This is a genomic window from Ferruginibacter paludis (assembly GCF_030409685.1).
In the GTDB taxonomy this organism is placed as follows: Bacteria; Bacteroidota; Bacteroidia; order Chitinophagales; family Chitinophagaceae; genus Ferruginibacter; species Ferruginibacter paludis.
The window spans coordinates 1-57,671 of sequence record NZ_JAUFQJ010000015.1 but is presented as its reverse complement, the minus strand read 5'-3'; the positions used below and the strand labels follow the sequence as shown (position 1 = coordinate 57,671).

Here is a 57,671-nt window from a genome sequence, read left to right as displayed (position 1 = left end):
TGTGGTTGGCATGGCCGTGGGTGGTGTACGTGAGGTAATTGAAAATGAGCACACCGGTATGCTGGTAGAAAAAAATGACTGGGAAGCAATGGGCAACCAGATTGTCTCTTTACTTGAGCAACCAGAGTTGTTGAAGCAAATGGGTACAGCTGGCCGCCGGCGGGTGGAGGATCATTTTAATGTAGTGGAGAATACCCGCAAAACAGCTGCTCTGCTGAAACAGGTCGCCACTTCTTCCAATCTACAGTCAACGGAAAATAATTTCCAATTGACAGAAACGTTGAATGGCAATGGATCATTGAATGGCAAAAACAAATAGCCGCAGGTAATATACTTTACACCTAAACCCGGGACAGTGGAAAAAAATACGCACAAACCTTTTCAGCAATTTGACAGCATCTCTTTTTATATAGTAGCCCATGCAGATGACTGGCACTTATTTATGCATCCCAATGTGTATAATGATATCATAGACCCAGGCTGCAAAGTTATTATCATAGTTACAACCGCTGGTGATTCCGGCTTTGGAGAAAATTTTTTGCTCGCGAGAGAGGAAGGGCTAAAAAGTGCTATCCGCTTTTGCCTGGCACCTTTCAACGATATTTCTGAATCTGGTGGCCAGAGAAAAATCAATCATTACACAGTGCATTATTGGTCAGCAAATACAACAACTGCTTACTTTTTACGCTTACCTGATGGTAACCTGGATGGTAAGGGATTTGAAGCAACTGGTTTTCAAAGTTTATCCAAATTTGCATCCGGGCAAACGGAGGCCATTGAAACAGTTGACCATGCCACCCGCTACGAGAGCTGGCCTGCATTGCTTAGCACGCTTGAATCGATTATTAGTTTTGAAAGCCATGGTATCAGCAATAAACGGGTGCACTATTTAAATCCCGATACGGCAATCAATCCAACTGATCATCCGGACCACACAGCTACAGGCTTTGCCATTCAATCCATCAGTACGATATCAACATTTTATCAATCGCTTTATATGGGCTACAATGCCGGCGCTGCACGAAAAAATCTATCTTTAAAAGAAGCTTTCTGGAAAGCAGGTATGTTTGCTGGATATGAAAAAGCGGTATACGATCGTTCGGGCTACAGCACCTTACGGGAAAATCCGGATATCTATACTACCTGGTGCAGCTGTACAGTCGAGCCTGTTATTGTAGCTCCACTGCCAGCTTCATTGGATGGCAAATAAACCGCCGCTGTTTATCTTTAAATTCATTACCACAGCTTTCTTTCAACCGTTGGTAAATGGCACTAACATTTACTTAAATACAATTTTGAACCGGGCATTTATTTTCCAATTAAACATCGTTGCGTCGCACACTTTTACAATATACCAGTGGGGAATTTTTATCAATGCGGTATTTTCGTCTCAATAGGTTTTGGCGGTATATACAATTTTATAAGTGGCCAAAACAGCATTTAAAAAAGATGTTTTGGCCGGATATAATTTTTTATATCCGGCCAAAAGTATAGTTTTACATAAATAAAAACCCGTTTAATGATTACTATTAGCGGCAGGGAAACAGAAATAGCCATACTGCAGGAATTACTAAAATCAAAAACGGCGGACCTGTTAGCCGTTTATGGAAGGCGAAGAGTAGGGAAAACCTATATGATTCAGACCTGCCTGCAGGAGCATATTATTTTTCATCTTACAGGCATGTACCAGGCGGGCTTAAAAGAGCAGTTACAGCAATTCAGCATTGTACTTCAGAATGCCACTGGCTCCGCACTTGCATTAAAACCACCAGCCAATTGGATCGAAGCGTTTAGTGCCCTGCAGGCACATCTTACGCCCCTGTTGCAAAAGAAAAAGCTGGCAGTTTTCCTGGATGAATTTCCCTGGCTGGATGGACGAAAGTCCGGCTTTCTTTCTGCCTTTGAACATTTTTGGAATAACTGGGCCAGCCGTCAGCCGCAATTGCTTGTGGTAGTTTGTGGTTCTTCAGCATCCTGGATGTTGAGAAATATTATCAATAACAAGGGCGGCCTGCATAACCGCATCACAGCCAAAATACCCCTTGCTCCATTTACACTTGCAGAAACAGAAGCCTACCTCAGGAGCACCGGTTGTAAACTTGACCGTTACCAGATTTTACAGATTTATATGGTATTTGGTGGTATTCCGCATTATTTAAAAACGGTGGGAAAAGACAAGAGTGCCGCACAGGTAATTGAAAGAACCTGCTTTTCCAAACAGGGTTTGCTGACCGGGGAATTTGATAATTTATACAGTTCTCTATTTGAATTGGCGGACAATCACGTCAAAGTAGTAAGGGCGCTGGGCGCCAGCGGAAAGGGGCTTACAAGGCAGGAGTTGATTACAATCTGCGGTTTAAGCTCCGGCGGAAGGGCAACTATTGTGCTGGATGAAATGGAAAAATCCGGCTTCATTCAGCAAACCATTCCTTATGGCAAAGTCAGCAAAGATGCCATCTATCGGCTTATTGATGAGTTCTCTATTTTTTACCTCAAGTTTATGGATAAGCGCAAGCCGGGTGGTAAAGATAACTGGGCTAAAATAAGCGAAGAGCCTTCCTACATTACCTGGTGCGGCATTGCCTTTGAAGCAGTTTGTTTAAAACACATTGACCAGATCATGCATGGCCTGAAAATAAGGAAGGGGGCTGAAACCTCTGCCTGGCGGTTTGTTCCGGCAAAAGGAAGTAAAAAAAAAGGTGCACAAATTGACCTGATAATCGACAGGAAAGACCTTATTATTAATCTTTGTGAAATGAAATTTTATAATAAGCCATTTACAATTGATAAGAAATATGCAGAAGTATTAAAGCAAAAAACGGACGTATTTACCGAAAAAATTAAGCCGCGTAAAACACTGTTTATAACTATGATCACGACTTACGGCGTTACAGATAACGAGTATGCCGACCAGCTGGTACAGCAGCAATTAGATATGAATGCTCTTTTCAAATTGTTATAAAATAAAGCCATAGATATACAATGACAGAATGCAAATCGTACATACTTTGCTTTTTGGAGTTTTGGCCGCATATAAAAAATTATATCCGGCCAAAACTATCCCGGCGAAAGGCAGCAAAAAATATTCAACTCAATTTTAAGCTACAACAAAAATGCATCAGCAGCTTGTATATTTCAAAAAGCCGTTTATCAGATTCGGTTTCCGGCGAAATGCAAACAACAACTTATTGCAGCCCTATTTTTACCAATCCACTTTTTGCAGCTTCTGTTATACAGTCATTTGAAATGCAGGTAATGATAACGGTACCAGTATGCGTTTGTATTCGTCGCAACAGGTAAGCAGCTTCCTGGTTGCTGTATTTGTCATGGGCATCTTTTACGTCGGTGCGTTTACCAAATAAAGCATCGGCTTCATCAAATACTAAAACAACATTCATTTGCGCTGCCTTATTGAATACAGCATCCAGGTTTTTTTCTGTTTCACCGATATATTTACTAACCAGCGACGACAGGTTTACCCGGTAAATATTTTTTTGCATATTGGCCGCCAGCCACCGGCTGGTATTATCTGATATTCCTTTATCACTTCCGGTTAATAACAAATGGGCTGCACCAACTTTTTTGGACCTGCCAATAAACGGGTACAGCTGTTTTTTTACAGCCGGTTCAACAGCAAGCAAACTGTCTGCGGCTGCAACTTTTATTTGCCTTTCCGGCACTACTTTTAAGGCAGACTGTGCTGACGAATATACACAGGTTGCGAATGACAAAAACAGCAGGCAGCATTTTTTATTCATAAAGATGAGTTTTAATGAATGGTTTAACTGACAAAATGAAGTAGTAAAATACGCTGTTTTAGTCACCAAACAAACTGAGAGCAATTGTAAAAAGAGCCGAAAGCACTATTTGGCAAACACGATAATATTCCCGTTCTGCAAATCGGTTTTTTTCGAAGTGAAGGAATAGGCAGATTTTAGCGTGAAGCCTTGCTGAACAAACAGGTCCATGATCTGTGTTCTGTTTAAGAAGGGGCGCACACAATCATGAAATCTTTGCCCGGGATACTTTGGGTTAATCTCTGCAATAATCACTTCACCTCCCGGTATCAATATTCTTTTAAATTCATTGATCATTTGATCGGGGTTTTCAAATTCATGCAGGGTTTTACGGCAAAGTATTTTTTTGTATCGCCCTGATGCCAGCGGAATATTGTTAACACCCCCAACGATGGTTTCACAGCCTGCCTGCATATTATTTACAAAACCGGTACTGGCAATGTTTCTTTTGATAATGGCCAGGTTGCTGGTGTCAATATCTTCCAGTACAAAATAAATATGAGGATAATAGAAGGCGATCTGGTTATCATGAAAACCCGTCTCACAGCCAATGTCCACCAGTGTATCACCATCAATCAAACCGTAGCGGCTGATTTCGTTATCATACACTTCCTGGCGATTATAGCGGGTAACGCTGCAGGAAATTAATACAACAGTTAGTATGAACAGTAAATATTTTCTCAATGCGGACGCTCTTTGATTTTACTTTGGGTGTAAAGCTGCTGTTGCTAACAACGGTTTAGCCGTTATTGAATTGCACAAATGTAAAATATTTATGAACCTGTTAGTTGTGTTCGCCAGCACATTTAAAATTGATGTAACAAAGTGCTGCTTTGATTTGCTTCTACTGCAGGCAATTTTACCAGTTCACTAAATAGAATGCTTTCAGGTGAAGTAAATACCCTGAAGGCAAAATAAAATCCATTTTACGCCAGACTAACTTATATTAGTTACTCCATTTAACACAGCCAGCCATGACAAAAAGCCTCCTGTATTTTTTATTCTGTTGTATACTGTTTCAAACGAATAGCTACAGCCAGGATACAGATAAAAACCCCATGAAGTTGTGGTATGATCAGCCTTCCCATGTTTGGGAAGAAGCATTGCCCATTGGCAACGGACATGTTGGCGCCATGGTGTATGGCATTCCTGCGCAGGAACACCTGCAGTTAAACCACGATGAGTTTTGGTCAGGTAGCCCATATACCAATTACAACAAGCATGCAGGACCAAAAGCCCTGGCTACAATCCGGCGAATGATCAATGATGGAGAGTATGGCAAAGCAGATAAGTACGCAGTCAATTTTATTGCTGAAAAAGTACATGGCGTAAACTATCAGCCGGCAGGCGATTTATACCTTGATTTCAAAGATCACCAGCAATACAAAAATTTAAGACGTGAACTGGATATTGCAAAAGCAGTCTCCACCACCACCTATGAAGTGGACGGTGTTCATTATACAAGAACCAGCTTTGCATCTTTCAGCGACCAGGTGATTATTATTCAGCTGACAGCAGATCAACCCGGAAAAATTAATTTTTCGGCCAGTTTAAAAACACCTCAAAAACACAAACTGACTATGGCTGGTAACAATACCTTAAGCCTCGCTGTAATTGCGCCGAAACACAGTGGCTTGCCTGGCGTGATACAGACGTCAGTAAATGCACAGGTGCACAATACCGGGGGAACAGTGCAGGCAAAAGACAGCAGCATCAGCATACAAAACGCCAACAGTGCCATCATCTATTTATCGATGGTTACCAATTTTAAGAACTACCATAGCATGATTGCTGACTCTGTAAATGCTGCCAGGATCATTGCTGCCAAATCAGCTGAATTAGATAAACAGGCCCAACAGAAAACATTTGATACTTTATTAAGCAATCATATAACAGCCTATCAAAAATATTTTAAAAGGGTTTATTTTGATATCGGTCAGACAGAAGCAACCGAATTGCCGACCAACGAAAGGCTGGCTAAATTTAAAGATGGCAACGATCCGCAACTGGTGAGTTTATATTTTCAGTTTGGCCGCTATTTACTCATCAGTTGTTCGCAGCCAGGCGGACAGACGGCTAATTTACAGGGCCTTTGGAACCCACACACCAATCCACCATGGGGAAGCAAGTATACTGATAATATCAACCTGGAAATGAATTACTGGCCGGCAGAAATAACGCAGCTGACAGAGATGCACGAGCCGCTGGTTTCGATGGTGAAAGACCTGAGTGTAAGCGGGCAATCAACCGCTAAAATAATGTATGGGGCACGGGGCTGGGTACTGCACCACAACACGGATATCTTCAGGGCAACGGGTGCCATTGATGGGCCGTGGGGACTTTGGCCAACGGGAGGTGCCTGGGTATGCCAGCACATGTGGGAAAAATATTTGTTCAACGGCGATAAGCAGTTTTTACAATCCATCTACCCGGCCATGAAAGGTGCCAGCGAGTTTTTTGTAGATGTATTGTATAAAGATCCGCACACGGGCTGGCTGGTGATATCGCCATCTGCTTCGCCTGAAAATGCACATGATGGCAACAGTCTTGCAGCAGGCACAACCATGGATAATCAAATGGTTTTTTCTTTACTTCACAATACCATCAAAGCCGCTACCATCTTGCATGCTGATCCTGCCTTTATTAAAGTAATGCAATCAAAAGCCGCCGGTATGGCGCCGATGCAGATTGGTAAATTTAACCAGTTGCAGGAGTGGCTCAACGACTGGGATAACCCGGATGACAAGCACCGCCACATCTCTCATTTATGGGGTTTGTATCCTGGCAGTTTAATCTCTCCTTACCGCAGTCCAAAATTATTTGAAGCTGCTAAAACATCGCTGGTTCATCGCGGCGATATTTCAACCGGCTGGTCAATGGGATGGAAAGTGAATGTGTGGGCAAGATTGCTGGATGGCAATCATGCTTATAAATTAATTACCAACCAGCTTACGCCAACGGGTGAAAATAAGGAAGGCGGCGGCACTTACCCCAACCTGTTTGATGCCCATCCGCCCTTCCAGATTGATGGTAATTTTGGCTGCACTGCAGGTATTGCAGAAATGTTATTACAATCGCATGATGGTGCGATACACGTGTTACCTGCTTTACCTGATCAATGGCAAAACGGTTCGATGCACGGTTTAAAAGCAAGGGGTGGATTTATTGTTGATATGGACTGGCAGAACGGACAATTGAAAAAGCTTGCTATAACGTCTGCCCTTGGCGGCAATTGCCGTATCAGGAGTTACGAACCATTGGAATTGAAAGATGCCCATCAGGTTGAAGGAAGGAATACTACTAACTCAAATCCTTTTTATGAAGTGTTGTCAATCAAGGCACCGGTTATTGCAGCCACTGCAACGCCTGCGGAACCAGTTTTAAAAAAGGTATACGAATATGATTTGCCTACAACAGCAGGTAAGACTTACGTGTTTGAGCTTTAATGAGCCGCTCCCAAATGCTATACAGTAAAAGTGTGCGACGCCAATGAAGCTTAATAGCAGCACTTCGGCCCGGTCAAAAAATACCCTCCATGCATTGAACTGCTTCAATCGACGGGCACTTGCATAAGTTGTCAAATGCATTCGTTACTTTCTGTAAGAAAATCATAAGGTATAAAACCCTGGTAGTGCGCTGCAGCAGGAATCAAAAAATCGTATATTACAAGTAAAATATTCTGGTTATGGAAGATTTTAAATGCTTTGCAAACCGGCTGCGTGTAATAACTGCTTTCCTTGCGTTATTAATGTGTGCAACAATTTCATGCACAGGGCAGTCCACACCAAAACGTGCATTACTGGCTTTATCAAAAACCAACCATATACTGGCCATTGTTGATCCCGCTTCGCTGACTATTCTTGCACGCATTCCTGTTGGTGAAGATCCGCATGAAGTGGTTGCATCCGCCGATGGTAAAACGGCTTACGTTTGCATTTATGGGGGTGGCAGTTTGCATGAGCTGAATGTGATTGACCTGGTAGCCCAAAAACCTTTACTCAATATTGATACACGACCATTGTACGGTCCGCATGATGTGAGCTTTGTAAACGGGAAAGCATGGTTTACTGCAGAAGGTTCCAAATCTATCGGCCGTTATGACCCCGCCACCGGCAAGCTCGACTGGAGTATGGGAACAGGCCAGGACAGAACGCATATGATTTATGTGAGCCCGGATGCCAAACGAATTTATACCACCAACGTGTCTTCCGGAACGGTGAGCATTTTGATTGATACGCTGTTACAGCCCGGAAAAATGGCACCTCCCAATGCAAAGCCACATGAAGACTGGACGCAAACTGTTGTTGCAACTGCAAGAGGTTCTGAAGGCTTTGACGTGTCGCCCGATGGTAAAGAATTATGGACCGCCTCCAGCGAAGACGGTAGCATTTCTATCATCGACCTGGCAGCAAAAAAACTGTCCGCGAAAGTAGATGGTAAGGTGAATGGTGCCAACAGGCTGAAGTTTACACCGGATGGAAAACAGGTTTTTATCTCCAGTCTGCAAACGGGCGAACTGACTTTTTTTGATGCGCAATCCCGGAAAGAAATAAAACGAGTAAAACTAGGTAAAGGTGCCGCAGGTATTTTGATGGATCCCTTGGGTAACCGTGCGTTTGTCGCCTGTTCCGCAGATAATTATATTGCGTTGATCGACCTAAAAACGCTGGAAGTAATGGGGCGGCTTGATGTTGGAGGTGTGCCCGATGGATTAGCGTGGGCGGTTCAGCAGTAGCATTATTATTAATAAGTGATAGCTTCAAAAGTGTCATAAAAATGAAAGCATTCTTTCTTTTTATGACACTTAATTTTTACAATAGTGTTGTATGCAAATCTGGCTCGGGCGGTGCATCCAACATTAACAATAGGTGGCTGCGTATTGCTTATGCCACTAAATCAACTTTCAAAATGCATTGTTAACACTTACATACTCTCCTGTGCAAATTCATCCGCCCTTTGAACTATCTTCGACTCCCCGTTGCCTTTAAATCCTGCGAACTTTTCTTTACCCTGGTTTATTTTGTCTTTTACTTCATCAGCTAATTTTTGTTTTTGTTTTTTTATTTTTTTTCTTGTTTCTGTGCCTTTATCGGGTGCGAATAAAATACCTGCGATAAGTCCGGCGGCAGCTGCGGCTACAATGGCTGTCAATATTTTTTTTGAATTTTTCATGATGCTAATTTTACAATTTGAATAATAAATACAAGGTAAACCTGCATCCGTACTGGAAAAATGACCGCTATCAGCCGAAGTTTTGACGGTTATCAATGTAAATTAAAAACGTTTTTTGGCTGTGATTTTTGTTGTTATAAAAAAGCTGATGTCAATTGGCTGACTGCGGATATTTTCCGGCATTTATCCGGTCACTATTTTTATGCAGGTTTTTCATAGGATATTGGATTAAAACGGGGCTGGATTTTTGTCCCAGGCCCCTTTTTTTATCTTCAACGGCATTATTCATTTAACGATAAATACCTTAACGATGCACACTGTTTTGCGTCAATAACAATACCTTCTTAAAGCCGGGGAAAGCCCGGCAAAAACTAACCGGGTATTAAATACTCTTATAAAAAATTACTATCGGGGTACATAACTATTGGTTGAAAATCTTTCGGCTTCAAACTCATAAAAATTCCGGTAATAGTGTTGACCCAGCCGTACCCTGTAGAGTGTATAATATGGCAGAAATAAAAAAGGAATATCAGCATACACGTACCTGGAAAATATTTTTTTCAAAGTTGTTGAGTTTGTCTTTTTATAAAAAGGCTGTAGCCAGGTATTAAAAACCTGGTATTCGTTATATTGAAAACGGTGTACTAATTCATGAGAAAGTATCCTGTCTTTTGTGTAACCACTTTGCGGGCCATAGGCATACACAATCGCTCTGCCGAATGTTACGCCGGAGGTGCCTTCCGAAAGAGTTGGCAAATTCAAAAGATTATTATTCTTAAAAATAATCTCTCCTGTCCGCAGGCTGGTGCCTGCATCAAATTTTCCGTAATTCGCCGCAATAATAGTTGCTACCAATGCTTCAGGTAATAACCTTGCTTTGATTTTTTTTGTCGCTGACGAAAAATCAAACCTGAGCAGTCCGGCATCAATAGTCCAGTTTTGCAGAAATGGAGCGTATGCTGCTGCATTTTCTATAATGGAATATCCTGCGGCATGCAGTAGCTTTGCAGGCCAGGCATATACATCCTGCTGATTTTTATTTACCAGGTATACAACTTTCTTGCCTGAATAATTGATTAGTCCGCCAATGCTTCCCTGCCAAAATCCTCTTACAAAAGCTTTTTTCCAGTTCACCTCTTTTGGTTTGTTAATTAAAGATCCTATGCCGGCACTAAAGCCTCCAAAGGCAACATTGTAAACAAGCACTGTTCTTTCCTGGTGCTGGGCAGACGCGTTTAAAAAAAGCAGTAATAATGCAATCGTGGCAATTCTGCTCATTAGCAATAATTATGGTATGCATAAGCCTCCATTATAGAAATACCAGGGAGATGGGATATTTTAGAAGCGTATTATGCTATGAAAATAGCGTATTATGTCGACACTTTGTATGAAGTTTAAACTAGAATTTGCAATTTCAATTTTTTTGATAAATCTTCAAATCAGTAAAATAACCTTCAGTTCCAACTTCCACCCAAAGGCCGATAGCACCGGATAAACCGGCGCCGTGTTTCAAATCGTTTACAATTAAAGACGGTTGCTTGTTATTATCGAGAAATAGTTTGGCCTGTGCATCTTTCACTTCAATTCGCATCGTAATCCATTTGTTCATTTCCATATCTGCATAGGCTTCATAGCGCTCCGGAGCTTCTTTTCTCAGGCGGTAAAATTTATAACCCGGGTAAGCATAATATTGAATGGAATGATTGCGCCGCACCTGGTCATCCACCCTTGCATTGACGGGCCGGATATAAATACTTTCATATTTTGTACTGCTGTCGTTGATACGAAAAGCAACACCTATAAAGCCTCTTGCAAAGTCTGGTGCATTTTTTAACAGCCTGCTCAATACCTTTACTTCAATCGTTCCATTCTTAAAATCAATTCCCTTGATCGTCACAAAAGTTGGCTCGTCCACTTCTTTTATACTTGAATCCTTTATAACTTTTAATACATTTTTTCCCTTCATCTTCTCAAGCGATAGGTAAACATGCACTGGCTCAACGGTGTTCTTACTAAGGCTGATTGATTGTGCATACAGGTTGTTTGCAACGAGTGTGAAGCCGCAGAATATGAATAACCAGGTATTTTTCATGATAATCATTTCCCGGAATCATTGCTTTAAAAAAGGTACAACACAAGCCCACACCGCAGGAAAATTTTCTAAGAAAACACCATGTCCACAATTGGGAATGACACCCACCAGGCTATGCGGTATCATCTGTGCGGTATGTACAACCCGCTGCGGAGGATTACCTCCATCCTTGTCACCAGCCATCACCAGCGTCGGACATTGTATCGTTTGAAAAAATGCACTGTCCAACGTTAGCTTGTTGTACATGCTGCCCAGTTTGGTGAACATTTCCTGTAATCGTTGTGGTTCGGGCATCAGGTTATATTGTTGTTTCCAGTAAACACTGTCCAACGCAACGGCTTGCTGAACATCAAAAGAAAAATTGCGAAGGCGCGGATACAATTCAGTAGCCCCAATAGCGATCAGTTTTTTTACAGTGCCCGGGTACATACTTGCCAGTTTATAACCTGCATAACCGCCGTCGCTAAAGCCCAGTACAATCACACTGTCTTTGGTTACTGCATTGATCACCGCCATTACATCATTCGCTTTTTGCTCATAGGTAATGGCTTCGGTTCCCAGGTATGATTTACCATGTCCACGGGTAGATACTGCAATCACCTGGTATTTTTTTGAAAGGCTGTCAATAAACTGGTGCATCTCGTACGTGGAGCCAAATATACCGCCGTGAAAAATCACCAATGGCTTTCCTTTGCCATACACTTCATAATAAATTTTTGCATCACCTACAGTTGCGTAATGCCCTGTTTTGGGGTTATTGCCATATTGTATTGCATTGGCTGGCGAAGCAACGGATTGCATAAAATGCCTGAGCTGTTTGGGCCTCTGTTGTTGGCCATACGTATGTAGCAACAAAAAGTTTAAAACGATAAAAAAAAGTGATTTCATTTATAAGTATTTCTTTTTTTATTGTGTTGATTGTTGAGCAAGCCAGTCATTTAAATCTTTTATAACTGCACCGTTTATCTGATGGCCCATATTGTATTCGTGGTAGCTTGATTGAATGCCCAGATTTTCGAGATATAATTCAGCTTCTCTTGCATATTGAACAGGTAGTGTATTATCCTGCACGCCATGAGCAATAAATACGTTTAATTGTTGCACCCCATCATTCTTGATGGAAGGCCTGATTTCAATTAGTAATCTGCCGCTCAATGCAATGATGCCTTTAATGTCTTTGGGATTTGTTAACCCAACGCTATAACTCATGATCGCTCCCTGACTAAAACCTCCAAGAAATACTTCATCCACCTTGTATTGTTGCTTTACCTGTGTCACAAATTGTTTAATAAGTTCCCTGCTGGAGGCTTCCTGTGCGGTATCGAAGATTGGTTTGCCTGTAGAAAAATCAACATTGTACCAGGCATATCTTCCGGCACCTAAAGTATATTGGCCGCGGGGACAAATAATTAAAAAATCATCCGGCAACTGATCAGCAAGACTGAACAAATCAGCTTCGTTGCTGCCTACTCCATGCAATAAAATGATTGCTTTCTTCTTTGCTGATTGAACCTTCGGCTCCCTGGCAAGATATTGTAACACCAGGCTTTCTGGCGTGTTGCTGTTTGTTCCCATTGTAATGGTATTCGTCCTTTATTGTTCTTATTAAAGTCCGTATGAAAGTAAAAAAGCAACAGCATCAAAGCGTGTATGCTGATATTCATTTATGCAATTTTACAGATGATTTTTAAGACAGCGCCCCTGGTGTTGGTGAACTTCCGGCCGGTTTTGATTTGTCTTCAGGCAGGGGGATAAATTCTTTATTGTCGTTTGGTGGCAGAATAATTCTACCCTGCTTCCAGTCTTCTTTGGCCTGCTCTATGCGTTCTTTACGCGACGAAACAAAGTTCCACCAGATAAAACGTTCTCCGATCGGCTCACCTCCCAGCATCATTAATGTAGTATCCTCTTTAGCAATAAGCAAGGGCTGATCTCCTTTACTGAACACAAGCATATTGCCTTCGCCATAGCCAATCCCTGCTACTTCGATGCTTCCTTTTACAATGTAAAATCCCCTTTCGGAATGCTCCCGCGGAAGATCAAATGTGGCGCCCTTTTGTAACGCAACGTGCAGGTAAAACAGCGGTGAATTTGTTTTCACGTCATTCCTCAATCCGTACGCATTGCCTGCTATCAGCCGCATCCACACACCTTTGTCTGTAAATACGGGCAATTGTTCAGGCGTGTAATTATTAAAAGTTGGTGAAGCCTCTTCATCTTTTTCCGGCAGCGCTACCCAGGTTTGTATCATTTCCAGGCCGCCTGAAAGTGCTGACGGCTCTTCAAATCTTTCAGAATGGGCAATGCCACTTCCGGCAGTCATCCAGTTTACTTCACCCGGCCGAATGATTTGCTGAACACCCAAACTATCCCGGTGTGTTACCTGCCCGCCAAACAAATAGCTTACGGTCGACAAACCAATGTGCGGATGCGGCAGTACATCCAATGCCGAAGGTGGCGATGGTGCATCAATGATGGGGCCTGCATGATCCATAAAAATAAACGGACCAATCATTCTGCGAAGACGGAAAGGAAGGATGCGTTTGACCTTTACTGCCGGGCTGATGGCAGCTGTTCTGGCTTCAATAACTATCTCTGGCATAATTGAATTTTTTAATTGCATAATATTTTTTCAAAGGTCCAAAAATCATCCCGGTTTGCATACCAAATCTTACTTATTAAAAAGCCTTCCCTGCTGCTGGTTCCCGTTTTTTGCTTTACTGCAATCCAATTTGTTTTGCATACGTCTGGTTGTCCCAGAACAAATGTTCTTCTTTCATTACACCGTTTTCCCATATACCTACAGTGGCCATCGGCATTTTAAAAGCCTTGCCGGTTGGCTGAATAAATTTTCCATTACCTATCGGCATTGGTTTAGTGAACGTGCCTTCAAACACACCTGTTACCAACGTGTAGCTGCCGGAACCAAATTTAATGGGATGCTCTTTGATCCTGGTGTCGGGCGCATGTACAAACAATTTTTTCATGTCTTCAATATGCGTGGCCAGGCCTTCGGTAACATGACCATCAGGCCAGAAAACTTTTATATTTTGTGCATGACTTTCTTTGAACCGGTCCCATTGCTGGTTGCTGAATACATCAAAATCCAATGCATCAAAGGTTTTAAGATGACCAGCAATGGTATCGTTGGAAACCACTAACTGTTGGGCGATTTTTTTCAGGCTATCGATATTAGAGCTGCCTGCAGTATTGGAAGATGAATGCTGATTACAGCTTTGCATAAGCCCTACAACAATGATAGATACAAAGACAATGGTGAATGATTTAAAATATTTCAGTTTCATATTAATGTTATTTTCTTTTATAAATGTTTAATGCTGTTGTTGAATTTTTATTGATGTGTAAATGTTGTTTACCTAATTCATTTAATATTTATCCTGTTGCTAATACTTTACAAAAAAGCATGAAGTCTGCGAAGTGCGTTTCGAATTTAAAACAGTAACTGGATAAGCTGCCTCTTTCGGTTCGGTTCCGGCTTGCCGGAATTCAAAAAATGCGCAGCATATTTTTTGAAAGAAGCGAAAGCAGCAGCGTTCCAGTTACGCAGCCCCGCCGGCTGAAGAGGCGAAATCAACAAATTGAAAAGTAACAACGAATGCAAAATGAATCTTCAATTTTATCACATAAACTGCTTAAGTAAACGATACTTATTGATGTATTACCAATTTTTCTTCGGCCTTCGCTAACGTAACAGGCTTGCCTAATGCACCAAACTCGTGCAGGTCGCCAAATACTTCAATGCGGATGGATTGGTCAAGACCACCCACACGAACCGGTTCAAAGCCATTGTCGTGAATGAGTTGCTCTATGTCTGCATTGATACTGGTATCATCATTGGCATAGAACAATACATTGGCAGGTTGCTGAAAAGCAGCGCCGGCAAGAGATGCAGCACCCAATGTACCCAACGCCTTTACCAGTGTTGCATTGGCAGGCAGCAATGCAGCGAGTAACTCTCCCGCAGACTGATCCTTATCAATGATCTTTTTAAAGCCGCCTTTTTCATCAGGTGCAATGGGGTTAGAAGGGTCGACGATAATTTTTCCCTGCAGTGCTGTAGCGTAGGTTTTAAACAATTCTTTGATGGCATCAAACCAAACGGCCAGTACCACAATGTCTGCTGCTTTGATAGCATTGGCAATGGATGCCGGGCTTGCGAGACTGCCTGCTTGCTGCGCAAACGCGTTTGCTTTTTCGATTGATCTGTCGGCAACAATGACTGAACGGTTACCTTTTAAAAGATTGGTGGCTACTACGGTTCCGATATTTCCTAAACCGATTACTGCAACTTTTAAATGCTGTGTCATAAACTATTTTTTTAATTGATTACATGATTTATTTGTAATGCAAAGCTCCCGCATTGAAGGGGCTGGCTCCAATGACATTGGTTAAGAAATAGTCTTGATGTAGATTAAGGTTTTGCGGACTTTGAAGTTTTGCTGCGTATGTTGCGCAGCCTGCTTAAAAACTCCGGCGTTACGCCAAGGAAGGCGGCTATCTGCACTTGTGAAAGGCGGTTGGCTAGATGCGGGTAAAGATCCAGGAATGATTGGTAACGTTCTTCAGCCGTAGAGCTGATGTTTTGCAGCAAGCGTTCCTGCAGGCGGACAAATGCATTTTCTACCAGCACCCTGAAGATGCGGTGAAACTTCGGTGCTTCTGTATACAGCACAATCAGGTCATCCAGGCTGATTTGTAATACCACCGTGTCTTCCAGGGCATCAATGTTAAGGGCCGAAGGTTTTATATTGTGAAAGCTTCCCAGGTCATTGATCCAGTTATTTTCCGCCGCAAACTGCAGCACATAAACATTGCCCTTCTCATCAATTTTATATGATCGCAGACAGCCCCTTACAACAAAATTAAACTGGGTACATACATCGCCTTCCTGCAATACATACTGACGTTTTCTAAACAGGCGTGGGTGAAACAATTTATTCACCAACTCCTTTTCAGCCTTGCTTAAAGGAATCAGCCGTTCGAAGGAATTGATCAATGGTTCAATGGAAGTTTCTACATTAACTGGTTTCATGCTGCATACTATTCAATCTATAAAAACGCTACGGTACTGAAACTGATTTACTAAAATTGCCGCTGACAAAAATAAACGAAGCTCTAGCATAAACCAAACCGGCAGCAATTTTATAATTTGTTGTTTTGTTATGCAGAAAATATTTGCAGCAGCTTTCTTAAAGGTGGTCGACCTTAGAGTTAGATTGTTGCAAAATTAAATGGAACAAGGTCGGCCACCTTACAAAACGCTGCACCATAAGCAATACAATGAAGTTTGCAAAGCATCAATCTCTAATTCGGCGAAACAAAATCCGGTCTTCTTACCAAACTGTTATTGTACTTGTACCGCAGGTTGGTGCTGAACTTTACTTTAAAGCTATTCATGCCCGGCAATGTTCTGGGAAAGTAAGAGAACCTGGTTTCAATAGTACCAAACAACAGGTTCTCATTCCTTATACGGAAGCCTGCACCCAGCCCGGTATAGATATCACTCTTACCAATCGCGACACCCTTTGGTTTAATAAGAGATGCATCTACAAAAGTAAACGGTGCAAAACCAAAACCCCAGTATTTCCGGGTGCCGTAAAATACCATCTCGGTTTTAGAAGTAATCCGCATGTCGCCTTTTGGCAGTTCATACGCCGAATCTTTTGGCAGGGTAAAATAGGGCAATCCATAATTGCTGATAAACTGCAGTGGTGCGTTGAGTGTATTGGAGAACTGACGTGCGAAAGAACCATTGAAGAAAAAACGCCGGTACCATTTATCGCTCAGTTTCTGCAGCTTTGTAAAATGATCGCCGCTCACCAGTAATTCCACATCTTCCCATTTGTCTTTATAAGTGTACCCGCCCACCCTTACATTAACAAAGCCATACACTTCCTTTTTTGTGTACCGGCCAAAAGTAAACTCGCCGCCTAAGTAGGGCCTGGTTTTAGTAAGCAATCTCAGACTGTCTTTTCTTATATAACCACCAATCAAAGAAACGGTCAGGCCTTGTGGTACATCTTCATTTCTGCCAAAACCATAGATATAACTGGTACGGTAAAAATTCTGTTTAAAAAAACTAACACTTCCAAGCACACCAAGCGTATTGGCAAACACACCGTCATTGGTGGCCGATTCTTTATCTGGTATACGGCTGAAATGCTGGTGCAATCCTCTTAAGGCGACCAGCCTGCGCAAGGGACTTTTTTTGTTTTTATACAACAGCTTTTTTGCGCCGATATTGTACCCCAGCCAACCATCCACGTTATAATATTCATAGCGGTTAAAATCATTATAGGCAGCATCCGCGATATAGCCGTTGATGGTACGGTTATTGGAAAGATCCAATGCCCCAAACCAGCTCAGGTACTGCGATGCAAGCGGTTTCTCCAAACGCAGGTAATATACATTCTCCTCATCCCTGCCGCTGGTAAATGATTTATTATAGGTCTTAAAACCAAGTCCCCAGTTGATAAAACTTCCCCCGATATTGCGTTGCAAAAAATCGCCACTGTACCCAAACATTGGGTTTCGGTTGCCGTCGTACAATACACTTGCAGCGAGTAGCGATCCGGTACCGGCCAGGTTTTGTTCCTTTAATCCCAGCTTGTATTTTTTTGTGCCGCCAATACCAGCGCTGGGCACAATGGAAAATCCGTCTTTAACCAGCACCAGCAGATCAACGGCAGGTGCATCATTGGCTGGTTGCACGATGATGAGGGCATCCTGGATATAATCAAGGTCCCGCAGGTAACGTTCATTATCGGTAAGCAGGTAGGGATTTAATTTATCTCCTTCTTTAAACAATAAATTATTGGCAATTACTTTCCGGGTAGTGTTTTTGTGCAGGGCATCGCCAATCCCCACACCAAAGCCACCGTTCATCTTTGTAGTGTCTTTGATGTCGCCTTCAAAACCCACATTTTTTATCCTTATGTGCCGGATAATTTTACCTGCATAGGGAAGAAAGGGATTGTTCTTCGGATCAAAAGCATTGGCTGTTGCCCTGAAGATGGTATCAGTATTCGTGGCCTGCTGAGCGGCAACGGTAATTGTTAAAAACAGGAAGGCTACAGAAAATACAAGTGTTCTCATCAGCTATTTTGGGTTACTAAAAATAAAGACATTGATTTAGGTGAAAAAGATGCCTGCCGCAAAATCAAATCTGCCATTCGTCTCAAAATTATAAATGGAATAAAAAGCTATTGTCATACATTTATTGACTAAAATAATTTCATGCAGCGGAGACAATTTTTACAAACATCCGGCTTGTTTGCGGCAGGCGTATTGAGTTCCCGTTTTAATGCCATCGCCGGCCCTTTTGCGCCCGGTGAACTTGGTCCCCGGATACCCGTTGATAAAAAAATAGACCCCGAATGGATCAAGTCTTTATACAAGCGTGGCTTTGTGACAAAATACCTGCAGTCAAGAAACGAGCTGCAATACATTGGTATGCCCGTAGGCGGTATCAACGCAGGCACGGTGTATTTGGGTGGAGATGGCAGACTGTGGTTATGGGATATTTTCAACGCCAATCAAAACGGCATCGATCCAAAGGAAATCGACTGGCCTACCGAATTGCATGTAGGAAAGAAAGTCCGCTCCCAGGATGGCTCCGCTTACGTGGCACCGGCAAAAGATATTCGTCCGCTGGACCAGGGCTTTGCATTTAAGATCACACATCAGGGTGGTACCGTTGTTAAAAGAATGCTGGCCGCAGACTGGGATGATATTGTATTTGAAGCAACCTATCCCATGGCCAAAATTACCTACATGGATAAGCAATTGCCGGTGCAGATTGTGGCGGAAATTTTTTCTCCGTTTATTCCATTGGATGAATTGAATTCCGGCCTTCCGGCCACCATTTATTCTTTCAATATTAAAAACAATTCAGCCGCTCCGGTACAGGTCCAAATTACCGGCTGGATAGAAAATAAAACTGGTATCCGCTCTGCTGGTAAGGACGAAGAACGCATCAATACAGCATCCGTAAAACAAGGTACTGCAGCCGTTCTTTGTTCAATTGAAAGCAAAACGGATCCGGATAAATTAGCAGCGCAGCCGGATTATGGCACACTGGGTGTAGCCGCATTGCATAAAAATTCATTTGCCATTGCGACCGTGGATACAGACAATAATCAAGCACTCTTTGTTCCCGCGACTATCAATAAAGTAACATCGTCCGTTGATAAAAAATTAGTTGGTGCCGTATGTTCAACATTGAATATTTTACCAAATCAAACGCAAAAAGCTGATTTTATTTTTGCCTGGCATTTCGCCAATCTTACGTTGGCTGCGATACCCGATGCCGGACAATTTTACAATACGCTGTTTAAAAATGCGGCCGAAGTAACTGCTTATATTCAAAAAAAATTTACAAAGCTTGCGGGTGAAACCCGTCTATGGAAAGAAACTTTTTATGAATCCACTTTACCTTATTGGTTTTTAGAAAGAACATTTTTAAATATTGGTTGCCTGGCTACTACTACCTCTCACCGCATGGAAAGCGGCCGCTATTATGCATGGGAAGGCGTAGGCTGTTGCGAAGGAACCTGCACGCACGTATGGCAGTATGCACAGGCATCCGGAAGAATTTTTCCGCACATGGAAAAAGATATCCGTGAACGGGTTGATCTTGGATTATCATTACAAAAAGATGGCAGTATGTGGTACCGTTGTGAAGCACACAAAGTGCCGGCGGTAGACGGACAGGCAGGTACCATTCTCCGCTTTTACAGGGAGCATCAAATGAGTACCGATAACACCTTCTTACAACAGAACTGGAGAAAAATAAAAACCACCATACAGTATTTGATGACGCTGGATAAAAATACGGATGGCATGGAAGACACGCCGTTGATGAATACACTGGATGCGGAGTGGGATGGAGAAATTGCCTGGATTGTCGGCTTATGTATTGCGGCCGTAAAAGCCGGTGAAATGATGGCGGTTGAAATGCAGGATGATGGTTTTGCCAAGCGATGCGCCAGCTATGTTGCAGCAGGGAAAAAGAATATGGAAGACAAATTATTTAACGGCGAGTATTTTATTCACCGGCCTGATGAAGTGAAAGGAAGAAAAAATTTAGGATCTTACAATACCTGTCATATAGACCAGGTGTACGGACAAAGCTGGGCTTTCCAGGCAGGCATTGGAAGGGTGCTGGATAAAGAAAAAACCATGCATGCATTGAAGAGTTTATGGAAATATAATTTTACGCCGGATGTGGGGCCTTACCTGAAAGACAAGGTGAAATGGAGACCTTATGCTTTACCCGGCGAGGGTGGCATGATCATGAATACCAATCCAAAAAATGAGGCCAATGCCTATGGAGAAAATGTGAGCTGGCAGATAGGCTATTTTCATGAATGTATGAGTGGCTTTGAACACCAGGTGGCCGCACATATGATGGCAGAAGGTATGACGGATGAAGCACTGGTATTGACAAGAACTATTCACGACCGTTACCATGCAGCCAAAAGAAACCCGTTTAATGAAATAGAGTGCAGCGACCACTATGCCCGCGCAATGGCCAGCTACGGTACCTTCATTACTGCCTGTGGATTTGAATACCATGGACCGAAAGGCTATATAAAATTTGCACCCAAAATAAGCCCCGGTAATTTTAAAGCGCCCTTTACATCAGCGGCCGGCTGGGGTACGTATGAACAGCAACAAAATGCAACTGCTATGACAGCCCGGCTGCGCCTGAAATATGGCAGCCTGCAGTTGCAAAGCATCTCGCTGGAAACAAGTGCTAAAGCAAATAAGATAACTGTTCTACTGGGTGCAACAAATATTCCTTGTAATTATGTGCAAAATGGTAATCAGGTAATTATTACGCTGGCAGGCCGGACCATTATTGATAAAAATCAGCAACTAACCATAAAAATTGTTTAGCAATGGAGATGAAAGTAGCAAGCCGAACCGTTGTATCAATTGAATATGAGCTCAGCAATGAGCAGGGCACTGTGCTGGACAGCAATAAAGGTTTTGCCGCACTTGACTTTGTGCAGGGAGCCGGAACTATTTTACCTGCAATAGAACAAGCCTTGTACGGTAGTGTCATCAATGAAAATAAAAAGATCACCCTTCTTCCTTCACATGCATTTGGTTTGTATGATGAAGCGCAGGTGTACCGGCTTCCAATACAGGCGTACCGGCATACCGGCTTTGTGAATGTGGATGATGTCATTCAAATGCCGGATGGAAGGGAAGCAACAATTGTTGCGGCGGATGAAAATTATTTAACAGCAGATGCCAATCACCCGCTTGCGGGGCAGACGCTTTATTATGATGTAACAATTAAAAGCATAAGAGCTGCCACACAGGAAGAAATATTTACCGGACAGCCTATCTCAGCGATGCAGTGTTGTTCGGGCAAGCCGGGTTGTTGCTGATGTTTAATTTTTTACAATTTAAAGAACCTTATCTTTTGTATTTTACAAGATAATGATCACTTTATTTTAAATGTCTGTAGAAATCAAATAACCTACCCCTCATTCCGAATACTAAACCTGTCACTTTAGGCAACACAAAGTATCCCTCCGAGTTGAAAACAATAACTGCGAAAGCTGCATCTTTTGGTTCGGTTCCGGCCAGCCGGAATTCAAAAAAATGCGAAGCATATTTTTTTGAAAGAAGCAAAAGCAGCAGCGTCGCAGTTACGCAGCCCGCTGGCTGTGGAGGCGAAGTCAACGAATCAAAAAAGAGAACGATACAGGAAGACTATTGTGTTATTTAGTACATGCTTAGAGTAGTTGATAATAACCGGCGTCTCCGCTATCATCCTTCAATAAAAAAGGCGCAGAACTTATCTGCGCCTGAAAATAATATATCAGCATATCGCTTAAAATAATTTCTCCGCTGGTGGCTTAGCTCCTGCCAAACGAATGTACACAGTAGTTTGCCCGCGGTGATGCGTTTGATGCTCGAAGCACTTAGCGAGCGCTGCGCCTTTTGTCAAATCAAATCTGCCGAACAATTTTACATTTTCATTCAGCTGCGCTGGTGTCATTTTTTTAATACTGTTAATTACAAAATCATAACCTGCCATTACCAGCTTGGTTACATTAGCTTTTGATTTGTCGGTTGTTTTTTCTGACTCACCAAAACCAACCGGGCTTTTTTCCCCTGTAACGGCAGAAACAAAGCCATAATTGGCATCGGTTAAATGCAGCATCTGTTCTGCAAATGAACGCATTTCCGGCGTGGGTTTCAGGGCGTAGCCCGGTTCGGGCATGGTATCCAAATATTCTTTTGTATATTCTTTGGCCCGCTCCCATTCTTTCACCATATCATTTACTGGTGATTGTGCCTGGGCAAAATTGACGGTGCACAATAAAAGGCACAGCGACATAAAAAATTGAATTGCTTTCATGTTTGTTAGTTTTAGTATAGTAGATAATTAAAAAACACACTACAAAAATGGACGGTGGTACATAAAAATACAAAAAGCGTTGTACCGCCGCAAGTTATTAACACCAGGTTGCGCCACTGTATTCCTGCTGACGACCGCACCTTACTGCCGCAGCTTTTTTTGATATTCTTCCTGCAAATCCCTGAGGGCTTCATCATATCCCTGCTGGTCTTTAAAAGCAGCCGGATTGTAAGCATCGCCGGGCTGATGCTTTTTATGCAGGTCAAACTGACCGGCATGCGATGCCAGCCAGATATCAAAAGAAATATTTTTCATTGCGTTGAAAGTATACGCATAATCGCCGGCTATTTCAGGGTAGGTGGAGATAGCTGTAAATGCTTTATCCGTAACAATTGAAGGCATGTTGGCGATCAGTACTTTGTAAGACCTCTGCTCATCTTTTACCGTAAATAAAAAACTGCAGGAGCCTTTAGTATGACCGGGGTGATGCAGCAGCACGAGTTGCATATTGCCGAGGCGAATGGTATCCCCATCACGGAGTAAACGATCCGCTTTTACCGGTTTAAAGCTTATTCCATGTTGACCCAATGCATAATCCGTACTGCCGCCTGATGTCAATACCGCCGCATCTTTTTCATCCACCATCAGTTGTGCACCGGTTGCTTTTTTAATGGCGGCCATCGCACCCATATGATCGTAATGGGCTTGTGTAGTCAACAGTATTTTTGTATCAGCAAATTTAAACCCGAGGGTTTGGATATTCTTTTTGATTTGTGCAGCAGACGACGCCAGTCCTGTGTTGATGAGGATATTTCCTTCGCTTGTTGTTATAAGATAACACGCCAAATCATACGTGCCCACATAATACAGGTTGCCTGCAATGCGGAATGGCTGATAAGGCCTTGTCCATTCTGCAGGAGTCCTGGGCTCTTTTACTTTTTGTGCAGTTGTTACGGAAAAAGTCAGCAACAGCACAACCGCCAGCAATATACTTTTAAATAAATGGTTAACCATACAGCAATGAAGTATTGAAAATTAAAGTCAAATATACATGGCTTTTTTATTAGCCTGCTGCCTGTTATCCAGATTTCCCGCTACCGAAAAACCGTGCTTATTTTAAACCAACCATTGACTGGTTCATTCATCATCAAATCCAGCTTCCTGCTGGTAAGTCAGATGAGCAGCGGGGTTATATATTTCCTGTAAGCTGTGTTGAAGAGAAGCCACCTATCTCCTTTTCATGGCCCCTTTTTTGTTGCAACCTATTTTGTAACTTTAAAAAACACATAACAGGCTGCCATGGAAAATATAAAAAAGGAAGACATCCAACAGGAGGTATTTGATTTGTATGACGACTATGCCCACAACCGCGTAAACCGGCGTGACTTTATGCAAAAGCTAACTGCTTATGCGGTAGGCGGTATTACGGTAACCTCCCTCATGAGTTTTTTGATGCCCGATTACGAAGGCGCCATCCAGGTAAAAGCCGGTGATCCCAGGGTGCAATCCAGCTACATTACCTATCCGTCGCCAAGGGGCGGCGGTACCATTAAAGCGTTGCTCACAATGCCCACCGGTTCGCAACCCAAATGGGGCGGTGTGGTGGTAGTGCACGAAAACCGCGGCCTTAATCCGCACATTGAAGATGTGGCAAGGCGGGTGGCGCTTGCAGGATTTATTTCGCTTGCACCCGATGCATTAACACCCTTGGGCGGTTACCCGGGTGATGATGACAAAGGTCGTGAACTGCAAAGCAAGCGGGATAAAAATGAAATGCTGGAAGACTTTATAGCAGGCTACGACTACCTGGTAAAACACAAAGACTGCAATGGCAAAGTGGGTGTGGTAGGTTTTTGTTTTGGTGGTGGCATCGCTAACCAGATGGCAGTGCGTATCCCGGAACTTGCCGCGGCTGTTCCTTTTTATGGCGGTCAGCCTCCTGTGGATGACGTGCCCAAAATAAAGGCGCCGCTGTTATTGCATTATGCTGGTTTAGATACCCGTGTAAATGAAGGCTGGCCCGCCTATGAAGCCGCATTAAAAGCAAACAACAAAACATACACTGCCTATATTTACCCCAACGTAAACCATGGCTTTAATAATGATACCACACCCCGCTATGACAAGGCGGCTGCCGAACTTGCCTGGCAACGCACCATTGATTTTTTTAAAGAAAAACTAAAATAGATAAGCATATTTTTTATTTTTCCGCGTCACAATTTTTTCCATTGATATGGATAATAATCTTTGTAAAAACAGCTTGGTTCCTCTTTTATTTTGAATGAAAAGAACCTTTCTGAAACGTGAGCTGATGGTTTAACTTTAGGGTCCAATAAACCATGCTGCATTATGAACCGGAAACTTATCGCTGCTTCTTTTTTATCAATCTGCCTGTTGTGTTCCATGTTTGATGCGCCGGGCCAGGATGCATGGATCAGAATTAATCAACTGGGTTATACACCTGGCGGCATTAAGATAGCGGTATGGTGTGGCAAAGGCGCACAACAAATCACCTCGTTTAATCTGGTGGATTCAGCAAGCGGTAAAACAGTTTTTACAGCACCGGCATCAAAAAATTTTGACGCTTATGGTCCTTTTGAAAATACATTCCGGCTCAATTTTTCATTATTCAACAAACCAGGCAAATATTATCTTTCGGCAGGCAATGCCCTGTCACCGGCGTTCTCAATTGATGCGGCCGTTTACAACGGCGTGGCCGATTTTTGTTTGCAATACATGCGGCAGCAGCGAAGTGGTTTTAATCCATATTTAAAAGACAGTTGTCACACACACGATGGCTATACTTTGTATGCTGCTTCAGCCGGCATAAAAGACAGTACGCATATTGACGTGTCAGGCGGCTGGCATGATGCCAGTGATTACCTGCAGTATTCCACCACCTCAGCCAATGCCACCTATCATTTGCTGATGGCCTACCGTGATTTTCCTTCCGTGTTTACAGATGAAAAACTGGCCAATGGCCTGGACGGAAAAGACGGCTTGCCCGATGTGCTCAACGAAGCCAAATGGGGGCTGGACTGGCTGTTAAAAATGCACCCGAAGCCAGGTTTATTATTTAACCAGTTGGGTGACGACCGGGATCACATGGGCATGCGCATACCCAAAGAAGATAGTTTTTATGGAAGAGGTTTTGAGCGGCCGGTATATTTTGTAAGCGGCGAACCGCAGCAACGCGGTAAGTTTATGAACAACACTACCGGCACATCTTCCACAGCAGCCAAGTTTGCCAGTGCCTTTGGATTGGGTTCCATATTATTTGACAAGACTGATACACCATTTGCAACTATACTACAACAGAAGGCAATTACCGCACTGGCATTTGCAGGCAGGAAGCCGGGGGTTACACAGACCGCTTCCGTAAGGTCGCCTTACATTTATGCAGAAGACAATTGGGTGGATGATATGGAACTGGCCAATGCTGTAACAGCAAAAATGATTCAGGCACAATGGCGCAGCAAACCCAATGCATTGTTGCCTGCCACGCTCAGCAAGGCTATGCGTTATGCAGCGGCAGAGCCGGTCACGCCCTGGCTGGGAGCTGATACCGCCAAACATTACCAGTGGTACCCGTTTGTAAATATTGGTCATTATGAATTAGCCAAACAACTAAAAGGTAAAACAAAAGACACCATCACCGGCTATTACAAAACTGGCATTGAACGGGTATGGGGCAAGGCCAAACAAAACGCATTTTACCGCGGCATACCATTTATCTGGTGCAGTAATAATCTAACAACGTCCTTCGCTATTCAATGTTACTGGTACCGGCAACTCACAGGCGACGGCACCTTTGCCGAACTGGAACAGGCCAACACTGACTGGCTCTTTGGCTGCAATCCATGGGGTACTTCCATGGTGTATGGCTTACCGGCCTGGGGCGATAGCCCGGTAGATCCGCACTCTGCCTTTACGCATTTAAAACAATATCCCATCAACGGCGGACTGGTAGATGGCCCGGTATACACCACCATTTTTAGTAACCTCATTGGCATCCGGTTGCAGGAGGCAGATGAGTACGCGGCTTTTCAAAGCGGGCTGGCCGTTTACCACGATGACTATGGCGACTACAGCACCAACGAACCTACCATGGATGGAACGGCATCGCTGATTTACCTGGCGGCTGCTAAAGAGGCGGAAGCAAAGCAACCGCATAACACTATTTTTAAGGGCGCAGTAACAAGGGGACAAACAGATAAAAAACAACTGGCACTGGTATTTACCGGTGATGAATTTGCCGATGGCGGCGAACACATTGCTGGTGTGTTACACCAGCAAAACATACAAGCCGGTTTCTTTTTTACCGGTAAATTTTACCGCAACCCCGCCTTTCGTTCACTGGTTAAAAAGCTGCGGCAACAAGGCCACTACCTTGGGCCACACAGCGACCAGCACCTGCTGTATTGCGACTGGAACAACCGCGACAGTTTGCTGGTAACAAAAAAACAATTCACCGCCGACCTCAAGGCCAACCTGCAGGCCATCAGCAAAAACGGCATTGCAAAACCAACCTGTTTTTTGCCACCTTATGAATGGTACAACGACAGCATTGCGGCCTGGACAAAAGCATCCGGACTGCAGCTCATCAACTACTCGCCCGGTACGTTGAGCAATGCGGATTATACCTACCCCGGTTTAAAAAATTACCGCAGCTCAGGTGAAATCTACCAGTCCATTTTGCAAACCGAAGCAAGTGATGCACATGGTTTAAACGGTTATATTTTATTGCTGCACATTGGTACAGACAGCCGCCGTACCGATAAATTGTATGACCGTTTAAGTGAACTGATAACGGCGTTAAAACAAAAAGGATATGCATTTAAAAGAGTGGATGAGTTGTTGAGGTAAAAGTATTCGCGTAGCAAATTTTTACACCTTGAGGTGGGTGATTTTTAAGTGCTGCCTGTACTTCCTTCATCGATATTTAAAGAGTAAAATCTGCAGGTACGCCGGTAAATTCAAGCCCCTGATGAAGGCAAAAATCCATGTATCAGTCAACAGCTGATTACCACACAATATTGTTTGCTTTTAATTCGCCGTCTTTACGTACCAACGGTTAACGGTATTGTATTTTCCTTCAATAACAATTTTATAAAAATCGGCGGGGATGCGGCTGATGTTGATGGTGGCGTGCCGTTGGGTTACGGGCACTTCTGCCAGTAACTGGTAAGCATCCTGGCCTCCGTCTTTAAAATGATTGGTAGTACTGATCCAGATCTTTGCCGTGCCTCCGGTATCAAATACCTGCCAGCTGATGTCCATTTTGTTTTGAAAGTAATTCAGTTGCGGCAGCGCTACAGATACTTTGCCAAGCAGGGAGATGCCATCTACTTCCCGTTGAATGCTGCCCGGAATTTTTACTTTAAAAAAATCGGCCAGTGCCGGCATAATATCTACAATACCGGGATTGCTTACCTGTGCATAATTGTTAAAGCGTTTGTTGCTAACCATCCAGGTGGTGCGTTGCCTTGGTGTCTGTCCTCCATGGTTGTGCCCGCTGATTTCCTCCCGGCCATGATCGGTGGTGAGGATGATGAGCCAGTCTTCATGAAAATGTTGTTGCCTGTATTGAATGGCTTGCCAGATTTTAGCTACCTGTTTATCGAGCTTTTCGATGGCGTCCAGCTGTTGCGGACTGTCGCCATACATATGCCCCATATCATCCGTGTATTCAAGATACACCCAGGAAAGGTCGGGTGCGTTTTGTTGTATGGATTGCGCAGCGGCTTCGGCTACTTTTTCATCAATGTTGTGCAGGTAGGCAGATTTATCATCATGCGGAAAATGAATGGTGTCGAGTTCAAATCCGTCTGCAACATAATCCACTTTTACGTTGCCGGTTGCCGCCATGCCTTCACCGACCAGCTTTGTCCGGTTATCCAGCCAGGTGCTGTACACACCAATTTTTTTGGCAGGATATTGCGCCTTGAACAAAGTAAAAATAGTTGGGTAGTGGTAGTTGGGCTCTTTAATGTCATTGTCCCACACATTATGTTTATTGACCCAGGTGCCGGTAAGCAAGCTGTTGTAGCCAACAGCAGATATCGTGGGGGTTTGGCTGTAGGTGTCTTTATCGCCGCCTACATGCGCCCTCGTGTACGTGCCTGCCTTCGCAATGCGTTGTATGTTCGGTGCAGCAGCATTTTCAATTACATCGGCAGGTATGCCGTCTGCAATTATAAATACAGCTTTTTTCTGAGCGGCACTGTGGCCCGCAATCACAATAAAAAGAAACGTGATTAATTTTTTCATATCCTGTTTGTGAGCAAATTTAAGCAGGGCGTTGTTAAAAAAATTATTTGTCTGCAGACTAAAATCAAGTCGCATTACAATTAATAATTGTTATTGAATGATCTATTTTACCTGCCATATGGAGCCGGGTTGGGATTGGCTTTAACTTACAAGCCTTATCTTTAAAGCAGTTTACATTTCAAGTTTCAAAAACACAACCGCTATAATGAAATCTGCCTTGTTCAACAATACGCTGATGTTGCTTTTTTTGCTTGTAATAACCGGCAGCGCAGCCGCACAAATTAAACCTTCCGCCTTACAGCTCACGCAGGTTAAAAGAGGGTATGGTATGTTTATTCATTTTGGCATTAACACGTTTAATGAAACAGAATGGTCGGATGGCAGCCTGCCCGTATCGTCGTACAACCCAACACAGCCCGATTGCGACCAGTGGATAAAAACGGCTAAGGAAGCAGGTTTCAGGTATGTGATACTGGTTACAAAACACCATGATGGCTTTTGTTTGTGGAACAGTCAATACACTAACTACGATGTGGCTTCGTCTCCGGTTACAACAGATGTGGTGGGTGCGGTCGCCAAAGCCTGTAAAAAATATGGTATTGAACTGGGCCTGTACTATTCGCTGTGGGACCGGCATGAGCCCACGCACAACAACCCTGACCCGGGAGTGTATGTTCAGTACATGAAGCACCAGCTTACGGAACTGCTTACAAAGTACGGCCCCATTTGCGAGGTATGGTTTGACGGCGGCTGGGCAAAAAAAGATGACGACTGGAAAATACCTGAAGTATATGCACACATTAAAAAGCTGCAGCCCAATTGCCTGGTAACGGTTAACCATACCATCGGCACGCGGGAAAAGATTGATAAAATTCAGTTGCCGGTTGATATGCAGGCGGGTGACCCCATCCGTTTTTACCCGGTTGATTTCAGAACAAAAGATCCCAACCTGGCGAGATGGGACGACCCGAAAATATACAGTCGCAATAAGGAAAATAAATACCTGATCCTGGAGCATACGCTTTGCCTCTCTGATCGCTGGAACTGGTTTCAGAAAAAGGCTATGATGCCCGCACGCGGCGTGGATGAACTGGAAGAATTATTTTACTGGACAACGGCGCACAACAACATCATCATCTTAAATGTTCCACCGGGGCAGGATGGAAAAATAAGAGCGCATGAACGCAACACGATTTTGTCGCTGGCTGACAGGCTTGGCATCCGCGACGGCAAAGCGCCATTGCCATCAGGCTATCAGAACATGGCATTTAATATTCCCATCACTGCCACCAACAGTTCGCCTGATAAACAATTTGCTCCGGCAAAAGCAAATGATGTTAGTTTGGAAACCTGGTGGACCGCTGGTGATACCAGGGCCTCGCTGGAAATGGATTTAAAACCCGGCAGCCGCTTTAACCGCATCACTATATTTGAACAATCACAGGACAGCAGCCTGGCGGATGGCTTCAGTACCATCCGGAAATTTTTTGTGCAGCAATTTTCAATTGAAGTATTTAATAACGGAGCCTGGAGCACGGTCCATATGGGCGATACCATTGGTGCCTGCCGTATTATTTTATTGCCTGAATATTGTACTGCTTCAAAAATAAGGTTGAACATTTTGCAGGCAAGTGCCGTTCCATCCATTGCGCATTTTGCTGTGGCGGATACAAAGTCGAAAGGCGTCAGGAAGATCAGCAGATAGGCAAACTGTTTTCCAGGGGTTGCCAGATTAATTTTCCCAATCCAGCTATTTTCTGGATATTACAGTACCATTGTTCAACTACCCTAGTTTATAGCTGCTTATGACCCTACCTGTTGCTTACCGTTTTGCCTTAAGGTCCTTGTTTTGCTTCGCCTGTTGTATGGCTGTGGCCGTTACTGGTAAAGCACAGGTTAAACAGCCTGTAAAAAATAGTATCCAAAGACAAATTTCTTTTTTCACTTTTACTGATTCGTTCGTTAAACATGCCAGGCCTGCGATGATGCCTGCTAAAATGGATAAGCAGGCAAACAGACCCCTTGGCATTACAGCCACCTGTAATACCACTACTTTCAGGATGCACCTTACCGCAGATGCCGGTAAGAAAATAAAACTACAGGAAATTCAAACCATGACGGATGGCAATTTTTTGCTGGCAGGAAATGTAACCCTGCCCAATACAGAACAGGAAGGATTGCTTTGTATAATGTCTAACGCCGGTGCAGTCATTGCTCAAAAACAGGTAAGGATCAATAACAAACCCACTACCATTTTTAATATCAAAACCATGTTCAATGGCCAGGTGGCGATGGCGGGCATTGTGCATGAAGCTACCGATAAGGTGTTTGTTGCTTTGCTGAAGAGCGACCTTTCTGTAAGCTGGATGAAGACATTAGATGTAACCGGCCCGGTGGGTACTTTACTGGATGTTATTACAGACAACAAGATTTACCTGGCAGCACAGGTAAACAATGCAGTGGTTCATTTAGTGTTAAGTAATACGGGTATAATAAGTTGGAGCAAACAGCTCAATATAACAGGGCTCGATAACCTGGCCGGTGTGGGCCACAATAACTTTTCTGCACTGATACTTTCGCTTAACTGTACCAATGCAGGAAAAAAACAAGTTCAGTTAATTACAGCAGATGAACTCTCCGGTAATATGGTAAGTTCAAATATTTTGGGTGATGGCACTGAGGAAAATAAAACAAATAAGGCAACTGCTTTTGGTAACAGGATTGTTACCACGGGCATCACTAAAAATAACGCGGGCCAGTTTATGCTGAGCCGGCAGATTATGTCTGAATCAACTCAAACAGAAACTTTGCATTCGTACACCCTTGGCGAAACAATTGACTTCGGTATTTCCAGTGCACAGGATAATGCTGGCGATGTAATGGGCTTCTGCTTTCCAGCTACCGGTAAACTTTTATTTCTCCGTCATTTTGCCTATTATCAATCAGCCCCGGAACATGCGGTAACTTATGCCGTGCCCGTTGGATCAAGTATAGCGGGCGTTACCCGGTCGGTAAATGATGGTGGGTTTTTGTTTGCATTGAACACAGCGGCAGGCAGTGAATCTATTTTAATTAAGACAGATAGCATTGGCATACTGGCGGGATGCAATTATCAAAATAGCTCCGTTAATTATACCGAGCAAATTAATGTATCCAATGTTTCAGGCATTAGCACTACAAATACAATTACGGCCAACCAGCATGCAGCGAATGCAACAGAAAACGGATTATCGTTGCTTACGCAGTTTGATTGTAATCAAAGCTATTGTCCTGTTTTGCCGCCAGAGGACACTTGCCTGGCTTCTTATTTTAAAACTTACCGGTCCAATAGTTATGCGAATAGTTTTGGTACTTACGCTTTGATGCGTAACAACAGGCAGCTAGTAGTTACAAGCCGGCTCGACAGGGTTTTTGGTGATATGAATACGGCTTCTGCTGGCCTGGGCTTGTTTGATGAGAATGGGAATTTTGTAAAGGGCGTAACTGTGTTTCATAACGACGTTTCAACCTCTATTGAAATAAAAAAAATAGACCCCCTGCATGTGTTAATGATAGGCTATTCTCCGGGTAAAAATACGTATTCACTGATAGATGATAACCTGCAGACAATCTGGAGCAAATCAATTGACTACAACAGTGCGGGCAACGAGTTTGCACCCACCAATGTCATAACAGATGCAGGTGGAAACTTATACTTGTTCTCAAATTCCGGAGGCTTTTTTGAAAATGTTGTACGAGTGGGCGTGCACAAAATGGATGCTTTAGGAAATTCGGTGTGGACTAAATTCTATGAAGTTCCGGCTACACATCTGCTAGGAATGCTTGCCACTGCTACCAACACCTCGCTCGTGTTAGTTGCAGAAGGACCAGACAGGGGAAGCATTTCATTAAACATTAATAAAACCAGCGGGGAATTATTAAACGTTTATCACTACGCAAGTAACAGTGGCAATTTTGGAACAAATGGGTTGCTGAAATTTCAAAATGACCGGATATTGTACGCAGGCCTTACCCCTGAAAATAATTTTTTGATGGGTGTACTGGATACAACTGGTAAGCCGGTTAAGTTCAGCAGCATTCCCGTCAGCATGGGTTTGCGTGCAACAACTGCACGCGGCGGCAAATTATACGCAATAGGTGAGTATTTTAATGGCATTGAAACGAAAGAGCTGTTTATAAAAGCAGACAGCTCATTATCCCTTGATTTTGTCAACGAGTCTGACTTTATCCGCCCGGGCTATCCTTCAGGCATGGAAGTAAGTAATGAAGGGAATATTTATGTACCTGGCAGTTACTTTTTTGGTGGTGCAAATAGTAACTATGCTGAACCTACGCTCCGGAAGTTTGATCCCAAAGGTGTAACGGGTACATGTGCCTACCAACCCCGGACATATGCCTTAAGCGATCTCATTCTGCAAACAACGGTCGTTCCTTTTACCACCCTTCCTGATGGATCAATGACCCCAACCACTATTCCGGTTACGTTCATCCCTGATGTTTATGGCGAACAGGTTGCAGAATTGGTATGCAGCAGCACACCTACCTGCACTTCAATTAAACTAACCGGTACCAGCAAGCTTTGTAAGCTCAACCAGCCCTATACTTATACAGCCCGCCGAAATACAGGTTGTACTATTAAACCGGTATGGTTTTATGATACTGCTTTTGCAATATTGCAAACGATTGATGACACCACTGCAACAATTACATTTAAAAAACAGGGCAGCACCTGGATAAAGCTCAAGCTCAATGCTGGCTGCAGTTTCTTTACCGATAGTATGTTGGTGGAGGTGCAACAATCGCCGGGTATTTTTAGCCTGGGCAATGATACCGTTCTCTGCAAAGTGAGCAGCATACAACTGAATGCCGGCAGTGGTTTTAACAGCTACCTGTGGCAGGATGGATCGGTTGATTCTATTTTGACTGTAACAAAGCCGGGCATGTATGCTGTAACCGTTGACAATGTTTGCGGCGATGTTTATAAAGACACCATCATTGTACAACAGGTAAATGTACCTGTGTTTAACATAGGCCGCGATACCAGTATTTGCAAAGGCGACACGTTGCGCCTGGCAGCTACGGCTGGCTTTAACCAGTATGCCTGGAAACCCACACCGGTGGTGAACGGGCAAGGTGCCGCCGCTACATTTTATCCGCTTCAGAATATGACTATCACTGCCATTGCAACCACCATTGAAGGTTGCAAAGCCTATGATACATTGGCACTGTCCGTTAAAACAGCAAGACCGGTTTCGCTGGGGAATGACACCAGTTTCTGTACAGGGGATTCAATTGTATTGCGTGCCGGCGCAGGTTATCAGCAATACAGCTGGGGCAACGGTGCTGTTACAGAAACGGTTATTGTTAAGCAGGCGGGCAGCTATTCCCTTATCGCAACGGATATGAACGGCTGCAAGGCAAAAGATACCCTGCAGGTACAGTTGTATGCTTTGCCCAGGCCCTCACTCGGCAATGATTTTAATTTATGCCAGGGTAGCCGGCAGCAGCTGGATGCAGGTATTTTTAACCGCTACCTTTGGCAGGATGGCAGTACAGGCAGGTATTACAATATTACCACTACCGGTACTTACCGCGTTAGTGTTACCGATGCACATGCCTGCACCGCAGCAGATACTGTCATCGTAAAAAATATCATCCCGTTACCTGCCGGCTTTTTAAAAGCGACAGACAGTATTTGCCAGTACGAAAAAATGACTGTAACTGCGGTGGGCAGTTTTACTTCGTATCTCTGGTCTGCCGGCGGGATACAACCAGCAATCACAATCACGGCCCCTGGTTTATACACCCTTACTGTAAAAGATGCGAATGGATGCGCAGGTACCGATAGCATCTATATCTTTCAAAAAGATTGTGTTGCCGGAGTTTTTATACCTACCGCTTTTACACCCAACGGCGATAGCAGGAATGATGTTTTTAAAGCCATTGTTCATGGTAACCTGCTCAGTTTCCGGCTGCAGATTTTCAGCCGTTTTGGCGTACTTGTGTTTAGTACCACCGATCCCCAAAAAAGTTGGGATGGAAAATTTAAGGGAGCGGTTTTGCCCACTTCTTCCTTCATATGGCAATGCTCCTACCAGTTTGCAGGCCAGTCTGCCATGCTGATGAATGGAAATGTGGTGATGTTTCGTTAACCCGGATCGCCCCTGCAGGTTTGTCCATAGTACGGTTCCTTCAACAACCCGTTGCGTTTAAAAACGTACGCTTCCGCAAACATTAGTACGTGAAAGGTGAAATATATATCCCGTAAGCCGGGTGCAGGAATGCCCAACACTCCCGTGCAGCACGGGTGCTGCACGGGAGTGTTTAAAGATTAAATACGGTTACATTTTTGTATTGCCCGGTGTAAATTTTACCACTTTATTATTGATGGGCGTTACCGTTCTCAGGTAGGCGAAAATGGCTTTCAGGTCTTCTTCTTTCATTTTACCATACATGGTCCATGGCATGATGGAATTAAACTCGCCCGGCTGCAATTTTTTGGTTAAGGTTGCAGAATCAGAACGGGAACGGAACAGCGTTAAAAAGGTAGATTCGCTCCAGGAGCCTGTGCCCGTTGCTTTATCAGGACTGATATTACCCGAACGCACAATGCTGCCGTCGGGGAAAGGAAAAACCCTGCCGCCGCCGAACTCGGTGCCTGCCACCAGCTTACCTTTTTCAAATTGGGTATGGCATTCCATACAGGCGGCCGCATTCACCAGGTATTTTCCGTAATTCAACACATCTGTTTCGGGTGGCATTTTGGTAAGGCTTGCTTTTGACGGCATCGTATTGATGATAATGCCCATCGGAAAATCAGGCGACGAAGCCGGCACTTCATTCTGGATAGGTTGCAGGCTGCGTATATAGGCGATGATACTGTAAATATCTTCTGCATCCATGCGGCCGTAGTAATGATACGGCATTACCGGGAACAAGGCTTTTCCTTCCTTCGTTACACCGGTTGTAATCACCCTGAAAAGTTCTCCATCCGTGTACCGGCTGATGCCTGCCGGTGTGATGTTCTTAGAATAAAATGCACCCGGGAAACCAAATTTCTGGTCAAATAATTCTCCGCCTTTTCCTTTGGTACCCTCCAGCGGCGGACCCGAAAACCTTGACCAGTCCCTGGTAGAATGGCAGTCGATACAAATAGTAACATGGTTGGCCAGGTATTCGCCCCTTGCCACCTGGGCGGCGGTTTTAGGAACGGTAACAATGGGTGCTGCACCAACATTGGGCAAAGCCAGTTTTACATAACCCGCTATGCCAATAATGATGAGCACTATCACGACAAGCAGTATGCTGATTGTTTTAATTATTTTTTTCACTGTAAGGTTGTTTGGTTGCTTGGTTTTTAGAAAAGGTAATACAAAAAATGCCTTGTGCATGGGTGCACAAGGCGTTGGTTGATCATCAGGAACCGTCTATTTTTTTGACACCGCAAAGTGTTGTATTTTTTCGTCGATGATGGCTACTTTGCCATTCTCCATTTTGCAGTCATCAATCACGTTCAGTGAGTCTGCCTTGCCTTTCTTGTCGGTCCATTTTTGCTTGTACCACATGGTTACCCAGCTTTCTTTTTTATCGGCGCTTGTCACCGGTTCCCAGTCCTGCATTTCAATGCTGATGGTACCATATTTTGCCCGCTCGCTGGTAAAAAATTTTGCCAGGCTGTCTTTGCTTAGTTTGGCATGCATATAATCAAACCGCAGTTCCACACTATCGGCAAAGTTGGCCATACTGGCGGCTATATCGCCGGTTTCAAAACCCCTCAGTGCTTTTAGTGCTGTTACTGCCAGCTGCGGGTCACCGGCCTGCCAGTTTTGCCAGGGCTTGGCCAGCGTGTAGGGATAGTCTGTTACAGTAGCGGCCGGGGCGGTAGTAACAGCAGTAGCCATGCTGTCCTTCTTTTCCGTTGCGGCTTCTTTACCGGCGGGTGCGCTGCAACCTGCAGCCAATGCGATGCCTGCGAAAAAAAATAATTTTTTCATGTTTAAAAATTTTTAGGATAAAACAAATAAAATGGCAGCAACAGAGGGAAGCAGGATAGAACAACAGTTTGCAGCAGGGTTTTTAAAACTTTCGATAAGGTAGTGCGTTAAAATTTAAAATGCAAGTATTCGGTATAATTAAAAACTCCACATGGTGTGGATAAATGCGGGCAGGTGTTGTACAATTTTGATAATGCTGAAGTCACCGGGTTTTTGACAGTGCACGAACTGGGGCATTCTTTTGTAAATACTGATGTGGCAGGGCTGCTGCCCGAACTGTTAAAAGATACTGCCTTGTTCACACCAGCGCTGGCAAAGGCGCTTGAACCATCTTACATAGGCACGTGGGAAACCTGTTTGATTGAACACCTGGTAAGGCTGGGTGAAATAAGGATTGCAAGATCTATGGGCGACGATAAGGAAGAGCAGCGGGTAAGAAAGCTGCATGTAACGCAATTCAAATTTATTCTGCTGCCCCTGCTGGAAAAGAAGATAGCGGAATATGAAAACAACCGTACGTTATACCCTACTTTTAAAAGCTTTTTGCCTGAAATACTGAACATGTTCCACGAGCTGAAACCAACGGACATTGACCAGATTTTATCGGAGAACCTGGTTAAATAACTTTCATTAAAAACTTGCTGACAAGATGAATGGATAACTGATCATAGAATAATTAATAATGGCCCACTTCTCCGGAAGTGGGCTTTTATTTTTGTTACCGGCTGTGGAAGCTTTGGGCGGCATCGTTGTGTCACTCCCTTGTACGGCATACCATTGTGGAGCTTTGCCCACGTTGTAAATTAGGGATTGTAAATTTGCACCATGGCCGATGTACACAACAAAGCAACCCGCAGCTATAACATGAGCATGATCAGGGGCAAAAACACAAAGCCCGAAATGCTGGTACGCAGGTTTTTACACGCCAATGGGTACCGTTACCGCCTGCACGATAAAAAATTGCCCGGCAAACCTGATATCGTTTTACCAAAATACAATACCCTCATTTTTATACATGGTTGTTTTTGGCATTGAACGCTGATCGCAGATAATTAATGTAATTTAGGAGATTGCGTTTAAGTTCTTATTTAAGTCTTTTATGCTATACCCAATGATAATGAAAAAAATACTCAATCTTTGAATCAATGATACGCCATTTCTATTCTGCCCTTATATCAGCATTTTTAAATTCTTCACCGCAAGAAATTTTTGGTACCCTAACACAAAACAGTGGTTTTGCAGATGAAGTTTCTCAGAAAGAAGCTTGGCTTCAGCAAATTACAATTCTAAAGGAAAACCTGAAAGGTTATGATGGGACAATATTCTTTGAATATTCTATTCCAAGGATGGGGCGCAGAATTGATATTGTTTTAATTATTAAGAACGTAATTTTTATTCTAGAATTTAAAGTTGGGGAAAGTGAGTTTTTATCAAGTGCATTAGATCAAGTTTTTGATTACGCTCTCGATTTAAAAAATTTCCATGAAACAAGTCATGAACATTTAATTGCTCCAATTCTTATTGCAACAAAGGCAAAAGATATTATTTACAATATCGAGACAACACCTCATAACGACAATATTCTTTTTCCAATTAGAACTAATACCTCCAATCTTCAGGAATTGTTTAACAATATCCTATTGTTCGCTGAAGGTGAAAATATAGATTGTGAGTTTTGGAGTAAAGGTAGATATCAGCCTACCCCAACTATCATAGAAGCAGCAATGGCTCTTTATAGCAGTCATTCTGTTGCAGAAATTTCTAGAAGTGATGCATCAGCAATTAATTTAACCGTAACGAGCAATGCTGTTTCGCAAGTTATCGACGATGCAAAAGCAAACAATGCAAAAGCAATCTGTTTTGTAACTGGTGTGCCAGGCGCAGGAAAAACACTAGTAGGTTTAGATATTGCTACTAAACACTTAGATAAAGAACAAGGAACAGCTAGTGTATTTCTTTCAGGCAATGGGCCATTGGTTGCAATACTACGAGAAGCATTAACAAGAGATAAAGTTAAGCGTGAGAAAGTAAAGGGTATAAAAATTACAAAAGGAGAAGCTGGGCGTGAAGTGAAAATGTTTATACAAAACGTTCACAACTTTCGTGATGAATATTTAAAAGATGAAAGCGCACCATTTGATCATGTAGCAATTTTCGATGAAGCTCAAAGAGCTTGGGATCATCAACAGACAGCATCGTTCATGCGTCGAAAAAAGAACTTCCCTAATTTTCCGCTTTCAGAACCTGAGTATTTAATATCCTGCTTAGATCGACATAAGGATTGGGCTGTAATTGTTTGCTTAGTTGGGGGTGGGCAGGAAATCAACACAGGTGAAGCAGGTATTTCCGAATGGATAGACTCAATTAATCGTACTTTCCCTCATTGGCAAGTTTATATGTCATCAAAATTAACAGATAGCGAATATGCTGCCGGCAATGCATTAAATAAGTTACAGAATAAAGAAAAAATTTTTGTAAAAGATGAAATGCATTTAGCCGTTTCAATGCGTTCTTTCAGAGCAGAACATCTTTCGGGGTTAATCAAAAATTTGCTTGACCTTGATTTACAAGAGGCACAAAGAAATTATGAACTAATTAAAGAAAAATATCCAATAGTTATTAGTCGAGATTTAACCGCCGCGAAGCGATGGCTAAAAGAAAAAGCAAGGGGTACAGAACGATATGGAATAGTTGTGTCCTCTCAAGCTCAAAGGTTAAAACCACTAGCAATTGATGTAAGGTCACCAATGGATCCAATACATTGGTTCTTGGATGGAAAGGAAGATGTCCGTTCTTCCTTTTATTTAGAAGATGTAGCTACCGAATTTCATGTGCAAGGTTTAGAGTTAGACTGGGCTTGTGTAACATGGGATGCTGACTTTCGTTTTTCGCAAAAGGGATGGGAAACATATTCTTTCGTCGGTGAAAAATGGCACCACATAAGAAAGGAAGAAAGAAAGCTTTATTTAAAAAATGCTTACAGGGTACTTTTAACAAGAGCAAGACAAGGGATGGTTATAGTAGTGCCTAACGGAGATACAATTGATGCAACAAGAGATCCAAGTTATTATAATAATACATTTGAGTATTTAGAAAGAATAGGTTTCGGGGTCATATGAAAAATCAACTATCAAATTATATAAAAAATTTGCCACCTAAAGGTAGGCCACTCAAAAAGGCAACCTGCACCACATAAACCTCTCTCCCCCTCCTAGTCTCCATCCAGAAATTTCCCGGGCGAGTCCCTGCACAGATTACTGAAATTTGCAACCAGCATAAGTTGCAGGACTCACCGACTAACAGCGTGGAGTACACGCAATACACATAATTGCTCAGAAGCAATTTGCAAATGCCATCTCAATAGGTCTGGTCCTGCGGCCTACAAAAACAGGGTGATGTCATGGCCAGTTCAGAACTTGCCTTCGAAGAAAAATCTCAGGCACCGCAAAAATCAGGCTTGTTTCATTAAATTACATTAGGAACGCCTTACTAAGCCTTAATCAGCAACTAACGAATGTTTTCAATTGCTTTCATAGATACAGAGATTGAACCAAAAAGCGGAAAGATTCTTGACATCGGAGGTGTCAAAACTGATGGCAATCTACTTCATTCAAACTCAATAAATGAGTTGACTAATTTTCTAAAAGGAGCAGATTTCCTTTGTGGTCACAACATTCTCAATCACGACTTAAAATACGTTAAGCAAGCTGTTCATGATGCAGGCATAAATCCGGCAAATGTTATTGACACGCTGTTTCTCTCTCCCCTACTTTTTCCAAGGAGGCCATATCATGCCTTGCTTAAAGACGACAAGCTACAAACGGAAGATGCCAATAACCCGCTTAACGATTCTATCAAAGCCAGAGATCTTTTCTTCGAAGAAGTGGCAGAATTTCATCAAACAGACGAAACACTCAAACAAATTTTATATATTCTTTTAAATGAAACAAAGGAGTTTGGCTCCTTTTTTATTTTCACTAAATACAAGTGTGATAATAAGGATCTTGAACAACTAATTCGTATAAAATTTCATTCTGAAATTTGTGAACAAGCCAACTTAACAGAAATAATTTCAAAAAATCCAATTGAATTAGCTTACACTTTAGTTTTAATAAATTGCCGGAATCGCTATTCAATTACCCCTCCCTGGGTGTTGAAAACATATCCGGAAATAGAAAGGGTAATGATAAAGTTGAGAAACAAACCGTGTCTCAGTGGTTGTATATATTGTAATCAGTCGTTAGACATACATAAGGGACTAAAAACTTATTTTGGTTTTGATTCTTATAGAAAATACGCGGATGAGCGATTGCAGGAAAACGCAGTTAAAGCAGCCATTGAAAACAAATCCCTTTTAGCTGTCTTTCCGACTGGTGGCGGTAAGTCAATTACATTTCAGGTTCCAGCCTTAATGAGTGGTGTCGCAACAAAAGGTTTGACAGTCATTATTTCTCCGTTGCAATCCTTAATGAAAGACCAGGTTGATAATTTAGAAAAAATTGGTATCACAGACGCTGTTACAATAAATGGTTTGCTCGACCCTATAGAAAAAGGGAAATCCTTTGAAAGAGTTGAAGACGGTTCAGCATCGCTGCTTTATATCTCACCAGAATCTTTGCGTTCAAAAACAATTGAAAGACTTTTACTGGGAAGAAAAATTGTTCGATTTGTTATTGACGAAGCTCACTGCTTTTCATCATGGGGACAAGATTTTAGGGTGGATTATTTATACATCGGTGATTTCATCAAACAAATTCAAGAGAAGAAAAATCTGGAAGAAACAATTCCTGTTTCCTGCTTCACTGCAACTGCAAAGCTAAAAGTCATTGAAGATATTTGTGCTTACTTCAAAGAAAAACTTTCTCTTGATTTAGAAATTTTCAGTTCTAATGCTGCAAGAACAAACTTGCAATACAAAGTTTTTGAGAAAGGAGATGAGGAAGATAAATATAATGCCGTCAGAGATTTAATTGACGAAAAAAACTGTCCAACTATTATTTATGTTTCCAGAACGAAAAAGGCTTATTCACTTGCAAAAAGGTTGACGGAAGATGGTTTCAATGCGAAACCTTATCACGGTAAAATGGATGTGACAGAAAAAACAGCCAATCAAGATGCATTCATTAAAGGTGAAGTTCCTATTATGGTCGCTACCTCTGCGTTCGGAATGGGAGTTGATAAAAAAGATGTTGGAATGGTTATTCATTTTGACATATCCGATTCATTGGAGAATTACATTCAGGAAGCCGGCAGAGCAGGCCGTGACGAGAGCATAACGGCAGAATGCTTTGTTTTGTTTAATGAGGAAGATCTAAGCAAACATTTCATATTGCTAAACCAAACGAAACTATCAATAAAAGAAATACAGCAAGTATGGAAAGCAATAAAAGACATAACAAGGTTTCGTTCTTCAGTTTCAAATTCAGCATTAGAGATCGCCAGAAAGGCCGGTTGGGATGACAATGTAGTAGAAATTGAAACGAGGGTAACCACAGCCATAGCAGCCCTGGAAGATGCTGGTTATTTAAAAAGAGGGCAAAATATGCCCCGGATTTTTGCGAACAGTATTCTTTCAAAGACTGCACAAGAAGCTATTGATAAAATAAATGCCTCACAAAGATTTGAGGAAAAGCAAAAAGAAAAAGGAATCAGGATAATCAAGAAACTCTTTTCAAGTAAAAGTAGAAAACAATCCAACGACGAAGCGGCAGAATCAAGAATAGATTACATCTCTGACCATTTGGGAATTGTAAAAGAAGAAGTAATAAATATTGTCAATCTTCTTCGCGAGGAAAAGATTTTAGCAGATGCAAAGGATTTAACTGCATTTATAAAAAAAGGAGAAAATATAAACCGGTCATTAAAGATAGTAGAAACCTTTAGTCAGATTGAAAATTTCCTTTTGGCGGTGATTCAGGAAAAAGAAACAACATTTCATATAAAGGAATTGAATGAAGATGCAGAACAAAAAGGTTGTAAAGATGTCACGCCAAACAGATTAAAGACTATAATTAATTTTTGGGCAATCAAAAATTGGATAAAACGATATAATGAACAACATTCAAAGAATCACATTGTGATTCTTTGTGTTCAGCCGAAAGAATCATTAAAGCAAAAGTTAGAGAAGCGACATGAATTAGCCAGGTTTCTTGTTGAATATCTCTATGAGAAAAGCGATTTAACTATTGCAGAAGGTGAAAAGGAAAAAGAAGAAATATTGGTTGAGTTTTCAGTTCATGAATTAAAAGAAGCGTTTGAGAAAAAGCCAAGACTTTTTGAGATTAAGGTTTCAATTGAAGATATAGAGGATACACTTTTTTATCTTTCAAGAATCGATGCGATAAAAATTGAAGGTGGTTTTTTGGTTACTTATAATCGACTTACCATTGATAGAGTTGAGCAAGATAATAAGAGAAGATATAAGAATGACGACTATCAGAAGCTAAATCAATTTTACGAAAATAAAGTACAGCAAATTCATATTGTTGGTGAATATGCAAAAAAAATGATTGGCGATTACAAAGGGGCATTACAATTCGTAGACGACTATTTTAAACTAAACTACACTTCATTTCTAAATAAATATTTTAAGGGTAGCAGGCAAAACGAAATCAAAAGAAATTTGACTCCCGCAAAATTTCAACAGTTATTTGGTTCATTGTCCCTAACGCAATTAGAAATTATTAAAGACAATGACACAAAACACCTGGCAGTTGTTGCAGGACCTGGCAGTGGGAAAACAAGGGTATTGGTCCACAAATTAGCATCACTGCTCTTGATGGAGGATGTTAAGCATGAGCAATTACTCATGGTAACATTTTCAAGAGCGGCAGCAACAGAATTTAAAAAGCGTTTAATTTCACTCATTGGTAACGCCGCTCATTATATTGAAATAAAAACCTTTCATTCTTACTGCTTTGACTTATTGGGCAAGGTTGGAAGCCTGGAAAAGTCAGATGCGATCCTGAAAAGCACTATTGATAAGATTAAGAACGGTGAGGTCGAAGCAAATCGAATTACAAAAACGGTATTGGTAATTGACGAAGCTCAGGATATGAATGCTGACGAGTTTGCCTTGATTAATACATTGATGGAACAGAATGAAGATATGAGAGTGATTGCCGTAGGAGATGATGATCAGAATATTTACGAATTCAGAGGCGCAAGTTCAAAATATCTGGAGCTGTTCATGAAAGAAAGAAAAGCAGCCAAACATGAACTTATAGAAAACTACAGAAGCAAAAGCAATTTGGTCGACTTTACAAACGGATTTGTGAAAAAGATTCACCACCGTTTGAAAGAAACACCCATATCTGCAAAACAAACCGACAATGGAAATATAAAGTTGGTTCATTATCAAAATGGAAATCTTATTTCTCCATTAATACAGGACATACTTACAACAGAACTTATAGGAACCACTTGTGTGCTTACAAAGACAAACGATGAAGCCTTACAGGTTACGGGTCTACTTTTGAAAAATGGGATGCAAGCCAGGTTGATTCAAAGCAATGATGGATTCAATTTGCAAAACCTTTTGGAAGTTCGCTTTCTTCTGAATAAGATCAACATGGGTGAGGATGTAAAAGTTATCAGTGATGATGTTTGGGCAGATGCAATAAGTGAAATGAGGAAAAAATTTCAGCCAAGTTCAAAGTTAGAGGTCTGCAACAACCTTATCAAACAATTTGAATTTAGTAATTCAAAGAAGAAATATAAATCAGATTTTGAAATTTTCGTAAGGGAATCAAAGTTGGAGGATTTCTACAGTGAAAACGGAGAAACGATTTTTGTTTCTACAATTCATAAAGCAAAAGGAAAAGAGTTTGATAATGTTTTTATCATGCTTGATAACTTCAACCCTACAACCGATGAAGAAAAACGCCAATTGTACGTTGCAATTACGAGAGCAAAACGAAACCTTACAATCCATTTAACAGGAAATTATCTTGACAACCTCGCAGCAGAAAATTTGGAGAGAGTTGAGGACAAAGAAGAGCATTTACCGCCAAGTGAGCTGGCAATGCACTTATCCTTCAAAGATGTTTGGTTAGACTATTTTATAACAAGACAACATATTATTTCACAGTTAACAAGTGGGGATTCATTGCTAACAAACGGCAATGAGTGTACGACAACAAAAGGTCAGTCAGTCTTGAAATTTTCAAAACAATTTCTCAATACAATCGAATTACAAAAGCAAAAAGGCTATCACTTAAAGCAAGTCAAAGTCAATTTTATTATATACTGGAAAAAAGAAGATACTGAACAAGAGTTTAAAATTATTTTGCCGGAATTATATTTTGAGAAGTAATCCGTTAGCTAAGAGGTGACACCTGTTTACAAACGAACAAGCGCAAACCCGGCCCGTTGGGCGAAGACGAGGCGGTGTCTTCGGTACACCGGTTCAAACGCATTCTTCCCCGGGGTGGATGAATGGATAAAAATGGAGCTGCATGTTGCGTTACCTTCCACTCAACTAACAGTGATTGATGGGTTAACAGTACAACTTTCGCAACATTTGCAAACGCCAACCGTTAAGGCAATACCATAACAACCCCGGTATGAAAAAAATCTTCCTTGCTACGTTGGCAGTCACCTTTTAGCTGGTTGCCAACCTTTTTTAAAGTTTTTTTAGTAGAAAAAAAACTACCCAGGATTGGCAACTTTTCCGACACTTTTAAATGCCCCCGCTGATATTTTAGAAATAAAGAATATCTACTTTTGTGAATACTATTTTAAACCTTATACAAAACCAATATCATTAATGAAACAATTCTTCTCCATTTGCCTGGTGGCATTTTTAGGCATTACCCAACTACATGCACAAGCACCGCTCATTACCAAAACAACCGGTTTTCCGATAGGTGCCAATATTCCTTGTTATGGCATTGCTTATGGTGCCGGTAAGTATGCTGCCATTACCAATAGTGGTGATGTGTATACTTCAACAGACGGAACCACATGGACAAAATCTGTTTCTTTAGGGCAAACGCTTAATAACATCATTTTTGCCAACTCCCTTTTTATGGTGGTTGGTAATACGGGTTACATTGCTACCTCTGCGGATGCAATAACCTGGACTGTAAGAACATCAGGCACTACCAATACATTAAATGATGTACAATACCTGCAAAGTGTTTTTTATGCAGTTGGACAAAACAGAACTGTATTAAGTTCTGCTAATGGCACCACCTGGTCAACCGTAACGGTTAGTGTTGGTACTGCTACAGACTTTCTTTACCAAATAGCTTATGGAGGAGGAAAGTACATTATCAGTGCTGGTTCAACTGTTGGTCAGGGACCGATGACTTATCAGTCAACTACTGCTGCTTCTAATAGCTGGAGCACCGTGGGTGGTTTTGGTGTTTTTGGAAATACCAATTTAAACAAGATGGCATTTGTAAATGGCAAGTTTGTGCTGCTTACTTCAGGCACAAACGTGTTTACTTCTTCAGATGGAGCTGCCTGGACAAATATAACAGCAACCATGGGCATTACTTTTCCTAACAGTACCACTGGCGCTGTTGGTAACAGCAATTATTTCAATACTGTTTATTATGATGGCACCACTTATTATTGGTGTGGCTTCAGTAATTATAATGGGGGCGCTTATGGTGCTGTTTTTACTTCCACCACACTAACAGCTTTAACCTTGCAAAGCAATCCATTAAATTTTATTGCCAATAAAGCTTACGTACTTAATGGAAAACATTTTATAGCAGGCAATGAAGGTTTAGCTACTTCTGCAAACGGTACTGTTTTTTCTTTTCCAAATGGTAGTTTTAATGCCATTGCTTTTAACAACACTACGTATGTGGGTGTAGGTTACATCAGTCTCAATGGCAATGCTTTTTCTTCCACCACTTTTAACAGTAATACCTGGACAAACAGATCGTTGGCATCACAAAAGCCATTGTTTGGAGTGGTGTATGATGGAAGCAGGTTTGTAGCAGTTGGGGATAGAACTGTTATCTCATCTACTGATGGAAACACATGGTCTTCTATTGCAACGCCGGCAGAAGTATTTGCCTGTATGGCTTATGGAGGTTCAAAATATGTGGTGGGTGGATATGCAACAGACTATTCCAGTTATTTCCTGAAATATTCTACCGATGGTACTACCTGGACCACAGCCAGCACAGCAAATGTTTCATTCTTTAAAGTACGATATTTGAATGGCGCATTCTTTGCCCTGGGAATAGATAATAACTACCCGGCTTCTTCTGGTGTAATCATGAGGTCTGCTGATGGTATTACCTGGACAAACGTAACGCCAACTGGTTTGGGCTTTGATGTGTATGCATACAATGATGTAACATGGGATGGCACCAAGTATCATTTTATGGGTGCAGCTGCAGATTATAGTTTTTTCACTATTTCCACAGCCACTCCAACCACCACCAGTTCCTATGCCAATAAGGGAACCATTAGCAATATGCCTGCTGGCGTAATAGTTGGCAGCTCTTATGGAGAGGGTGCCATTGCTTATAGCAATGGAAAGTTTGTGGCCACAGCCATTGATGCTGCTACGTATGAAGCCTACCTGGTTTATTCTTCCAATGGCACCAGCTGGACTACTACCACACTTACTGACAAATCAACCATCGGTGATATTATTGTTGATAATGGAAAATTCAGGATGGTTGGTACAGGGGATCAGAAAATAACAGTGGATTTTTTATCTGTTTTACCGGTAACATTGACTAACGTAAAAGCTTACCAGCAAAATGTTGGTATAGCGGTAGAGTGGAATACCCAAAGCGAAAATGGCCTGTTACAATATGAAGTAGAAAAATCTGCCGACGGCACCAATTTTAGCACAATAAATACTACGGCTTCTAAGCCAGGTACAAGCAACACTTACAATTGCTTCGATCAAAGTCCGATAAGCGGTGCTAATTACTACCGCATTAAAACCACCAGCTTAAATGGCGAAGTGACTTACAGCAAAATAGTAGTGGTAAAACTCAACAGTAAAGGCGCCAGGCTGGAGGTATATCCAAACCCCTTCAAAGGCAATAGTGTTCAATTACAATTGAGCAATTGGGAGGAAGATAGTTACACCGTGACGTTGTTCAACCAGTTCGGTCAACAAGTGTTGAACAAAACGTTCAACCATATTGATGGCAGTAGTAATCAAACCGTTGCAGTAGGCACTTTAGCAGCCGGTGTGTATGAACTGCGATTGAGCAATGGCACAACAGTAATTACGAAAAAAATAATAAAGAAATAAATAGCAACACCCTTGCAGGAATAACACCTGCAAGGGTTTTCAACATCATCTACAACTACCCCTACAAAACATACGCATAACGTGTATAAAAGCATCCCGTCATTTGCAGGGTGCTATGTACTAATTTAAACAGTATCGATTTTCGTTATTCCCATCAGGCGCCGGCCTCCGTCCGGATTCAAATTGTTACTAAGGCAACTAAGTAAGAGCGTAGAAACAAGGCGCACTTCTCCACCCATTGCTCAATTGGAAAACCACTGTACACGAGTGCCCTGCCTCTGTCCTGGCAGTTCATATGTTTGAATCGGGATGTGATGAATAACTACAACGTTTCAGCCTTGCTGGCGCTCTTCCGCCCGAGTCTACATTCAGAAAATGCTCAGGAGGGTTCTGGCCGTTGTTGGTAACAATTTCATGTCCTTGTTGGGGGAGCCTGCTCGGGTAAAATAATACAGGTAAACCATGAGTAGTTGTTGTGTCTTTCTTCAAATTTTAGCGCAAATAAAACTGCCTTGTTAAATAAAACACGGTATCAATAAAAAATAGAACACCGTTATAGGTAAGTACATTTTCATCATGCAGATCCTCTAGTATAATCCCCAGTTCCTTATTAAAATAATCGTCGTTTTTGGTGTTGATGAAACCATTCAACCGCATTAATTCTTTAATGGAATCTATACTGGTGTTTTCATTAGCCTTGATATAGCGCTGCTTTACTACTGCAAAGAGTTTTGCATGCTCATAAATAAATCCACACAATTCGTAGGATGTGGCGGGGAAGAAATAATTGTGAAGCTGTAGACTGTTAAAATAATCCTGCCAGGTAAGATAAAAAATGGCATCATTTGTTTTGACCACATGGATATCATCCATATCAAGATATACCTTTTGTTCTGCTCCTTCTGAAAGATATCTTGAATGATTTATGCCCGTGTAAAAAAAATTATTGCTACCGGCATAATCCAAAATCAGCGCAGCTTCCTGCTCTTTGATGAGCTCTTCTTTTTGAGCAACTGTACCTGCTCTTTTGCTTTTTCTAATGTAGTGGGAGATTGCCTGGATAGTATTTTCTTTTGCTGTACTGCCAGTTCCTGAAATGATATTTTGTAACTCATGTTTAAAAGGCATTTCCCAAAATTAAGTATAATTTCTATTTGCGCCAGCTTCTATCCTGATGGGATTTTCATAGCAAGCATTGCAAATTTTCTTCCGACCGGAGTCTCCCCCCAGCAATTTCCCAGGTCCTGCGGCTTGGAAACATTGTGGGATGTCATGGCCAGCGCAGCAACCCGCCTTCGAAGTTTTCAAATTGCAGCAGCAGCTCCAGCGATTTGATAATTTTACTCCATAGCAGTGTATTCATTTTTTTTCTTTCGACCCGATTCTCCGCCCAAAAATTCCGGGGCGAGTACTGTGGCTTGCAAAAAAATCAAAGCCTCATAGCCAGGAAAGACACGACAGGAACAACAACACGGCCCTCATTCCTACCCCATACGGCCGCCTGATCTCCGGCAGGGAGTCACTTTTTTTCAGCAAGGCAACGATGCCATCACTGTCATTGCACCGTCGGTGAGAGCGGCTTTGAAAACTAAGGCTTAAGACTTCATTCTTCCTACATTTGTAATCACCAATGGTTCTGCCGGGGAGCTTGCACCGCAGTACCTGCTGGCTGCCAAAGCATACAATCACTATTAAACAGGATACTTCATGACTAAAAAGCGTATATTATTTACAGGGGGATCGGGAAAAGCAGGAAAACACGTAATAGCTTACCTGCTGAACCAGGGGCATCGGGTGATGAATGTAGACCTGGTGCGTTTAGACTATCCGGGGGTGGATAACCTGGTAGCTGATATTACCGACTCCGGACAAATGTTTAATGCGATGAGTTCGTATGCAGGGTTAGATGAGTTGGAACCAGGTAACGGCGCACCGCGTTTTGATGCGGTAGTACATTTTGCTGCTATCCCTAGGATCTTAATTACACCTGATAATGAAACTTTCCGGGTCAATACAATCGGTACTTATAATGTGATTGAAGCAGCCGTGAAGCTTGGCATTAAAAAGATAATTATTGCTTCGTCGGAGACCACGTACGGTATCTGCTTTTCAGATGGCAAAACAGACCCTCATGTGCTGCCTTTACAGGAAGACTATGATGTTGACCCAATGGATAGCTATGGTTTATCGAAGGTGGTGAATGAAAAAACGGCTCGTGCCTTCCAGCGCCGGTCAGGCTTTGATATCTATGCGCTTCGAATTGGGAATGTGATTGAGCCCCACGAATACGCCGAACTGTTTCCGGCTTATTTTAAAAACCCTGCTATGCGACGCAGGAATGCTTTCTGTTATATTGATGCACGTGACCTGGGTCAAATTGTGGATTTATGTTTGCAAAATGATCATCTTGGCTTCCAGGTTTTCAATGCCGGCAATGATCACAATGGCGCAATTATCCCCGCCAAAGAACTGGTTGAGCGGTTTTTTCCCGGTGTGCCGGTTACCCATGAACTGGAGGAACATGAAGCCCTGTTTTCAAACCGTAAAATCCGCGAAGTGTTGGGGTTTAAAGAACAACATAACTGGCGCAAATATGTGAAGCCGGACTAAGTATGCATTTTACCACCGCTCCCTGTCGCTGCAGGTGAGCGTATCAAAGCCGGCAGCGTGAGTGGACACCTGCAGGGATACACTAAAAAGACGGTTTGCTTATTTGGCAGCATGTCCGCCCGCCTCTTGCCCTGGTATGTATTGATCGCTGCATGTGAACAGAACGTACAAGTGTGCGACGCAACGATGTGCAATAGCAGCAATCCTGCCGGCCCATAAAAACAGTCCTGGTATTTTATAGTCGTGTGGAGTCATACATTGCTTACAGCGACTCACTCATCGTCCGCATTTGAATTTCAATAATTCTTGACCCCGGGGCTTGCGTACAAGCCAGTAACACTGCCCCTGCTACATCCGTTGCTTCGAGCATGCCCGACTGGGCAACACTTTCTTCCGTGCGGCCGGCACCAATGGCAAACTCCGTTTTTACACCGCCAGGGCAAATAACGCCCACTTTAATGCCAGCCGGTCTAAGTTCTTTATCAAGCGATTGGGCAAAACCCACCTGGGCAAATTTGGTGGCACAATACACTGCCTGGTTTGCAAAACCATACAGGCCTGCCATCGATGAGATCATAAGGATAGTGCCTTGCTTCTGCAATAACATGTGTGGCACCACTTGCCGCGTAAAAATAAAAGTGCTACGCATATTCGTATTCATCAGCTGGTCATATTCTTCCAAAGAAGTATCAACAAGATTTTTATAATTGCCCATGCCGGTGTTGTTCAAAAGAATATCAATTCTTCCTGCTTGATCCAGTGCGGTTTCAACGCATCTTTTGGCGGTTGCTTCGTCGTTGGCATCACCTGCAACCGCAAAGGCTTGCGAGTTCATTGCTTTTATTTCAGCTACCAAGGAGTCCAGCCTGTCCTGGCGGCGGGCTGTTATTACAACCTTGGCTCCTTCGGCGGCTAAAGCAAGGGCGGAGGCTCTGCCTATTCCCGCACTGGCACCTGTTACAATGGCGATCTTACCGCTTAATTTTCCTGGCATAATTGAAATGGTTTTAAATGTATTCTCCGGTTAGTTTTCTACATCAACATCTTTATTTGTAAAGACATGTGAGGCTGTGTAAAATTAGCTGATTTGGGTTAGGGAAACGGGTATTTATCCGCCTGGTAATACTTCTAAAGATTATTTCCTGCTTTCTTAACTATTGCTTTGGAAATAGCATTTTTATTAACCATTACAGAAATGGTTTTTAAAAGTAAATATTCTTTTGACATATACAGATACCCTCCACAGTCTTTACCATCAGATGAATTTTTAAGGATATAGAATGGTTCACCTTTTTGGTTTTTAGCCATACCAATAATATGCATATTATGTACATCTTCAGTGGTTCGGTTATCAAAGGCTGCCTGCCTGATCTGTTGTGTAATCATTTTATTACTATCCAAAACAGCAAACCCGTTGTTCAACCCTTCATAGATATCCCCGTCCCAGCAAACCGAATAATTATGCAGCAGCGCATCATCAATGACGGAATTAAAATCTAAAAGAGGCAAATTCAAATAGTAATTATTATTCCAGTTTGCTTCAATTTCCAAAACAAACTTTGTATAAAAAGGATGATGGCTGAAGGAAGTAATTTCAACATAGTCGTCGGGATTGATGCCAATCATTTCTGTTGCAAATGTTTTAGGGGTAAATACTTTTCCTTCGTAAACAAATGTAGCAGGAACTTTACCCAGGGTTTGAGTCAGGATGTCGTCCATATCTTTCCTGTACAGTGCCGGTGTTAAATTGCCATGAGATTGCGAATAATATTTAGCTTTCTCCAGCAGGGCAATATTCATTTCAGAATGATCATATTTTGTATCAGATCCATTTTTTCCCGGGTAAACCATTTCAGGAATGGCGCCGTATTCTTTGTAGGCTTTCAAAACGCTGAAAGTTAAATCCCCTTCCCCAAAAGCGCTGCTCCCGTTTCTTCTTATATAATTCTCGGCTTTGTTGATATAAGTTGGCCGAACGAAAAACATGGGTGAAAGTACAACTGCTTTTTTCTTTAGCCTGATTGCTTCAGTTTCAATAAAAGAGGTAGTTGCAAAACTCCAGCAGGCACCGGTAGCCTGCTGGTCTTTAATGGGAGTACTTTCTATTAATTTAATTATTTTATAACCAGAAAGTGCAGGGTTTAAATTTGTCTTAAGTGTAAATACATCATTGGTGCGCCTCACTTCTAAATGCCTTTCACCGCCCCATACGCCATCTATAATGGAATCGCCAGGCATGATACGTCCTTTAAAAATTAATGGCGCCGACTCTGGCCAGCCCAACGACTTTCTTGCATCTGCAAAAACACTATCCTTAACCATCCAAACTTTATCAAGAGGGATGTCTTTTAATCTCTTGTCAGGAAAATCCATGAAGCCTTTAACCGAATTGTTTTTCTTTTCAAATCTGAATAGTACCAATTCTTCCAAAGACAAATCTTTGGCGTTAGCTTTACCCATCCAGGAGCCTTCCAATGAGGGTTGCTCTTTTTGCTGGCCATAAACGGAGCATGCAATAAATAACAGGATTACTGATAGGTAAGTTGTTGTTGTCATAATAAAGTTGTTTAATGATAATTTTTTACAAAATACCAGGGTTTAATTTTTAGAAATAAATCAATTATCTGAACAGGCTTTAAAGTGATGGTACTGCCTCCATTTAATGGACAAACGCAATACAAATAGCAATACACGCAATTCAAATAATAATGAATTTTCCGCCCTGCTATTCAATTGTTCTTCAACTATATTTACAAGCTAAATGATGAAGATGCTCAAAATATCCCGGTTGAAAGACCGTATTGAACCCCTGGTTCATTTTCTTATTTGGAGCTCTTTTTTTATGGTGATGTGGTTGCAGGTTAGAACTTTGGGACCGTTTCGTAAAGTAGATGGGAGTATTTACCCGCCATTGATTTGGAATACGCTTTTAAGCATGCTATTGTTCTACTGTAATGCATTGTACCTCATCCCCCGCTTTTTTTCGAGACAGCGGTTCGCATGGTATATTGCTTCACTGACAGGTATATATGTTGGTATTGTTTTGATCAATACTACTTTTGATCATTTTTATGCGATATCTCTTTTTTCCAGTGAAAAAGAACCGCTCTTTGCTGAAGTCAATGCTAACCTTATAAGTAAATTCTTAATCCTGTCTTTGTCTTTAGGTTATGGGCTAACCAAAAACTGGGTGATCAGCAATAAATTGCAACAACAGTTGGTAAGCGAAAATTTAAATACTCAATTAAAATATCTTAAAGCCCAGATCAATCCTCATTTTCTTTTCAATACTTTAAATATGGCTTATGCCAGTGCGGTAAAAAGTAATGATGAGCCTACTGCAGACATTATAGAAAAAATATCCGGGTTTATGCGTTATGTTCTTTACGAGAGTAACGAGGACCAGGTGCTGCTTGAAAAAGAGTTGCTGTATATTGACAATTATATTAACCTGCAGTTGCAGCGTTTGTCCCCCGAAATTGCAGGTAAGGTTAAATATGAAGTCAAAGGAGATTATCAAAGCTTTACAATCGCCCCGATGATTCTTATTCCATTTATTGAAAATGTATTTAAACATGGGATCATGTTAAGTAAGAAACCTGAAATGTCCATTTCGTTATCGATACATTCGGGGGTCCTGCTGTTTGAATCAAAAAATTTAAAGAACCATAGTCCGGTTGGCCCCGGCAAGGCCCATTCAGGTATAGGAATGAAAAATGTAAAGGAACGGCTGCTGCTGATGTATCCAAACCAATATTCATTGGAAATAAACGACGGGGATGATTTTTTCCAGGTAACGTTACAAATCCAACTAAAACCAGTTCATGTATGAAATGCATTGCTATAGATGATGAGCCCCTGGCCCTTGAACTGATATCCGGGTATATTCAAAAAACGCCACACCTGGAATTTGTCGCGGCATTTACCAACCCATTTGACGCTATGAGTTTCTTATTAAAAACTCCGGTGGATATGGTGTTTATCGATATTAATATGCCGGAACTTTCAGGTATTGAATTGTTGAAGGCATTGCCTGTGTTGCCAAAAATAATATTTACCACCGCCTATTCAGAATACGGTGCAGAAAGTTATGAGCTTAATGCTGTAGACTACCTGATGAAGCCTATAAAATATGACCGCTTTCTTAAGGGGGTTAACAAGGTGGCTGACTTTTCCTCCTCAAAAAAAGAAGATTCATCCGTAGCTGCGGACACAGAAAAGAAAAGAGAATCAGTACTGATTAAAAGCGGTTCAAAAACGTATAAAATAGCAACTGATGACATTTATTATATTGAAGCTGCAGGAAATTATATGACCTTTTATACGGTAAAAACAAAAATCATGACCTTATTACCTATGACCGATATATTAAAGATGCTGCCGGCCAAAGAGTTTATCCGTATTCATAAATCCTATATCATCTCATTGAAGCATATTGAAATTATTGAGAAGGGGATGGTTGTTATCAATAAAAAACAAATACCGGTTGGCATAACTTATCGTGAACAATTTTCAGGTATCATTAAAAATAAGTGATGGGATATTATGTACCCATCAGGCGCAGGGACGTCCTTTTGTCCAGCCGGAGTTTACACAGCAAATACTAAAACGAATAACGCATCTGCCGTAAAATCCGACGTTGAATACACTGCACCGGTAACGCTGCCGTACGGGCGATAATTACAATTGTACAAATCCTGTTGATGTGCGGACGGTAAGGGTTTACCAGGTGGCAAATGTTTAAAGTCTATACCTGGTCAGTTGAATCTTGCTGTGACTAAACTTTTAACGGTAGCAGTAAGTTGTGCAATTTCAAATGGTTTACCAATCACTCCATCTGCGTTACATAATTCAAAATCAGCTAACTTTTGTGAATCTGCAGAATACAGCTGTATTGGGATATGTTTAAATGCGGTGCTGGATTTTAATTCTTTACAAAAATCCCTGCCATCGTAGCCGGAAAGGTTTACGTCCAGTATGATCAAGTCCGGAATCACCTGTTGTAAAATCGCCAGGGCTTTATCTTTGGACCCAGCAGTAAATGTTTCAAAATTGTCGAAATTGAGTACAATCGAAACCATTTGTAGTAAATCAGGTTCATCATCAACTATCAGAATCTTCTTCATGTGGGGCGATGTAAAATTTCAGATGGTAATTATCAGCACAAACGAAACGTTCTCACTTTGAAAGTAATTGCCTTCGTTAAAGTTCCAACATCAAAATTATATAAACCAACATATGGTGCAAGTTGTGTTTAACAATTACTTTGCTAATGACCTGTTTTCAATCATCAAAATAGTTACTGCGCAGTTGTATTGTGCCGGGTGCCACGAGTTGAAATTATTTTGGTGAACCCTGTTTTAGTCCGGGCTATTTTGTGTCCATTTATTTACCTTACCCAACAAATGTTTTATGTCAAAAGGTTTCTTAATATAGTCATCCGCACCACAAGCAACCGACTTTGCTTTAAGGCCACTGCTAATTGATACCATAATTACTGGAATTGCTTTCTGGGCTAATTTGATTGCTTTGCATATATCCCTTCCATCTTCATGCCCTAAATATATATCCAATAAAATCAGATCAGGTTTTGCCGCTTCTATAATAGCATCTAGCCCCTTGCCTGTTGATACTACTGTAACATGTATATTATACATTGAAAAAAGCTGAATGTAAACATGTTTAAACTCAGCAGAATCTTCAACAATTAAAATATTGGGCATGGTTAGCTTTTTAATTAAAGTAAAGTCTGCACTGTACAATAATAGACCCAAAGAGAATATTGACACGAACCAGGGGTAGTATAGGATTTATTTAATTGTATAAGTTGGATGATATCAGCATTCAGCCGCGTAAAAGGAGTGGAAATTTATTTTGCAGAATCAAGTTTTAATTTTCATACCCCTTTCCCCACCGGGCAACTTTATTCATGATGTTATAAATGTCGAAGGGCTTTTCAATGTAGTCATCTGCGCCGCAGGCATCCGCCATTTGCTTTAGCTGGTTGGCTGCAGACACCAAAATGATGGGAATATTTTGATGGATTTGCTTTATTTCTTTACATATATCCCTTCCATCTTCACCTCTTAAATAAATATCCAGGAGAATGACGTCTGGTTGATAGTCGGTTATCACAGCATGAATATCTTTTCCGGTAGATACAACCTTTATATGGTACCTGCAAAGGCTAAATAACCTGACATACAAGTGAGACAATTCAACTTCATCTTCAACAATCAAAATATTATACATGATTCTATTTTCAGTAAGCTAAATCCTTTTATGCAGCTGCGACCGGGCCTGAAACATACCATTGTATGATTTAAAACCACTCCTGTTTGATTTAACACACCAACAACCCTGCCGTATATGCCCCAAAATACAGCCGGCACAGACTCCCTTCCGCAATGGGCGTCGGTTTATCACCGCATGTTTAAAACAAACGCCTTCATTGCAAATTATTTTTGTCCCGTCCGGCTAAACCGGCAGCAGTATGCTTTTAATCACATTATAAAGTATTATTATTGTATAAAATAGTTCACCAAACGATTATTGCATGAAAAGTGTAACCACAACAGGCAACAGGTTATTTGCGGCCCTTGTATGCCTTACCAACCTGGCGGCTTGCCATAAAACGATGGACGCATCCCTGCAACAAAACGCTACCCTGGCCCCAGTCTCGTTAAGCAATGTCACTGTAAGTGCAACAGGCACCTGCGATTATGTGTTTAATGAAACTGCTGTAACAGCGGCGGGCTATACTAAAGTTTTTGAAGATAATTTTGATACAGACCTTACCAAATGGAATGTGTGGACCGGTGGTGCCTACAACAATGAACTGCAATATTACCAGGCTGCCAATCTCCAGTTGCAGAATGGCAATCTTGTTATTACCGCAAAAAAAGAAACCGTAACGGGCGCCACAACCCCGTTTGATGCAACTATAGATTCCTGACCATGTTGACCCACCATTCCTGTTCATGTTGACCCACCATTCTTGCATGTTGACCCACCCCTAGATAGGTCTATGGTTGATGTTTATTCTTGCATGTTGACCCACCTGAGAGAGCGATTGAATATTTTGTTATTCATGCTGCCA

Annotated in this window: 44 protein-coding genes (1 of these 44 running past the window's edge); 21 read left to right on the top strand and 23 right to left on the bottom strand. The window is 42.0% G+C overall.

From position 1 onward, the window contains the following. The 3 genes from QWZ08_RS21145 to QWZ08_RS21135 all read left to right on the top strand — a co-directional run. Positions 1-319, top strand: the 3' end of a protein-coding gene (locus QWZ08_RS21145; RefSeq protein WP_290339547.1) for a glycosyltransferase. The gene continues 908 nt to the left of window position 1, outside the view; the window shows 319 of its 1,227 coding nt (coding positions 909-1,227); its start codon lies beyond the left edge, outside the window; its stop codon occupies positions 317-319. 36 nt (positions 320-355) lie between these two features. Continuing rightward, entirely contained in the window at positions 356-1,210 is an 855-nt protein-coding gene (locus QWZ08_RS21140; RefSeq protein ID WP_290339546.1) for a PIG-L family deacetylase, read from the top strand. A 309-nt stretch (positions 1,211-1,519) separates the two neighbouring features. Further along, positions 1,520-2,962 carry an AAA family ATPase gene (locus QWZ08_RS21135; RefSeq protein ID WP_290339545.1) on the top strand — a complete coding sequence of 481 codons (1,443 nt, stop codon included), beginning with the start codon at positions 1,520-1,522 and terminating at the stop codon, positions 2,960-2,962. Between the two features lie 223 nt (positions 2,963-3,185). Here QWZ08_RS21135 and QWZ08_RS21130 read toward each other — a convergent pair whose 3' ends face one another. Next, positions 3,186-3,758, bottom strand: coding sequence for an AAA family ATPase (locus QWZ08_RS21130; RefSeq protein WP_290339544.1), 573 nt, complete (start codon positions 3,756-3,758; stop codon positions 3,186-3,188). Between the two features lie 105 nt (positions 3,759-3,863). Further along, the gene (locus tag QWZ08_RS21125) at positions 3,864-4,481 is read right to left on the bottom strand and encodes a class I SAM-dependent methyltransferase (RefSeq protein ID WP_290339543.1); all 618 of its coding nucleotides are present in this window, start codon (positions 4,479-4,481) and stop codon (positions 3,864-3,866) included. Between the two features lie 290 nt (positions 4,482-4,771). On the opposite strand from QWZ08_RS21125, the gene QWZ08_RS21120 reads away from it, so the two are divergent. After that, complete coding sequence (locus QWZ08_RS21120) at positions 4,772-7,243, top strand: glycoside hydrolase family 95 protein (protein WP_290339542.1); 2,472 nt, start codon at positions 4,772-4,774, stop codon at positions 7,241-7,243. Positions 7,244-7,482: 239 nt separating this feature from the next. Next, positions 7,483-8,532: a cytochrome D1 domain-containing protein gene (locus QWZ08_RS21115; protein ID WP_290339541.1), complete on the top strand. Its 1,050-nt coding sequence runs from the start codon at positions 7,483-7,485 to the stop codon at positions 8,530-8,532. Between the two features lie 188 nt (positions 8,533-8,720). Here the strand turns inward: QWZ08_RS21115 and QWZ08_RS21110 are convergent, their stop codons facing one another. The 10 genes from QWZ08_RS21110 to QWZ08_RS21065 form a co-directional block, all read right to left on the bottom strand. Further along, positions 8,721-8,969, bottom strand: a complete 249-nt coding sequence (locus QWZ08_RS21110) for a YtxH domain-containing protein (protein WP_290339540.1) — start codon at positions 8,967-8,969, stop codon at positions 8,721-8,723. 405 nt (positions 8,970-9,374) lie between these two features. Continuing rightward, positions 9,375-10,247: a hypothetical protein gene (locus tag QWZ08_RS21105; protein WP_290339539.1), complete on the bottom strand. Its 873-nt coding sequence runs from the start codon at positions 10,245-10,247 to the stop codon at positions 9,375-9,377. Between the two features lie 136 nt (positions 10,248-10,383). Further along, positions 10,384-11,061: a hypothetical protein gene (locus tag QWZ08_RS21100; RefSeq protein WP_290339538.1), complete on the bottom strand. Its 678-nt coding sequence runs from the start codon at positions 11,059-11,061 to the stop codon at positions 10,384-10,386. Positions 11,062-11,079: 18 nt separating this feature from the next. Continuing rightward, a complete protein-coding gene (locus QWZ08_RS21095) occupies positions 11,080-11,949 on the bottom strand; it encodes an alpha/beta fold hydrolase (RefSeq protein ID WP_290339537.1) in 870 nt (289 codons plus the stop codon). 18 nt (positions 11,950-11,967) lie between these two features. Further along, on the bottom strand, positions 11,968-12,636 hold the full coding sequence (locus QWZ08_RS21090) for an alpha/beta hydrolase (protein WP_290339536.1): 669 nt from the start codon (positions 12,634-12,636) through the stop codon (positions 11,968-11,970). Between the two features lie 112 nt (positions 12,637-12,748). Continuing rightward, positions 12,749-13,663: a pirin family protein gene (locus QWZ08_RS21085; RefSeq protein ID WP_290339535.1), complete on the bottom strand. Its 915-nt coding sequence runs from the start codon at positions 13,661-13,663 to the stop codon at positions 12,749-12,751. Positions 13,664-13,778: 115 nt separating this feature from the next. Further along, positions 13,779-14,366: an ester cyclase gene (locus QWZ08_RS21080; protein WP_290339534.1), complete on the bottom strand. Its 588-nt coding sequence runs from the start codon at positions 14,364-14,366 to the stop codon at positions 13,779-13,781. Positions 14,367-14,729: 363 nt separating this feature from the next. Then, positions 14,730-15,389 carry an NADPH-dependent F420 reductase gene (locus QWZ08_RS21075; RefSeq protein WP_290339533.1) on the bottom strand — a complete coding sequence of 220 codons (660 nt, stop codon included), beginning with the start codon at positions 15,387-15,389 and terminating at the stop codon, positions 14,730-14,732. Between the two features lie 104 nt (positions 15,390-15,493). Beyond that, on the bottom strand, positions 15,494-16,114 hold the full coding sequence (locus tag QWZ08_RS21070) for a Crp/Fnr family transcriptional regulator (RefSeq protein ID WP_290339532.1): 621 nt from the start codon (positions 16,112-16,114) through the stop codon (positions 15,494-15,496). 272 nt (positions 16,115-16,386) lie between these two features. Further along, complete coding sequence (locus QWZ08_RS21065; protein ID WP_290339531.1) at positions 16,387-18,177, bottom strand: BamA/TamA family outer membrane protein; 1,791 nt, start codon at positions 18,175-18,177, stop codon at positions 16,387-16,389. A gap of 141 nt (positions 18,178-18,318) precedes the next feature. On the opposite strand from QWZ08_RS21065, the gene QWZ08_RS21060 reads away from it, so the two are divergent. From QWZ08_RS21060 to QWZ08_RS21050, 3 genes are all read left to right on the top strand, one after another. Next, positions 18,319-20,982 (top strand): GH116 family glycosyl-hydrolase, encoded by a 2,664-nt coding sequence (locus QWZ08_RS21060; RefSeq protein ID WP_290339530.1) that lies wholly within the window; start codon positions 18,319-18,321, stop codon positions 20,980-20,982. 8 nt (positions 20,983-20,990) lie between these two features. After that, on the top strand, positions 20,991-21,482 hold the full coding sequence (locus QWZ08_RS21055) for an FKBP-type peptidyl-prolyl cis-trans isomerase (RefSeq protein WP_290339529.1): 492 nt from the start codon (positions 20,991-20,993) through the stop codon (positions 21,480-21,482). Between the two features lie 152 nt (positions 21,483-21,634). Continuing rightward, on the top strand, positions 21,635-21,826 hold the full coding sequence (locus tag QWZ08_RS21050; RefSeq protein WP_290339528.1) for a hypothetical protein: 192 nt from the start codon (positions 21,635-21,637) through the stop codon (positions 21,824-21,826). A 105-nt stretch (positions 21,827-21,931) separates the two neighbouring features. On the opposite strand, the gene QWZ08_RS21045 is transcribed toward QWZ08_RS21050, so the two are convergent. Together QWZ08_RS21045 and bla are read right to left on the bottom strand one after the other, a co-directional pair. Then, a complete protein-coding gene (locus QWZ08_RS21045) occupies positions 21,932-22,462 on the bottom strand; it encodes a DinB family protein (RefSeq protein WP_290339527.1) in 531 nt (176 codons plus the stop codon). 141 nt (positions 22,463-22,603) lie between these two features. After that, complete coding sequence (gene bla / locus QWZ08_RS21040) at positions 22,604-23,476, bottom strand: subclass B3 metallo-beta-lactamase (protein ID WP_290339526.1); 873 nt, start codon at positions 23,474-23,476, stop codon at positions 22,604-22,606. Positions 23,477-23,761: 285 nt separating this feature from the next. Here bla and QWZ08_RS21035 point away from each other — a divergent pair, with 285 nt between their 5' ends. Together QWZ08_RS21035 and QWZ08_RS21030 are read left to right on the top strand one after the other, a co-directional pair. Continuing rightward, complete coding sequence (locus QWZ08_RS21035; protein ID WP_290339525.1) at positions 23,762-24,649, top strand: dienelactone hydrolase family protein; 888 nt, start codon at positions 23,762-23,764, stop codon at positions 24,647-24,649. Positions 24,650-24,811: 162 nt separating this feature from the next. Further along, positions 24,812-27,328, top strand: coding sequence for a bifunctional glycoside hydrolase family 9 protein/polysaccharide deacetylase (locus QWZ08_RS21030; protein ID WP_290339524.1), 2,517 nt, complete (start codon positions 24,812-24,814; stop codon positions 27,326-27,328). Between the two features lie 180 nt (positions 27,329-27,508). On the opposite strand, the gene QWZ08_RS21025 is transcribed toward QWZ08_RS21030, so the two are convergent. Then, positions 27,509-28,732, bottom strand: a complete 1,224-nt coding sequence (locus QWZ08_RS21025; RefSeq protein ID WP_290339523.1) for an alkaline phosphatase family protein — start codon at positions 28,730-28,732, stop codon at positions 27,509-27,511. Between the two features lie 205 nt (positions 28,733-28,937). Between QWZ08_RS21025 and QWZ08_RS21020 the strand changes: the two genes are divergently transcribed. Then, positions 28,938-30,437 (top strand): alpha-L-fucosidase, encoded by a 1,500-nt coding sequence (locus QWZ08_RS21020; RefSeq protein ID WP_290339522.1) that lies wholly within the window; start codon positions 28,938-28,940, stop codon positions 30,435-30,437. Positions 30,438-30,537: 100 nt separating this feature from the next. Further along, entirely contained in the window at positions 30,538-34,884 is a 4,347-nt protein-coding gene (locus QWZ08_RS21015) for a T9SS type B sorting domain-containing protein (protein WP_290339521.1), read from the top strand. Between the two features lie 189 nt (positions 34,885-35,073). Here the strand turns inward: QWZ08_RS21015 and QWZ08_RS21010 are convergent, their stop codons facing one another. Both QWZ08_RS21010 and QWZ08_RS21005 read right to left on the bottom strand, forming a co-directional pair. Continuing rightward, positions 35,074-36,063, bottom strand: coding sequence for a c-type cytochrome (locus tag QWZ08_RS21010; protein WP_290339520.1), 990 nt, complete (start codon positions 36,061-36,063; stop codon positions 35,074-35,076). Positions 36,064-36,159: 96 nt separating this feature from the next. After that, positions 36,160-36,726, bottom strand: coding sequence for a hypothetical protein (locus QWZ08_RS21005; protein WP_290339519.1), 567 nt, complete (start codon positions 36,724-36,726; stop codon positions 36,160-36,162). Positions 36,727-36,882: 156 nt separating this feature from the next. On the opposite strand from QWZ08_RS21005, the gene QWZ08_RS21000 reads away from it, so the two are divergent. The 5 genes from QWZ08_RS21000 to QWZ08_RS20980 all read left to right on the top strand — a co-directional run bounded on the left by QWZ08_RS21000 (position 36,883) and on the right by QWZ08_RS20980 (position 47,962). Then, on the top strand, positions 36,883-37,350 hold the full coding sequence (locus QWZ08_RS21000) for a DUF4932 domain-containing protein (RefSeq protein ID WP_290339517.1): 468 nt from the start codon (positions 36,883-36,885) through the stop codon (positions 37,348-37,350). A 201-nt stretch (positions 37,351-37,551) separates the two neighbouring features. Further along, positions 37,552-37,761 carry a very short patch repair endonuclease gene (locus tag QWZ08_RS20995; RefSeq protein ID WP_290339516.1) on the top strand — a complete coding sequence of 70 codons (210 nt, stop codon included), beginning with the start codon at positions 37,552-37,554 and terminating at the stop codon, positions 37,759-37,761. A gap of 110 nt (positions 37,762-37,871) precedes the next feature. Next, positions 37,872-39,845, top strand: coding sequence for a DUF2075 domain-containing protein (locus tag QWZ08_RS20990; protein ID WP_290339515.1), 1,974 nt, complete (start codon positions 37,872-37,874; stop codon positions 39,843-39,845). 395 nt (positions 39,846-40,240) lie between these two features. Then, a complete protein-coding gene (locus tag QWZ08_RS20985) occupies positions 40,241-45,040 on the top strand; it encodes a RecQ family ATP-dependent DNA helicase (RefSeq protein WP_290339514.1) in 4,800 nt (1,599 codons plus the stop codon). Between the two features lie 453 nt (positions 45,041-45,493). Then, positions 45,494-47,962, top strand: coding sequence for a T9SS type A sorting domain-containing protein (locus QWZ08_RS20980; RefSeq protein WP_290339513.1), 2,469 nt, complete (start codon positions 45,494-45,496; stop codon positions 47,960-47,962). A gap of 492 nt (positions 47,963-48,454) precedes the next feature. On the opposite strand, the gene QWZ08_RS20975 is transcribed toward QWZ08_RS20980, so the two are convergent. Next, positions 48,455-49,090 carry a putative polyvalent protein kinase domain-containing protein gene (locus QWZ08_RS20975; RefSeq protein WP_290339512.1) on the bottom strand — a complete coding sequence of 212 codons (636 nt, stop codon included), beginning with the start codon at positions 49,088-49,090 and terminating at the stop codon, positions 48,455-48,457. Positions 49,091-49,669: 579 nt separating this feature from the next. On the opposite strand from QWZ08_RS20975, the gene QWZ08_RS20970 reads away from it, so the two are divergent. Then, positions 49,670-50,572: an NAD-dependent epimerase/dehydratase family protein gene (locus QWZ08_RS20970; protein ID WP_290339511.1), complete on the top strand. Its 903-nt coding sequence runs from the start codon at positions 49,670-49,672 to the stop codon at positions 50,570-50,572. A 262-nt stretch (positions 50,573-50,834) separates the two neighbouring features. Here QWZ08_RS20970 and QWZ08_RS20965 read toward each other — a convergent pair whose 3' ends face one another. Next, on the bottom strand, positions 50,835-51,566 hold the full coding sequence (locus QWZ08_RS20965) for an SDR family oxidoreductase (RefSeq protein WP_290339510.1): 732 nt from the start codon (positions 51,564-51,566) through the stop codon (positions 50,835-50,837). Positions 51,567-51,700: 134 nt separating this feature from the next. Then, the gene (locus tag QWZ08_RS20960) at positions 51,701-53,128 is read right to left on the bottom strand and encodes a C1 family peptidase (protein WP_290339509.1); all 1,428 of its coding nucleotides are present in this window, start codon (positions 53,126-53,128) and stop codon (positions 51,701-51,703) included. 214 nt (positions 53,129-53,342) lie between these two features. Between QWZ08_RS20960 and QWZ08_RS20955 the strand changes: the two genes are divergently transcribed. Together QWZ08_RS20955 and QWZ08_RS20950 are read left to right on the top strand one after the other, a co-directional pair. Further along, positions 53,343-54,404 carry a sensor histidine kinase gene (locus QWZ08_RS20955; RefSeq protein WP_290339508.1) on the top strand — a complete coding sequence of 354 codons (1,062 nt, stop codon included), beginning with the start codon at positions 53,343-53,345 and terminating at the stop codon, positions 54,402-54,404. Further along, entirely contained in the window at positions 54,401-55,108 is a 708-nt protein-coding gene (locus QWZ08_RS20950; RefSeq protein ID WP_290339507.1) for a LytR/AlgR family response regulator transcription factor, read from the top strand. Before QWZ08_RS20955 ends, QWZ08_RS20950 begins: the two co-directional genes overlap by 4 nt. 221 nt (positions 55,109-55,329) lie before the next feature. On the opposite strand, the gene QWZ08_RS20945 is transcribed toward QWZ08_RS20950, so the two are convergent. The 3 genes from QWZ08_RS20945 to QWZ08_RS20935 all read right to left on the bottom strand — a co-directional run bounded on the left by QWZ08_RS20945 (position 55,330) and on the right by QWZ08_RS20935 (position 56,824). Continuing rightward, positions 55,330-55,698 (bottom strand): response regulator transcription factor, encoded by a 369-nt coding sequence (locus QWZ08_RS20945; protein ID WP_290339506.1) that lies wholly within the window; start codon positions 55,696-55,698, stop codon positions 55,330-55,332. A 234-nt stretch (positions 55,699-55,932) separates the two neighbouring features. Beyond that, entirely contained in the window at positions 55,933-56,295 is a 363-nt protein-coding gene (locus tag QWZ08_RS20940; RefSeq protein WP_290339505.1) for a response regulator transcription factor, read from the bottom strand. Between the two features lie 166 nt (positions 56,296-56,461). Then, entirely contained in the window at positions 56,462-56,824 is a 363-nt protein-coding gene (locus tag QWZ08_RS20935; protein WP_290339504.1) for a response regulator transcription factor, read from the bottom strand. Positions 56,825-57,128: 304 nt separating this feature from the next. Here QWZ08_RS20935 and QWZ08_RS20930 point away from each other — a divergent pair, with 304 nt between their 5' ends. Continuing rightward, a complete protein-coding gene (locus QWZ08_RS20930) occupies positions 57,129-57,527 on the top strand; it encodes a glycoside hydrolase family 16 protein (protein WP_290339503.1) in 399 nt (132 codons plus the stop codon). Positions 57,528-57,671 lie beyond the last annotated feature (144 nt).

Excerpts from the sequence above, each read along its gene's own strand:
- QWZ08_RS21135 (WP_290339545.1), top strand. The coding sequence starts at position 1,520 with ATGATTACTATTAGCGGCAGGGAAACAGAAATAGCCATACTGCAGGAA.
- QWZ08_RS21130 (WP_290339544.1), bottom strand. The coding sequence starts at position 3,758 with ATGAATAAAAAATGCTGCCTGCTGTTTTTGTCATTCGCAACCTGTGTA.
- QWZ08_RS21120 (WP_290339542.1), top strand. The coding sequence starts at position 4,772 with ATGACAAAAAGCCTCCTGTATTTTTTATTCTGTTGTATACTGTTTCAA.
- QWZ08_RS21115 (WP_290339541.1), top strand. The coding sequence starts at position 7,483 with ATGGAAGATTTTAAATGCTTTGCAAACCGGCTGCGTGTAATAACTGCT.
- QWZ08_RS21110 (WP_290339540.1), bottom strand. The coding sequence starts at position 8,969 with ATGAAAAATTCAAAAAAAATATTGACAGCCATTGTAGCCGCAGCTGCC.
- QWZ08_RS21105 (WP_290339539.1), bottom strand. The coding sequence starts at position 10,247 with ATGAGCAGAATTGCCACGATTGCATTATTACTGCTTTTTTTAAACGCG.
- QWZ08_RS21100 (WP_290339538.1), bottom strand. The coding sequence starts at position 11,061 with ATGAAAAATACCTGGTTATTCATATTCTGCGGCTTCACACTCGTTGCA.
- QWZ08_RS21095 (WP_290339537.1), bottom strand. The coding sequence starts at position 11,949 with ATGAAATCACTTTTTTTTATCGTTTTAAACTTTTTGTTGCTACATACG.
- QWZ08_RS21090 (WP_290339536.1), bottom strand. The coding sequence starts at position 12,636 with ATGGGAACAAACAGCAACACGCCAGAAAGCCTGGTGTTACAATATCTT.
- QWZ08_RS21085 (WP_290339535.1), bottom strand. The coding sequence starts at position 13,663 with ATGCCAGAGATAGTTATTGAAGCCAGAACAGCTGCCATCAGCCCGGCA.
- QWZ08_RS21080 (WP_290339534.1), bottom strand. The coding sequence starts at position 14,366 with ATGAAACTGAAATATTTTAAATCATTCACCATTGTCTTTGTATCTATC.
- QWZ08_RS21075 (WP_290339533.1), bottom strand. The coding sequence starts at position 15,389 with ATGACACAGCATTTAAAAGTTGCAGTAATCGGTTTAGGAAATATCGGA.
- QWZ08_RS21070 (WP_290339532.1), bottom strand. The coding sequence starts at position 16,114 with ATGAAACCAGTTAATGTAGAAACTTCCATTGAACCATTGATCAATTCC.
- QWZ08_RS21065 (WP_290339531.1), bottom strand. The coding sequence starts at position 18,177 with ATGAGAACACTTGTATTTTCTGTAGCCTTCCTGTTTTTAACAATTACC.
- QWZ08_RS21060 (WP_290339530.1), top strand. The coding sequence starts at position 18,319 with ATGCAGCGGAGACAATTTTTACAAACATCCGGCTTGTTTGCGGCAGGC.
- QWZ08_RS21055 (WP_290339529.1), top strand. The coding sequence starts at position 20,991 with ATGAAAGTAGCAAGCCGAACCGTTGTATCAATTGAATATGAGCTCAGC.
- QWZ08_RS21045 (WP_290339527.1), bottom strand. The coding sequence starts at position 22,462 with ATGAAAGCAATTCAATTTTTTATGTCGCTGTGCCTTTTATTGTGCACC.
- bla (WP_290339526.1), bottom strand. The coding sequence starts at position 23,476 with ATGGTTAACCATTTATTTAAAAGTATATTGCTGGCGGTTGTGCTGTTG.
- QWZ08_RS21035 (WP_290339525.1), top strand. The coding sequence starts at position 23,762 with ATGGAAAATATAAAAAAGGAAGACATCCAACAGGAGGTATTTGATTTG.
- QWZ08_RS21030 (WP_290339524.1), top strand. The coding sequence starts at position 24,812 with ATGAACCGGAAACTTATCGCTGCTTCTTTTTTATCAATCTGCCTGTTG.
- QWZ08_RS21025 (WP_290339523.1), bottom strand. The coding sequence starts at position 28,732 with ATGAAAAAATTAATCACGTTTCTTTTTATTGTGATTGCGGGCCACAGT.
- QWZ08_RS21020 (WP_290339522.1), top strand. The coding sequence starts at position 28,938 with ATGAAATCTGCCTTGTTCAACAATACGCTGATGTTGCTTTTTTTGCTT.
- QWZ08_RS21015 (WP_290339521.1), top strand. The coding sequence starts at position 30,538 with ATGACCCTACCTGTTGCTTACCGTTTTGCCTTAAGGTCCTTGTTTTGC.
- QWZ08_RS21005 (WP_290339519.1), bottom strand. The coding sequence starts at position 36,726 with ATGAAAAAATTATTTTTTTTCGCAGGCATCGCATTGGCTGCAGGTTGC.
- QWZ08_RS20995 (WP_290339516.1), top strand. The coding sequence starts at position 37,552 with ATGGCCGATGTACACAACAAAGCAACCCGCAGCTATAACATGAGCATG.
- QWZ08_RS20990 (WP_290339515.1), top strand. The coding sequence starts at position 37,872 with ATGATACGCCATTTCTATTCTGCCCTTATATCAGCATTTTTAAATTCT.
- QWZ08_RS20985 (WP_290339514.1), top strand. The coding sequence starts at position 40,241 with ATGTTTTCAATTGCTTTCATAGATACAGAGATTGAACCAAAAAGCGGA.
- QWZ08_RS20980 (WP_290339513.1), top strand. The coding sequence starts at position 45,494 with ATGAAACAATTCTTCTCCATTTGCCTGGTGGCATTTTTAGGCATTACC.
- QWZ08_RS20975 (WP_290339512.1), bottom strand. The coding sequence starts at position 49,090 with ATGCCTTTTAAACATGAGTTACAAAATATCATTTCAGGAACTGGCAGT.
- QWZ08_RS20970 (WP_290339511.1), top strand. The coding sequence starts at position 49,670 with ATGACTAAAAAGCGTATATTATTTACAGGGGGATCGGGAAAAGCAGGA.
- QWZ08_RS20965 (WP_290339510.1), bottom strand. The coding sequence starts at position 51,566 with ATGCCAGGAAAATTAAGCGGTAAGATCGCCATTGTAACAGGTGCCAGT.
- QWZ08_RS20960 (WP_290339509.1), bottom strand. The coding sequence starts at position 53,128 with ATGACAACAACAACTTACCTATCAGTAATCCTGTTATTTATTGCATGC.
- QWZ08_RS20955 (WP_290339508.1), top strand. The coding sequence starts at position 53,343 with ATGCTCAAAATATCCCGGTTGAAAGACCGTATTGAACCCCTGGTTCAT.
- QWZ08_RS20950 (WP_290339507.1), top strand. The coding sequence starts at position 54,401 with ATGAAATGCATTGCTATAGATGATGAGCCCCTGGCCCTTGAACTGATA.
- QWZ08_RS20945 (WP_290339506.1), bottom strand. The coding sequence starts at position 55,698 with ATGAAGAAGATTCTGATAGTTGATGATGAACCTGATTTACTACAAATG.
- QWZ08_RS20940 (WP_290339505.1), bottom strand. The coding sequence starts at position 56,295 with ATGCCCAATATTTTAATTGTTGAAGATTCTGCTGAGTTTAAACATGTT.
- QWZ08_RS20935 (WP_290339504.1), bottom strand. The coding sequence starts at position 56,824 with ATGTATAATATTTTGATTGTTGAAGATGAAGTTGAATTGTCTCACTTG.
- QWZ08_RS20930 (WP_290339503.1), top strand. The coding sequence starts at position 57,129 with ATGAAAAGTGTAACCACAACAGGCAACAGGTTATTTGCGGCCCTTGTA.